General features: G+C 40.9%; 52 protein-coding genes and 1 pseudogene (2 of these 53 cut by a window edge). 25 read left to right on the forward strand and 28 right to left on the reverse strand.

All coding sequences use genetic code 11. From position 1 onward, the window contains the following. The 4 genes in view from CFS04_RS09375 to CFS04_RS09390 are tightly spaced (at most 18 nt apart) and all read left to right on the forward strand, a layout consistent with a single transcriptional unit that may run on beyond the window. On the forward strand, nucleotides 1–95 hold the end of the coding sequence (locus CFS04_RS09375) for a MetQ/NlpA family ABC transporter substrate-binding protein (protein WP_088810439.1). 724 nt of this gene lie to the left of the window's left edge; only the last 95 of its 819 coding nucleotides appear in the window; the start codon falls outside the window, past its left edge; it ends in the stop codon at nucleotides 93–95. 12 nt (nucleotides 96–107) lie between these two features. Further along, on the forward strand, nucleotides 108–1127 hold the full coding sequence (locus CFS04_RS09380) for a methionine ABC transporter ATP-binding protein (protein ID WP_088810440.1): 1020 nt from the start codon (nucleotides 108–110) through the stop codon (nucleotides 1125–1127). Next, complete coding sequence (locus tag CFS04_RS09385) at nucleotides 1120–1782, forward strand: methionine ABC transporter permease (RefSeq protein WP_088810441.1); 663 nt, start codon at nucleotides 1120–1122, stop codon at nucleotides 1780–1782. The genes CFS04_RS09380 and CFS04_RS09385 overlap by 8 nt, the downstream gene beginning before the upstream one ends. Before the next feature lie 18 nt (nucleotides 1783–1800). Next, nucleotides 1801–2583 carry a carbon-nitrogen family hydrolase gene (locus CFS04_RS09390; protein WP_088810442.1) on the forward strand — a complete coding sequence of 261 codons (783 nt, stop codon included), beginning with the start codon at nucleotides 1801–1803 and terminating at the stop codon, nucleotides 2581–2583. A gap of 264 nt (nucleotides 2584–2847) precedes the next feature. Here the strand turns inward: CFS04_RS09390 and CFS04_RS09395 are convergent, their stop codons facing one another. Further along, nucleotides 2848–3768, reverse strand: coding sequence for a YafY family protein (locus CFS04_RS09395; RefSeq protein ID WP_088810443.1), 921 nt, complete (start codon nucleotides 3766–3768; stop codon nucleotides 2848–2850). 100 nt (nucleotides 3769–3868) lie between these two features. Between CFS04_RS09395 and CFS04_RS09400 the strand changes: the two genes are divergently transcribed. Next, the gene (locus CFS04_RS09400; protein WP_088810444.1) at nucleotides 3869–4288 is read left to right on the forward strand and encodes an effector binding domain-containing protein; all 420 of its coding nucleotides are present in this window, start codon (nucleotides 3869–3871) and stop codon (nucleotides 4286–4288) included. A gap of 44 nt (nucleotides 4289–4332) precedes the next feature. Here the strand turns inward: CFS04_RS09400 and CFS04_RS09405 are convergent, their stop codons facing one another. After that, nucleotides 4333–6432, reverse strand: coding sequence for a glycosyl hydrolase family 28-related protein (locus CFS04_RS09405; RefSeq protein ID WP_088810445.1), 2100 nt, complete (start codon nucleotides 6430–6432; stop codon nucleotides 4333–4335). Between the two features lie 590 nt (nucleotides 6433–7022). Between CFS04_RS09405 and CFS04_RS09410 the strand changes: the two genes are divergently transcribed. The 9 genes from CFS04_RS09410 to CFS04_RS09450 all read left to right on the forward strand — a co-directional run bounded on the left by CFS04_RS09410 (nucleotide 7023) and on the right by CFS04_RS09450 (nucleotide 17992). Beyond that, a complete protein-coding gene (locus CFS04_RS09410; protein ID WP_088810446.1) occupies nucleotides 7023–9356 on the forward strand; it encodes a helix-turn-helix domain-containing protein in 2334 nt (777 codons plus the stop codon). 191 nt (nucleotides 9357–9547) lie between these two features. Further along, a complete protein-coding gene (locus tag CFS04_RS09415) occupies nucleotides 9548–10750 on the forward strand; it encodes a M20 family metallopeptidase (protein ID WP_088810447.1) in 1203 nt (400 codons plus the stop codon). Further along, nucleotides 10750–12150 carry an MFS transporter gene (locus CFS04_RS09420; RefSeq protein WP_088810448.1) on the forward strand — a complete coding sequence of 467 codons (1401 nt, stop codon included), beginning with the start codon at nucleotides 10750–10752 and terminating at the stop codon, nucleotides 12148–12150. The genes CFS04_RS09415 and CFS04_RS09420 overlap by 1 nt, the downstream gene beginning before the upstream one ends. A 12-nt stretch (nucleotides 12151–12162) precedes the next feature. Next, nucleotides 12163–13350 carry a M20 family metallopeptidase gene (locus tag CFS04_RS09425; RefSeq protein WP_088810449.1) on the forward strand — a complete coding sequence of 396 codons (1188 nt, stop codon included), beginning with the start codon at nucleotides 12163–12165 and terminating at the stop codon, nucleotides 13348–13350. 117 nt (nucleotides 13351–13467) lie between these two features. Then, nucleotides 13468–14166: a hypothetical protein gene (locus CFS04_RS09430; RefSeq protein ID WP_088810450.1), complete on the forward strand. Its 699-nt coding sequence runs from the start codon at nucleotides 13468–13470 to the stop codon at nucleotides 14164–14166. Between the two features lie 70 nt (nucleotides 14167–14236). After that, nucleotides 14237–15259, forward strand: a complete 1023-nt coding sequence (locus tag CFS04_RS09435; protein ID WP_088810451.1) for a DUF389 domain-containing protein — start codon at nucleotides 14237–14239, stop codon at nucleotides 15257–15259. A 178-nt stretch (nucleotides 15260–15437) separates the two neighbouring features. After that, the gene (locus tag CFS04_RS09440; RefSeq protein ID WP_088810452.1) at nucleotides 15438–16697 is read left to right on the forward strand and encodes a M20/M25/M40 family metallo-hydrolase; all 1260 of its coding nucleotides are present in this window, start codon (nucleotides 15438–15440) and stop codon (nucleotides 16695–16697) included. Between the two features lie 10 nt (nucleotides 16698–16707). After that, nucleotides 16708–17508 carry a DUF3100 domain-containing protein gene (locus CFS04_RS09445; RefSeq protein WP_088810453.1) on the forward strand — a complete coding sequence of 267 codons (801 nt, stop codon included), beginning with the start codon at nucleotides 16708–16710 and terminating at the stop codon, nucleotides 17506–17508. Then, nucleotides 17498–17992, forward strand: coding sequence for a hypothetical protein (locus CFS04_RS09450; protein ID WP_088810454.1), 495 nt, complete (start codon nucleotides 17498–17500; stop codon nucleotides 17990–17992). The genes CFS04_RS09445 and CFS04_RS09450 overlap by 11 nt, the downstream gene beginning before the upstream one ends. Nucleotides 17993–18049: 57 nt before the next feature. Here the strand turns inward: CFS04_RS09450 and CFS04_RS09455 are convergent, their stop codons facing one another. Then, a complete protein-coding gene (locus tag CFS04_RS09455; RefSeq protein ID WP_088810455.1) occupies nucleotides 18050–19357 on the reverse strand; it encodes a glycosyltransferase in 1308 nt (435 codons plus the stop codon). Further along, complete coding sequence (locus tag CFS04_RS13115; RefSeq protein ID WP_088810456.1) at nucleotides 19354–19863, reverse strand: hypothetical protein; 510 nt, start codon at nucleotides 19861–19863, stop codon at nucleotides 19354–19356. The genes CFS04_RS09455 and CFS04_RS13115 overlap by 4 nt, the downstream gene beginning before the upstream one ends. Before the next feature lie 179 nt (nucleotides 19864–20042). Here CFS04_RS13115 and CFS04_RS09465 point away from each other — a divergent pair, with 179 nt between their 5' ends. Continuing rightward, a complete protein-coding gene (locus CFS04_RS09465; RefSeq protein ID WP_088810457.1) occupies nucleotides 20043–20672 on the forward strand; it encodes a Crp/Fnr family transcriptional regulator in 630 nt (209 codons plus the stop codon). Nucleotides 20673–20773: 101 nt separating this feature from the next. Further along, nucleotides 20774–21403: a Crp/Fnr family transcriptional regulator gene (locus tag CFS04_RS09470; RefSeq protein WP_255377786.1), complete on the forward strand. Its 630-nt coding sequence runs from the start codon at nucleotides 20774–20776 to the stop codon at nucleotides 21401–21403. A 34-nt stretch (nucleotides 21404–21437) separates the two neighbouring features. On the opposite strand, the gene nrdG is transcribed toward CFS04_RS09470, so the two are convergent. Together nrdG and nrdD are read right to left on the reverse strand one after the other, a co-directional pair. After that, on the reverse strand, nucleotides 21438–21986 hold the full coding sequence (gene nrdG / locus CFS04_RS09475; protein ID WP_088810458.1) for an anaerobic ribonucleoside-triphosphate reductase activating protein: 549 nt from the start codon (nucleotides 21984–21986) through the stop codon (nucleotides 21438–21440). Beyond that, nucleotides 21979–24129, reverse strand: a complete 2151-nt coding sequence (gene nrdD, locus CFS04_RS09480) for an anaerobic ribonucleoside-triphosphate reductase (protein ID WP_088810459.1) — start codon at nucleotides 24127–24129, stop codon at nucleotides 21979–21981. Before nrdD ends, nrdG begins: the two co-directional genes overlap by 8 nt. Nucleotides 24130–24486: 357 nt before the next feature. On the opposite strand from nrdD, the gene CFS04_RS09485 reads away from it, so the two are divergent. Continuing rightward, entirely contained in the window at nucleotides 24487–25587 is a 1101-nt protein-coding gene (locus CFS04_RS09485) for an ABC transporter ATP-binding protein (protein WP_088810460.1), read from the forward strand. Nucleotides 25588–25646: 59 nt separating this feature from the next. Here CFS04_RS09485 and CFS04_RS09490 read toward each other — a convergent pair whose 3' ends face one another. After that, nucleotides 25647–26615: a Gfo/Idh/MocA family protein gene (locus CFS04_RS09490; protein ID WP_088810461.1), complete on the reverse strand. Its 969-nt coding sequence runs from the start codon at nucleotides 26613–26615 to the stop codon at nucleotides 25647–25649. A 108-nt stretch (nucleotides 26616–26723) separates the two neighbouring features. Here CFS04_RS09490 and CFS04_RS09495 point away from each other — a divergent pair, with 108 nt between their 5' ends. Beyond that, nucleotides 26724–27299, forward strand: a complete 576-nt coding sequence (locus CFS04_RS09495) for a PadR family transcriptional regulator (protein ID WP_159457895.1) — start codon at nucleotides 26724–26726, stop codon at nucleotides 27297–27299. 42 nt (nucleotides 27300–27341) lie between these two features. On the opposite strand, the gene CFS04_RS09500 is transcribed toward CFS04_RS09495, so the two are convergent. Further along, entirely contained in the window at nucleotides 27342–28103 is a 762-nt protein-coding gene (locus tag CFS04_RS09500) for a nucleotidyltransferase domain-containing protein (RefSeq protein ID WP_205408904.1), read from the reverse strand. A 13-nt stretch (nucleotides 28104–28116) separates the two neighbouring features. After that, on the reverse strand, nucleotides 28117–28617 hold the full coding sequence (locus tag CFS04_RS09505; protein ID WP_088810464.1) for an N-acetyltransferase: 501 nt from the start codon (nucleotides 28615–28617) through the stop codon (nucleotides 28117–28119). 114 nt (nucleotides 28618–28731) lie between these two features. On the opposite strand from CFS04_RS09505, the gene yidA reads away from it, so the two are divergent. Then, nucleotides 28732–29544, forward strand: coding sequence for a sugar-phosphatase (yidA, locus tag CFS04_RS09510; protein ID WP_088810465.1), 813 nt, complete (start codon nucleotides 28732–28734; stop codon nucleotides 29542–29544). A 53-nt stretch (nucleotides 29545–29597) separates the two neighbouring features. On the opposite strand, the gene CFS04_RS09515 is transcribed toward yidA, so the two are convergent. From CFS04_RS09515 to CFS04_RS09530, 5 genes and pseudogenes are all read right to left on the reverse strand, one after another. Beyond that, on the reverse strand, nucleotides 29598–30032 hold the full coding sequence (locus CFS04_RS09515; protein ID WP_088810466.1) for a DUF805 domain-containing protein: 435 nt from the start codon (nucleotides 30030–30032) through the stop codon (nucleotides 29598–29600). A gap of 117 nt (nucleotides 30033–30149) precedes the next feature. Continuing rightward, nucleotides 30150–30569 (reverse strand): hypothetical protein, encoded by a 420-nt coding sequence (locus tag CFS04_RS13120; RefSeq protein ID WP_244169964.1) that lies wholly within the window; start codon nucleotides 30567–30569, stop codon nucleotides 30150–30152. 24 nt (nucleotides 30570–30593) lie between these two features. Then, nucleotides 30594–31148: pseudogene (locus CFS04_RS13125) on the reverse strand (M15 family metallopeptidase); the annotation flags it as partial. Beyond that, nucleotides 31145–31429 carry a holin gene (locus CFS04_RS09525; protein WP_088810468.1) on the reverse strand — a complete coding sequence of 95 codons (285 nt, stop codon included), beginning with the start codon at nucleotides 31427–31429 and terminating at the stop codon, nucleotides 31145–31147. The pseudogene CFS04_RS13125 and the gene CFS04_RS09525, both read right to left, overlap by 4 nt. A gap of 14 nt (nucleotides 31430–31443) precedes the next feature. After that, nucleotides 31444–31764: a hypothetical protein gene (locus CFS04_RS09530; protein WP_088810469.1), complete on the reverse strand. Its 321-nt coding sequence runs from the start codon at nucleotides 31762–31764 to the stop codon at nucleotides 31444–31446. Between the two features lie 178 nt (nucleotides 31765–31942). Here CFS04_RS09530 and CFS04_RS09535 point away from each other — a divergent pair, with 178 nt between their 5' ends. The 3 genes from CFS04_RS09535 to CFS04_RS09545 all read left to right on the forward strand — a co-directional run bounded on the left by CFS04_RS09535 (nucleotide 31943) and on the right by CFS04_RS09545 (nucleotide 34709). Beyond that, nucleotides 31943–32353, forward strand: a complete 411-nt coding sequence (locus tag CFS04_RS09535; protein ID WP_088810470.1) for a helix-turn-helix domain-containing protein — start codon at nucleotides 31943–31945, stop codon at nucleotides 32351–32353. Between the two features lie 90 nt (nucleotides 32354–32443). Then, entirely contained in the window at nucleotides 32444–33124 is a 681-nt protein-coding gene (locus CFS04_RS09540; protein WP_088810471.1) for a hypothetical protein, read from the forward strand. A gap of 148 nt (nucleotides 33125–33272) precedes the next feature. Then, on the forward strand, nucleotides 33273–34709 hold the full coding sequence (locus CFS04_RS09545) for a glycoside hydrolase family 1 protein (protein ID WP_088810472.1): 1437 nt from the start codon (nucleotides 33273–33275) through the stop codon (nucleotides 34707–34709). A gap of 77 nt (nucleotides 34710–34786) precedes the next feature. On the opposite strand, the gene CFS04_RS09550 is transcribed toward CFS04_RS09545, so the two are convergent. The 6 genes from CFS04_RS09550 to yicI all read right to left on the reverse strand — a co-directional run bounded on the left by CFS04_RS09550 (nucleotide 34787) and on the right by yicI (nucleotide 43846). Beyond that, the gene (locus CFS04_RS09550) at nucleotides 34787–36307 is read right to left on the reverse strand and encodes a flavocytochrome c (protein WP_088810497.1); all 1521 of its coding nucleotides are present in this window, start codon (nucleotides 36305–36307) and stop codon (nucleotides 34787–34789) included. A 305-nt stretch (nucleotides 36308–36612) separates the two neighbouring features. Further along, the gene (locus tag CFS04_RS09555) at nucleotides 36613–37254 is read right to left on the reverse strand and encodes a histidine phosphatase family protein (protein ID WP_088810473.1); all 642 of its coding nucleotides are present in this window, start codon (nucleotides 37252–37254) and stop codon (nucleotides 36613–36615) included. A 93-nt stretch (nucleotides 37255–37347) separates the two neighbouring features. Continuing rightward, complete coding sequence (xylB, locus tag CFS04_RS09560) at nucleotides 37348–38838, reverse strand: xylulokinase (RefSeq protein WP_088810474.1); 1491 nt, start codon at nucleotides 38836–38838, stop codon at nucleotides 37348–37350. Between the two features lie 11 nt (nucleotides 38839–38849). After that, on the reverse strand, nucleotides 38850–40157 hold the full coding sequence (gene xylA, locus CFS04_RS09565; RefSeq protein WP_088810475.1) for a xylose isomerase: 1308 nt from the start codon (nucleotides 40155–40157) through the stop codon (nucleotides 38850–38852). 11 nt (nucleotides 40158–40168) lie between these two features. Next, nucleotides 40169–41557, reverse strand: a complete 1389-nt coding sequence (locus tag CFS04_RS09570; protein ID WP_088810476.1) for a glycoside-pentoside-hexuronide (GPH):cation symporter — start codon at nucleotides 41555–41557, stop codon at nucleotides 40169–40171. A gap of 27 nt (nucleotides 41558–41584) precedes the next feature. After that, nucleotides 41585–43846: an alpha-xylosidase gene (yicI, locus tag CFS04_RS09575; protein WP_088810477.1), complete on the reverse strand. Its 2262-nt coding sequence runs from the start codon at nucleotides 43844–43846 to the stop codon at nucleotides 41585–41587. 140 nt (nucleotides 43847–43986) lie between these two features. Here yicI and CFS04_RS09580 point away from each other — a divergent pair, with 140 nt between their 5' ends. After that, on the forward strand, nucleotides 43987–45123 hold the full coding sequence (locus tag CFS04_RS09580) for an ROK family transcriptional regulator (protein WP_088810478.1): 1137 nt from the start codon (nucleotides 43987–43989) through the stop codon (nucleotides 45121–45123). A gap of 38 nt (nucleotides 45124–45161) precedes the next feature. Here the strand turns inward: CFS04_RS09580 and CFS04_RS09585 are convergent, their stop codons facing one another. Together CFS04_RS09585 and CFS04_RS09590 are read right to left on the reverse strand one after the other, a co-directional pair. Continuing rightward, on the reverse strand, nucleotides 45162–46151 hold the full coding sequence (locus CFS04_RS09585) for a Gfo/Idh/MocA family protein (protein ID WP_088810479.1): 990 nt from the start codon (nucleotides 46149–46151) through the stop codon (nucleotides 45162–45164). Nucleotide 46152: 1 nt separating this feature from the next. Continuing rightward, on the reverse strand, nucleotides 46153–47169 hold the full coding sequence (locus tag CFS04_RS09590) for an oxidoreductase (protein WP_088810480.1): 1017 nt from the start codon (nucleotides 47167–47169) through the stop codon (nucleotides 46153–46155). 160 nt (nucleotides 47170–47329) lie between these two features. Between CFS04_RS09590 and CFS04_RS09595 the strand changes: the two genes are divergently transcribed. Continuing rightward, on the forward strand, nucleotides 47330–48184 hold the full coding sequence (locus CFS04_RS09595) for a MurR/RpiR family transcriptional regulator (RefSeq protein WP_088810481.1): 855 nt from the start codon (nucleotides 47330–47332) through the stop codon (nucleotides 48182–48184). Nucleotides 48185–48217: 33 nt separating this feature from the next. On the opposite strand, the gene CFS04_RS09600 is transcribed toward CFS04_RS09595, so the two are convergent. Genes CFS04_RS09600 through CFS04_RS09610 form a run of 3 tightly spaced genes read right to left on the reverse strand, consistent with a single transcriptional unit; the run spans nucleotide 48218 to nucleotide 50187 of the window. Continuing rightward, nucleotides 48218–49177, reverse strand: coding sequence for a ring-cleaving dioxygenase (locus tag CFS04_RS09600; protein WP_088810482.1), 960 nt, complete (start codon nucleotides 49175–49177; stop codon nucleotides 48218–48220). Nucleotides 49178–49189: 12 nt separating this feature from the next. Beyond that, nucleotides 49190–49603 carry a MarR family winged helix-turn-helix transcriptional regulator gene (locus CFS04_RS09605; RefSeq protein ID WP_088810483.1) on the reverse strand — a complete coding sequence of 138 codons (414 nt, stop codon included), beginning with the start codon at nucleotides 49601–49603 and terminating at the stop codon, nucleotides 49190–49192. A gap of 56 nt (nucleotides 49604–49659) precedes the next feature. After that, nucleotides 49660–50187, reverse strand: a complete 528-nt coding sequence (locus CFS04_RS09610; RefSeq protein WP_088810484.1) for a TetR/AcrR family transcriptional regulator — start codon at nucleotides 50185–50187, stop codon at nucleotides 49660–49662. A gap of 183 nt (nucleotides 50188–50370) precedes the next feature. On the opposite strand from CFS04_RS09610, the gene CFS04_RS09615 reads away from it, so the two are divergent. Then, complete coding sequence (locus tag CFS04_RS09615; RefSeq protein ID WP_088810485.1) at nucleotides 50371–51831, forward strand: glycoside hydrolase family 1 protein; 1461 nt, start codon at nucleotides 50371–50373, stop codon at nucleotides 51829–51831. 39 nt (nucleotides 51832–51870) lie between these two features. Here CFS04_RS09615 and CFS04_RS09620 read toward each other — a convergent pair whose 3' ends face one another. The 3 genes from CFS04_RS09620 to rpoB all read right to left on the reverse strand — a co-directional run. Continuing rightward, nucleotides 51871–53448 carry a LapB repeat-containing protein gene (locus CFS04_RS09620; RefSeq protein ID WP_088810486.1) on the reverse strand — a complete coding sequence of 526 codons (1578 nt, stop codon included), beginning with the start codon at nucleotides 53446–53448 and terminating at the stop codon, nucleotides 51871–51873. 282 nt (nucleotides 53449–53730) lie between these two features. Next, the gene (gene rpoC, locus CFS04_RS09625) at nucleotides 53731–57336 is read right to left on the reverse strand and encodes a DNA-directed RNA polymerase subunit beta' (protein ID WP_088810487.1); all 3606 of its coding nucleotides are present in this window, start codon (nucleotides 57334–57336) and stop codon (nucleotides 53731–53733) included. 180 nt (nucleotides 57337–57516) lie between these two features. Next, nucleotides 57517–57671, reverse strand: partial view of a DNA-directed RNA polymerase subunit beta gene (rpoB, locus tag CFS04_RS09630; RefSeq protein WP_088810488.1) — the 3' end only. The gene runs 3397 nt beyond the window's last position; the window shows 155 of its 3552 coding nt (coding positions 3398–3552); its start codon lies beyond the right edge, outside the window; its stop codon occupies nucleotides 57517–57519.

A 57671-nucleotide genomic window follows, 5' to 3' on the forward strand; every position in this document is an offset into this window, starting at 1 on the left:
AAGTTGTCGATACACTTAAAAAATATTACCATTCTGATGAAATTAAAAGCTTCATTGAAAAAGAATTTAATGGGTCTGTTGTACCTGCATTTTAGGGAGATGTAACCATGATTAAACTAGAACATGTCAGCAAGACTTTTAATGTTAACGGGCGAAGCGTTCAGGCGGTGAAGGACGTTTCGCTTTCCGTCCAAAAAGGTGAGATTTACGGTGTTGTGGGTTATAGCGGCGCTGGAAAAAGTACGCTTGTTCGTTGTATTAATTTTTTAGAACAGCCAACTGAAGGTACTGTGCATATTGCAAACGACAATCTCGCACAACTTTCGGCGAAAAACTTGCGTTTCGCGAGACGTAAAATCGGAATGATTTTTCAAGGCTACAATCTACTTAAAACGGCCACTGTATATGAAAATATCGCGCTACCGCTTAAACTTGAAGGTTTAAAAAGCGATGAAATTACAGCACGTGTTGAAAAATACTTAGAAATTGTCGGGCTTACGGATAAAAAAGAAAATTTCCCAGCCCAACTTTCTGGCGGTCAAAAGCAGCGTGTTGCCATTGCGAGAGCGCTTGCTCATGAACCTGAAATTTTACTTAGTGATGAGGCGACGAGTGCGCTTGATCCTGAAACGACCGAAGCCATTTTAAATTTGCTACTTAAAATCAACCGCGAACTCGGCATTACGATTTTCCTTATTACTCATGAACTCGATGTCATTCAGCGCATTTGTGACCGCGTTGCTGTGATGGAAAACGGGCAAATTGTTGAAGAAGGCACTGTTTTAGATGTATTCACGAAGCCAAAACACCCGACTACCAAACGTTTTGTTGGCTCAGAGGCTAGTTTTGAAATTCCAGCCGATGTGTTAGAAAAATATAAGCAAACAGGTAAATTGGTTTCACTCCATTTCATTGGCGAAGGTTCTGATGAGCCTGCCCTTGCGCTTGTATCCCGGAAATTTGATTGCCTACCGAGCATTTTGGCGGGGGGAATTGATCACCTGAAAAATGATACCCTTGGCAAACTTTTAGTCCATTTAAAAGGTGATGAGGCCGAATATAACAAAGCAATTGAGTACTTGCGCGAACAAGGCGTAGTCGTTTCGGAGGTGCAACAAAATGGTTGATTTTTTTAACGAATGGGGCGACACCCTTTGGACTGGATTCCTAGAAACCCTTACAATGACAAGCATCACGCTCGTCATCTCCATTTTGGTCGGTCTGCCACTTGGTATTTTACTTGTTTTAACACGAAAAGATGGGCAAGCTGAGAATAAAACGGCTTACACGATTTTAAACTGGATTATTAATATTTTACGTTCGCTGCCATTTATTATTTTACTTTTTTTAATTTTGCCATTTACAAAAATTATCGTGGGCACTACAATTGGCGTAAAGGGCGTTATTTTGCCGCTTGTCGTTTTCACAGCGCCATATATCGCTCGGCTGATGGAATCTGCTTTACTTGAAGTCGACCGCGGTGTCATTGAAGCGTATCAGGCGATGGGAATTTCTACGTCAAAAATCATTTTAAATGTTGTGCTTCGCGAGGCGCGTTCAGGCATCGTGCTTGGCCTGACAATCGCTACAATTGGTCTAATTGGAGCCACCGCGATGGCAGGACTAGTTGGCGCCGGCGGACTTGGAACCATTGCCTATCAATACGGATTCCAGCGCTTTGAACCAACCATTATGTACGCGACCATTATTATTTTAATTATCATCGTACAAACCTTGCAATCACTTGGAAATTTCCTAGCAAGACGATTAAAGAAAGACTGAAAACTGGGGGAATAAAATATGTGGAAGCTTGCGCTTTGCCAAATTGACGTTACGTTTAAGGATCCAGATGCGAATTTCAAACGGGTCCGGCAAGCAGTAACCGAGGCGGCAAGAAGCGGTGCTGAGATTGCCGTTTTACCCGAAATGTGGAATACGGGCTATTGTTTGAGCGAGCTTGAGATATACGCAGACCGTCACGGCGAGCGGACGAAAAAGTTTTTATCTGAGCTTGCGAGAGAGCAAAATATTACGATTATTGGCGGTTCCGTTGCCATCAAAACGGACGGGAAATTCACAAATATTATGTACGCTTTTGATAATCAAGGTGATTTTCTTTCTTCTTATAAAAAGGTCCACCCTTTCAAGCTAATGGACGAACATCTCTATTTGGAGCCTGGGAATGATGCCAACCTCTTCATGCTAAACGGCACAAAAACAGCCGGCTTCATCTGTTATGATATTCGCTTCCCCGAATGGATGCGGCACCATACCGCAAGAGGCGCAGAAGTTATTTTTGTTGTTGCCCAGTGGCCAGATGTTCGCATTTCCCAGTGGGAAAAATTGCTCGTCGCACGGGCAATCGAAAATCAAGCGTTCGTCGTGGCCGTAAACCGTGTCGGCAAAGATCCAAACAACCAATTTAACGGCCATTCTATGGTCATCAATCCGCACGGCGAAATCCTCCTTTTAGCGGGAGAAACCGAAGAAAATTTCTACAGCACAATTGATTTGGCTGAAATCAGTGCGGCGCGTCAATCGATGTCCATTTTCGAAGACCGCCGCCCAGAATTATATTTCTAAGCTCACACAAAAAGAGAAAATAGGCAAGTAAAGATCCAGTAACTATACCATTTTTCAAAATGGATTTACTGGATTTTCACTTGTTTTTTTTATTTATGTCCCAGCCTCTTTTTTATATAATTTCTTCATTTATTTTCATTATTTTTTCATTTTAAGACGATACAATAAATGCATCATCTAAATCATAGGTTTTACACCTATTTTATATATTCTTCCTTAAAACCGCCAAAGCCCCTATCAAATCCATGATAGGGGCTTTGGTTTTTATTGGTATTTTAGTTGAATGGCTTCCAAATAGGCTATAAAGTTATCGTAAAATTCATTTTGACTTTTTATCGTTGCATGTGTTCCTAGGTTTAAAAGAAAGCGGTAGCCGACTTCATGATCAGGTAGAATAACCTTGGCTTGAAAACACGTTTCATCGAGTGCTTTTATTTCCAGAACATTTGCGCGCTCTACAATTTGTTCCCGTCCAGTACGGTCAAGGAGCAAGTCTACTTCTTCCATTTCAAAAGGTGAAAATTGCGGTTTTGGGTTAAATGGTCTGACCACAAATTCGCGCGGCGTAAAAGTATCCGCAAGGGTTTCTAAGTGAATCATTCGCGATAATTTAAACGTCCGAAAGTCTTCCCGCTCTGTGCTATAGCCTTGTAAATACCAATAACGATTTCGGAAAAGCAAATGGTATGGTTCTATTTTTCGCTTCGTTTCATTCCCATCTCGGTCGCTATATGTCACGGCAACATATTGATGTTTTTTTATCGCCAAATGTAGCTCCTCAACGTGTTCATTTATTTCTTTTTTCGTTGTTACATTTGAAAAATCCAGCGAAATAAGATGATCACTAATTTCATCATCAGACCGCAACATATTTTTCATTTTCAAAAGCGTTCGCTTAATATCTGTTGAAGAAAATAATTGTTCAAATCCATTCAAACTTGTGACAATTGTCGTTAAATCTTCCGTAGTAAGTAAACGTTTGTCTACTTTATAAGTTGGCATAATTCCAATTCCACCGTTCACGCCTGGCATCGTATAAATCGGAATTTTCGCCATCGAAAGTGTTTCCATGTCGCGGTAAATCGTACGTTTTGATACTTCGAACATTTTTGCCATTTCATTTGCGCTAACAATTTCACGTTGTAAAAGCAACATAATAATGCCAATTAGCCGCTCAATTTTCATTTTTTTACTCCTTTTTCAAATGATGACATACAGTTGTCAACATTAGCGTGTTATAGTTACATCATAACAAAATTAAATTTATTTTTGGAGGGAAAAAGTTATGTCATTTGAAATTGTACACTTAGAAAAAGAAGTATTTTCCGGAGAAAAAGTTGAAATTCCTAATTTTAATCCACAAGAAGGTTTTGGAAAAATGAGCGAAATTAAGACTGCTGCCTACGAAAAGTACGCGGACGATGCAAAAAATTATGTTGGTATTAATGCGTCCATCGATGGCAAACAAAATTACATCGTTGCAAAATCTGGTGAAGGTAATGGTGTGATTTCCTTTGAAATTCCTGAAGGCGACTATGCAAAATTCGTATCCGAAGAAACTGAACGCACTGCCATTGACAATTTTATCGGTCAAACTTACGGCGAAGTGATGCAAGGCGGTAAATACGACCTTGCCGGAAACTTTAACTTGGAAGATTTACGCGAAGACAAATTTACAATCTATATTCCAGTGAACGCAAAATAAACATTGAAAAAGAAGCAGAATTAATTTTCTGCTTCTTTTTATGCTTACAATAAATTTTCGCCTGTCATAACATTGACGCTTACGACGACTCTATTTTCTGAATCTAAACCGTTTAGGATGTATTTCATTGTTTCAAGATTTTCTCTCACTTTATCACGCGCATAATACGTAAATGTGCCATCTGCTTTTAAATCCCCGCCAGCATAGATTTGCTCTTCTCCCGTCGTTATATTACGAGCAACAAAACGAAGTGACGCAATATTCCAATATGTTCCTGTAATAAATGAGGCTGCATCTCGATTATATAGCGGCGACACAATTAGTTGCGTTGCTAATTGCGGCGGTAAATGAAGCATAAATTCGGCTACGCTAAACCCTCTTTCATCAAAACCTTCAATTTTCAAGTGCGTACAATTAGCTGTGATTTCGGTGTATTGCAATGAAAATCGCCCGCCTGACTCAATTGTACCGCCTGTTTCTTGTGGGCGTTCCGCTCCATCAGATAATATTTCTGTTATTCTAAGTTGCGTAATGCCCCCTATGAATTTCCCCTTAACTTCTGTTCCCGATACAGTCGCTTCCGTTATTTGACTCACATCAATCACATTATCCTTCATATCCACCCACACTAATTGTCCATTTTGAATGGTTCTAAGGACAATTAACTTCGTTTCCGGTTTACCATCTTCTTTTAAAAGTGCAATATCCCCTTCTACTACAACTTCATTATAACGATACAAATCTTGTTTTTTAACAACTGGAATTGTGAGTCGTTCTGCCAGCAATCGTGTTTTAAAGGAATAGGCATCTGAATAGCTCGTTTTTTGCTCGCTCAAAACATTCTCTTTTCCCATGATTACTGTTCTGTAGCCATTATCTGTTATTCTTGGTTTTGATTGAAAGCTAGTTCCAGCTACTTCAATTGCATTTACTTCGCCAGCTTCAATAATTGTATTGAACGCTAGTTGTCCCACCTTAACATTAGCACGATCACGAATCGTTACAAGATTACAATTATCGATTTCATATGCATATTCGGGACTTACTTTTCCTAAAAAGCGATTGTCTGAAATAAATGTTTTTCCAACCCCTTTTACGGCTAAAGGTTCAGCGCCGCCATCAATTTGAATGTGCGCTTTCTTGTTTTCTTCAAAAGTATTATGTTGAATAAATGTGTAGGCATTTTCAATTTGCGCGCCGTTTGTGCCTCTTTGGAGTTTAATCGCTGCATTATCGAAAAAGCCCAATGAACTTTCTTTGATTGTAACACCATGGCACCCTTCCAAAAGGATTCCGATTCGATTAGCAAACGCCTGGATCGTTTTATTGTCTGCTGTTTTAATGGCAAGACCTGTATTTGCGTCTGCCTGCACTCCACAAGCCAAAATCTTTACGTTTGTTAAGCTACTTTCGTTAATATTTTCTAAATGAATGAAGGTCCCCGTCGCATCCTCCACTCTCCCTTTGTCCCTTTTGAGTTTCAAATAATCTTGTGTTGAGCCACTATTATCAATATGAATGTCTTCAAGAATCAATCCCTGCCCAACAACTCGTTTGCCATTAAATAGCTTTGCTGATGTATCACTAATTGCCTGAATGGCAGTCCCGCGAATATTAAAGAAAAACAGGTTTTTAAATTTGCATAAATCATACGGGCGAATAATTCGGATTGTTGTGACGTTATTTACGTATCTCAAGTCAAAAGTTAAATGAGACATGCCAATATTTCGAATAAAAGAACGTTCCCCAGTTCGCTTCTCGCCATTAAAATAAGCAAAATCAAAAATCGGTTGGTCCTCTTTTTCTTTGTCAAAAATCAGTTCATTATTCACCATCTCACCAGAAGGGATGATTTGACTTGATAGCGAAGAATCCCCTTGTAAGTTAACTCCCGCTTTATCTACAAAAATAGTCTTTGAGATTTTATAACTACCAGCCGGAAAATAAACTATCCCGCCTTCTTTTGTCATTTCCTCTGTTTCAGCTCTGGATAAAACTGTTTTATCGGCTTTCTTTACAGGATATTCATACAGCGCATCAATCGCGTCTTGGATTGCTTTTGTATCATCTGCTAGGCCATTTCCAACTGCGCCAAAATCTTTAACGTTGTGTACTTTTATTTCGGGTATAATGGTTGTTTCCACTTATGATCTCTCCTTTATGTTTACAAGTAAAGCTTTATTTCTTTACTATTTCTTTATCATAGTACAAATTGGTTTTCTGTAAAATTTTGGTATCCCTCGCAATAAAATGTGTAAAATGCCCATTTAAAGTTAAAAAAATCAGTTATTCGCCTCATTTTGTCCACAGACAAATAAAGAAAATTCCACTATACTAATAGTAATCTCTTTAGCTTGTATAGAACCATGTAGAAACAGCCACTTATTTTTTAAGTGGCTGTTTCTATATACTAAAATAACCTTTAGTGAATTCACTAAAGGTTATCTGCGCAAAATTAGTTTCCGCTAATTTCGCGTGCCACTCATGCTATATGGCTAAGTTTGTTATCGCTTCTTCATTTGTGAACGAGAATACTACAGCATGATATTCTAAGTATACTATTATGCCTTGCGTAAATCTGTGGATATTTTGTAGCCATTTCATTTCATAAAAACTAGGAAATCATTGCTATTCCTAACAATGAGCGCTAAATACTTTTTTATTTTTTTGTATAAACTACACATTTTAGTAAATATGATGCTAAGATGAAAGTATCGAAAAGGAGTGAAGAAGGATGGCACGCATAAAAGAGTACGAAATTGCAATCCAACACATTAAGCAACCTACTTCGGAAATTTCACATGGGACCACATTAATTTTCGCAATTTCAGGAAAAGTCACAGTCAAAATTTCAGAGCGGCACTTTCATTTGGAAGAAGGCGATATATTAGTCCTTGATCGCCATACATTTTACACGATTCAAGGAGAAAATCAGCATTTAATTATTTATTTGACGATTTCCGATACTTTTTTCACACAATATTATGCCGATTATTTCCGGCATTCATTTAACTTTTTCACTAAGGAAATCGATCCCGGGAGAGAACAAATTGTCAGTTCCCTCCGAAAGTCTATCAGTGAACTTTTAATCGCCTCAACGAATCAAAGACAAGCCAACAAGCTAGACGCGCAAACTGCATTACTTCAAATTTTGCTCGTTTTAACTCGTTTTTTAAAAAAGGAAAACCCTTCTTTTGCTAAAAAGGAAATGAATGATAAGCGCATCTCGCGAATCATTAGAGAGGTAGAAGAACATTTTGATGAGGCCTTGTCCCTTCATGATTTTGCTCAAAAGGAATATTTAAGTGAGGCTTATTTATCTCGTTATTTCAAGAAAACAACTGGCGTCGGCTTTTTGCAATACTTGACGGAAGTTAGATTGAAGCATGCGCGTGAAAACTTGCTCTATTCGACAGAGAGTATTACCGAAATTGCGCTTAAAAATGGCTTCTCGAGTCAAAAACATTTCTCAGAAGCATTTAAACAGTACTTCCATTCGCCGCCTAGTGAGTACAGAACGCAGCACCACCGCGAATTGAGTCCCCTCGAGCAAAAACAAGAAAGCCAGCAAAATCGTGCGATTGAGCAAATTGTGCCAACATCCGATATTCTCATTAAACTTGCTCGTCTATATCACAACATTGAATCTGGCAATGAATTAAATGAAGCACCGTTTGAAAAGAAGAAAATAGCAATTGCGGACAAGGCAGCACGAGCTTTAACCCAAAATATGCATATCCTAACCATTGGAGAGTTGAAGGAAGTTTTGAAGGAAAATGTGCAAAAACAAATTTTAACGTCACGCGATGAGCTCGGCGTCAATTATATCGGCATTCGCCATTTATTTAAAGGAAGCACTTTTCTGCCTGAGGCTGAAACGGACGAATTAGTTCCTACATCTTCTCCTTATGCAAATGCAGATGTGGCGATTTCATTTTTAAAACAGCATCGTTTGCAACTTTTTATTCGGCTTGAGTATCAAGATATCTCCGAAAATGAACATGATGTTTTTGAACGTCTTGATCACTTTTTGCGACACTCTATCCAAGTTTTCGGCCGAGAATTTGTTTCGCAGTGGCACTTTATGTTTTTCAATCCTAAACTGACCTTTGCGGATAAAAATGAATTGAAGCGTGTATATTTGAAGCTCCAGCAAATCATTAAGTCGCGCCTATCCGCCATTCAAGTGGGCACTTTTGTTCCGTTTTCGCTTTCGCAAAATGCGGTTCCTGTGCGCCATACTTGGTTTTTAGAGGCGGCGGATCAAATTGATTTCATTACCTATAACGCGAATCAAAATGAAGCGGTTGATTTTTCAAAAGAAGATTTTTTGATTACGGAAGATTATTGTTTGACTAAAACGCTAAAACTGAAAGCTTATTTGAAGCATCATCAAATTCATAAGCCGCTTATGCTCGTTAATTGGAACACACTCACGGGAAATACGCGGTACACGAATGGTACTTTTTTCCGTGGTGCGCTCGTCCTAAAAACCATGCTTGATTTAGCCCCAGAAGTGGATGCTCTTGGTTTTTGGATTAATACGGAGCTTCACGAGGAGGATGGCAGTCAGCTAAATATTAGTCTTGACGGGCTCGAAATGTTTCATTTTTTCAACGGGAAGCGACCAGCGTTTTATGCAGTGAAATTTCTGAAGCGGCTTAAAGGTGTTGTTGTTGCGGAGGGAAAAGATTTTATTATGACGCGGCATGTGGACGGCTATCAGCTTATTTTGATGAACTGTGCGACGATGAATCCGCGCTTTTCAGTAGAAGAAAAATTTTTAAAAGAAGAGCGAAAAGAAGTTCATGTTCGCATGTTGGGGCTTGAACCGGGAGAATATCAAGTTTGCAAATGGCAATTTGATCGCGATAATGGCGCTTTATATTCTAAATACTGGCAGTTAAATAGTAAGCACGGTTTAGATGAAGAAATTTTAGATTACATTGTGGATGCCTCGCAGCCTACGTTAACGGTTAGTGATGAGACGATTACAGATGATTGGTCATTTTACGCCTATTTAGATATTAATGCGATTCATTTTTATGAATTTCGGCATACGATTTAAGCTTAACGGAAACGTTAAGCTTTTTTCTTGCGTTCAACGTCGAATTTTTGACATCAATAAAATCACTTTTTAAAAAAGGAAATTTTCAAGCTAAAAATAAGCAAAAAAACACCCTTCTTTTGATTTTTATTTTTTTATAATAAAGATGCATCGACAATTACTGATGTTCTGGCCAGTATCAGTACAATAAATTGGAGGTTTTTACGGTGAAAGAAGAGTTATTCAAAAAATTAAACGAAAAACAATCTCGTATGATTGAAATCCGCCGCTACTTGCATGAAAATCCTGAACTTTCTTTTCAAGAAGAAAACACAGCAAAATACGTTGCGGATTTTTATAAAGATATGGACTGTGACGTGCGGACTCATGTTGGCGGAAACGGTGTTGTTGTAACGATTGACACTGGAAAGCCGGGTAAAACGCTTGCGATTCGTGCAGACTTTGACGCGTTACCTATTCAAGAAGAAACTGGGTTACCGTTTGCATCTAAAAACCCTGGTGTTATGCACGCTTGTGGCCATGATGGTCATACTGCATATATGTTAGTCCTAGCTGAAACATTGATTGAAATGAAGGAACAACTAACAGGCAAAATCGTCATTTTACATCAACACGCAGAAGAAACACCTCCTGGCGGTGCGATTCAAATGATTCAAGATGGTGCTTTAGATGGTGTTGATAATGTTCTTGGTATTCACGTCATGTCAACGATGAAAACTGGCGAAGTCTTCTACCGCGAAGGTGCGATTCAAACTGGACGTTCTTATTTCAAATTGAAAGTGCAAGGTCAAGGCGGACATGGTTCCTCACCTCACCTCGCAAATGATGCGATTGTGGCGGCAAGCGAATTCGTTGTGGCTGTTCAAACGGTCATTAGTCGTCGCTTAAATCCGTTCGATGTTGGTTCCATCACAATTGGTTCATTCGACGGAAAAGGAAGCTTCAACGTGATTAAAGACGCGGTTACTCTTGAAGGTGATGTGCGCTCGATGTCGGAGGACACACGCCAAACGATCGAAAAGGAAATCAAACGCATTGTGCGCGGAATTGAAGCGATGTTCGGCGTGACTTGTGAACTAGATTACAAAAATGATTATCCCGTTTTAAACAACGATGAAGCTTTGACCGAATTTGTTGTCAACTCACTTCAAAGCTCAGACATCCCTGAAATCACAGATGTGGTGCGTTGTGAACCGCAACCACCTTCTGAAGACTTCGCTTATTATGCGAAAGAACGGCCTAGCGTATTTTTCTATGTTGGCGCGATGCCGGCGGATGGACATTTTTATCCGCATCACCACCCTAAATTTGATATTAATGAAGACGCCTTACTTATTGCTTCAAAAGCGATGGGCGCTTGTGTACTGGATTATTTAAAAGGAGAGAATAACTAATGGCAACAAACGCATATAAAGGAACAAATAAACTTATCGTCGGCATCGTATTTGGTGTTATCACATTTTGGCTTTTTGCACAATCGATGGTTAACATCGTACCAGCTGTGCAAGATGACCTCGGTATTTCGTCAGACTTACTTAGCGTCGCAATCAGCTTAACTGCACTATTTTCTGGTATTTTCATCGTAGTCGCTGGTGGCATGGCGGATAAGTTTGGCCGCATGAAATTAACTTATATTGGACTTATTTTAAGCATTATTGGCTCGCTTCTACTTATTGTTACTCAAGGAGCGACATTACTCATTATTGGTCGGATTATCCAAGGACTTTCTGCTGCATGTATTATGCCTGCAACACTTGCCTTGATGAAAACTTATTTTGAAGGAACAGAAAGACAAAGAGCGCTTAGCTACTGGTCAATCGGCTCTTGGGGTGGATCAGGTATTTGTTCATTTGCTGGTGGACTTATCGCCACTTATATGGGCTGGCGCTGGATCTTCGTTTTCTCAATCGCATTCGCACTTTTAGGCATGTTATTAATTAAAGGAACACCTGAAAGCAAAGTTGTGCAAACAACGAAAGCAAAATTTGATACATTTGGACTAATTCTTTTCGTCATCGCAATGGTTTGTTTAAACCTTATTATTACACGCGGCGCAACATTCGGCTGGACAAGCCCAACAACAATCATTATGCTCGTTGTTTTCCTTCTTTCTGCTGGACTATTTTTCCGCACAGAGCTTCGCCAAGCAAATGGCTTTATTGACTTTTCTTTGTTTAAAAATAAGGCTTACACTGGCGCAACTCTTTCTAATTTCTTGTTAAATGCAGCGGCTGGAACGCTCGTTGTCGCAAACACTTATGTGCAAGTCGGACGCGGCTTTACAGCCTTCCAATCTGGTTTGCTTTCCATCGGTTACCTCGTTTGCGTTCTCGGAATGATTCGCATCGGTGAAAAAATCCTTCAACGAATTGGTGCCCGAAAACCAATGATTATGGGTTCAGCTATTACAGCCGTTGGAATCGCGTTAATGGCACTTACATTTATTCCTGGTGCTCTTTATACAATCCTTGTATTCATCGGATTCGCTTTGTTCGGAATAGGACTTGGTATGTATGCAACACCGTCCACTGATACAGCCGTTTCAAATGCACCCGAAGATAAAGTTGGTGTAGCATCTGGAATTTACAAAATGGCAAGCTCCCTCGGTGGTTCATTCGGCGTAGCCATTTCAGCTACTATTTATGGTGTGATTGCAGCATCTGGGAATGTTGATTTAGCAGCAATGGTTGGTTTAATCGCGAATGTCGCATTTTGTTTGATTTCACTCATTTCTGTTGTCGTCACTACACCAAAAGCGGAAAAATCTAAAGTAGTAAGCGCTACAAACGAATAAGGAGGCTTTAAAATGCGTAATCAATTAATGAAAATGCTCGAAGAACGAAAAGACGAAATGATTCAAATTAGACGTCATTTACATGAGCATCCAGAACTATCTTTTCACGAAGTAGAAACCGCAAAATTCATTCAAAATTTTTATAAAGGGAAAGATGTAGAAGTCGCAACTGAGGTCGGCAATGGTCATGCTGTCGTCGTCACAATTAAAGGTGGCAAACCTGGTAAAACCATTGCGCTACGTGCCGATTTTGATGCCCTTCCCGTTGAAGAAGAAACAAACCTGCCATTTAAATCCAAAAACCCGGGTGTCATGCACGCCTGCGGTCATGATGGTCATACCGCCTATTTGCTCATTCTTGCCGACTGCCTGATTGAGCTTAAAGAAAACATTCCCGGAACGATTAAAATTGTCCATCAACATGCGGAAGAAACACCGCCAGGCGGAGCTAAAAGCGTCGTTGAGTCAGGTATCCTAGATGATGTGGACCAAATTTACGGCATTCACGTATTCCCATTCGGCGAATCTGGCGAAGTTTACTATCATAGCGGCTATTCAATGGCTGGTCGCACTTACTTTAAGTTGCGCATCCAAGGTACTGGCGGACACGGCTCCTCGCCGCATATGGCAAATGATGCCATCGTAGCAGGCGCACACTTTGTCACAGCCGTACAAACCGTAATTAGCAGACGTCTTAATCCTTTTGATACAGGCGTCGTTACAATTGGCTCTTTCGACGGGAAAGGAAGCTTTAATGTCATCAAAGACTCCGTCGAATTGGAAGGCGACGTCCGCTACATGAACAACGAAACACGTGAAAAAATCGATACTGAAATCCACCGCATTGTCTCCGGCATCGAAGCGATGTTTGGCGTTACAGTAGAATTAACTTATACCAATGACTACCCACCTCTTTACAATGACCCAAAAGTTACTGATCAAGTTGTTGCAAGTTTACAAAAAGGCATTGGTGAGTATTTAACGGCTGTTTCCGAATATGACATGCTTTCTGGTTCAGAAGATTTTGCTTACTATTTGGAAAAAATTCCCGGCGTATTTTTCTACATTGGTGCTAAACCTAAAAATACAGAGCACGCTTATTTCAATCACCATCCGAAATTTGATATTGATGAAGATGCGCTTCTAGTTGCCGCAAAATCTGTTGCGGAAGTTGTTTTAAGCTACTATTCATTGGATTAATAATCGTCAAAAAGAACATAATCAGTCTCTGATTATGTTCTTTTTACATACTAGGTGATTATACATATACAAATCGGGGAAAGAAAGTATATGATAGAGAAAAAGGGGGAATTTTAGATGATTAAGGAAAGAAAAATTGTGTTAATCACCAGTTTGTTTTTTATTGCGCTCACTTTTTTAGCCTTGCTTTTTCAAAGAGAGATAATTTGGAATATGGTTTCGGGGCATTTTGATTTTTCAGTATCGAATGTTATTAACCTGCTGGCAGGGAGGGATTTGCTTAGCTTTTTCTTACATCAAGTGGTGGCGGCTTTAAAGAGCACCATTATTTTCATCGTTATCGAATTACTTTTGATTATCGCCGTTCCAATTTTAATCATTATTGTGATGTTTAAAGCGAAGAAAAAGGAAGGCTGGACGCGTACGAGCGTTGCCATTACGAGTGGTTACAGCTTATTGTTAGTTTCCCTGTTTTCATTTATGATTTTATTTACCGTGCAATCGCTGCATACGTATCAAGATATACATACAAATGTCGTTAACGCTAAAAAAACGATTTTATCGCACAACTCACAGGAAATTGAGGACGCGCTTACCCGCATCATGGATGACCCGCAAAAGTCCATTCAGAAAATCAAGGAAGTTTCTAAGAAAATTGACAAACATACAAGTGTTTTCACGATGCTTTCGGAATGGCTGACTAAAGTGAAAAGCTACGAGAGCATGCTTATCATTGGGACGGTTATATCTTTTCTTTTGATTATCGTTGCTCATATCGTTGAGCTATACCGCTTATGGCAGAAACCACAGGAATAAAAATTTGCCGCTTTTTTTATTACGGGTTAAAATTAAGTCACCAAACTCATTTTATTCATAAGGAGAAATTATGGCCAGTACAAGTTATAATGCACAAGAATTTAGGGAAAAAATTAATTCTGACTTAACAATTAAAATTAGCGACTCTGTCATCTTAATGTGCGCTATCTTAATTGCTTCCATCGGATTAAATATGAACTCTATTCCCGTTATCATTGGGGCGATGCTAATCTCCCCGCTTATGACGCCTATTTTAGGTGTAGGGTACGGACTTTCCGTCCTTGATTTTTATATCGTCAAAAAAGCAGCACTGTTACTACTCGTTGAGGTATTAGTGAGCCTAGTAGTGGCCACTCTTTACTTCACGATTTCACCGATAACCTATGCCAGTGATGAACTAATCGCAAGAACTGCCCCAACGATTTGGGATGTAATTATCGCTTTTGCAGGTGGCGTTGCTGGAATTATCGGGGCTTCTAAAAAGACGAGTACAAATATCGTTCCCGGGGTAGCCATTGCAACGGCGTTAATGCCGCCAGTTTGTACAATTGGGTACGCCATCGCTACGCTGAATTTTTCGTATTTCTTAGGTGCCTCTTACCTCTTTATTATTAATTGTGCTTTCATTATGATAGCCACATTTATCGGCATTAGATTTATGCGCTTTCCCTTACATACAGCAAAGAATAGCAAACACACACGGCGCATCAATATCTTTTTAATTATTTTATCGCTTTTCATTATTATTCCAAGTATTTTTTCTGCTTCTATACTTGTCCAAGATAGTATGGAAAAATCGTCTATTAACCAATTTGTTACGAATGAATTTTCGGATTATGTTGTTTTGGATCAAAGTTATAACGAGGATAAACATGTTCTTACGGTTACAATATCCGGATCCCCGATGCCTAAAAGCACCGTTCAAAGTATTGAGCAAGACTTACCGGATTATGGTTTAGACGATGTTAAACTTGATGTGGATCAAATTCCTGACCTCACTGAACTGAAAGGTAGTCAGGTAACGAAATTCATCGACCAGTATATTAAGAAAAACTACGATACTAACAAAAGCGTCGAAGAACAAGCAAAATAATCATTTATGAAGCCACCTCCAGTCACGGGGGTGGTTTTTCAGTGTCATTACAGGCTTATATACGTATAAAAAATGAAAATCCAAACAAATCATTCGTATTTTTCTTTAAAATAGGGTTGACTTCACTTTTTATTGTCTTTATCATAAGAAGTAGATTAAAAAGGTTAGGAGGATAAAGATGTTTTTCAAAGAGCAGTTTGACGAAATGCAGAAAATTGCTAATCAGATTTTCAACAACCCCGAATTAGGATACAAAGAGTGGAAAACGAAACAATTGGTTGAGGAATTTCTGAAAAGTAAGAATAATCAAATTGAATTGGATTATTTTAGCACTACGGGTATCAAAACGTACCTTTCAAAAGATAAGCCTATTACAATGGCTTTTATCGCTGAACTAGACGCTGTGTACGCACCTACTCACTTTTGTGCCGACAAAGAGACTGGCGCCGCGCATAATTGTGGGCATTTCACACAGATAACGACAGCTCTTTCGCTGTATGCCTATTTCATTGAAACAGCTGCCTATAAAAACTATGATTTCAACATCGCCTTTGTTTTTATTCCAGCAGAAGAATATTTAGATCTTGACTACCGCGAAACTTTACGACAAGAAGGAACGATTACCTACTACGGCGGCAAGCCGGAAGCGATGAAACTTGGCGTGTTTGACGATATTGATTTTGGTGTTTGCGTGCATTCAATTGGGGAAACATTTGATGAGCCGACCATCGAAATTGGTTGCGATTTAGCCGGCTTTCTTTATAAACGTTATCACTTTGAAGGAAAAGCAACACATGCTGGTTTCGACCCGTTCAGCGGCGTAAATGCCTATAGCATGTCCACAATGTTCAACGTCGCACTCGGGCTACTCAGACAGCAAGTTCGCGATGATCAGCTTGTACGTTTTAATCCAATTTTGATGAATAGCAACATGTCGACAAACGTGATTCCAAACCGCGTTACTGTGGGAACCGATTTACGTACCAAGTCTATTGAATACATGCAGGAAACTGCTAAAAAGCTTGACCTCGCTGCAGAACATAGTGCGGCAGCCTTATCAGGAAATGTCAAAACAGAAACACAAATGGGCTACTTGCCTTTCGTTCAAGACACTTATTTAAATTCATTTGTCAAACACGCTTTTGATAAAAATGAAGAAATCACGGGCCTAATTGATGACCGCGGCGGAATTGCAGCTGCTGGTGACATTGGCGATTTAGCCTTTATGTTCCCGTGCATTCAAATCAGCTATGGCGGCTTCACAGGTGCCATTCACGGCGATGATTTCCGCATGATAGACGACCGCTTTGTGTTGGAACAATTCCCGCGTTTTGTGAGCCAAGTGTTCGAGGAAATGAACGGGCAATTAGACACGACGAAACTTTATAAACGTAGCTACAATGAATATGAAAAACTAATCCAATCAATCACAGACTAGGGAGGAAAACATGAAAAAAGGGTTTATTTATTTAATCGCAACTGTGCTCATCATTATTACAATCGCAGAAATGATTGGAATTAAGACACTCCAATTCGGCACAGTAACTGTCACTGTCTTGCCACTTGTTTTTGCCGTTGCCATCGGAATGATTTTCGGTATTCCATTTTTCCGAAAAGGCATCTTGAAGAAAATTTATAGCAAAGAAAATGTTGGCTTTTCCGGTCAATATTTAATCATTATTATGTTACCACTAATGGCGCGATACGGCGCCGATGTAGCCCCGCACATTAAAGAAATCCTAAGCATCGGCTGGGTATTCCTCTTGCAAGAATTAGGGAACCTAGGTACCGTTCTGCTCGGTCTCCCAGTAGCCATCATGCTCGGGTTGCGCCGCGAAGCAATCGGAGCAACACTAGGACTCGGTCGCGAAGGCGAACTGGCCTACATCTCGGAAAAATACACGCTAAATTCAGCAGAAGGACGCGGCGTATTATCCATCTATTTAATTGGAACCTTATTCGGCGCTATCTTCTTTAGTATTTTTGCACCATTCTTGCTTTCTCTAGGCTTTGACGTTCGAGCACTAGCCATGAGTTCAGGCGTTGGATCCGCTAGCATGATGACAGCCGCGTCCTCCACGCTCGCAGCCCAAGTTCCTGAACAAAGCTCAACCATACTATCTTATGCAGCAGCCAGCCAGCTCTTGACCAGTTTCTTAGGAACATATACCATGGTCTTCCTCGCTGTTCCGCTTCAAAGATTTATGTACCGCACCTTAACTCGAGGAGGCAAACAACATGCAAAATGAAACTCTTGGTAAAAAATATATCAAAATGGGCTTAATCCTTTTACTTAGCGTAGCACTTATTTTATTTACGCAAGGAATTAAATTATGGAAAAACCCTGACGGTACGCCAATCGTAACAAACACCCTAATTGGGCTAGCCGTTTTATGGTTATTTGCTTTCCTAGGTATTATCATATCTGATGTAATGAAAAGAGTGCCAGTTGGCTTCTTGCGTAACTTCCCCGTCCTCGGTTGGGTATCGCTAGTATCACTCATTTTCTGCCTAATCTCAGACTTCTTTGTAACTGCTATTTCAGCCGTTGATTTCCTATCCATTACAACGCCAATTTTAGCATTTGCAGGCATTTCCGTTGCCGACCATCTCGTTGACCTCTCCAAAACTTCTTGGAAAATTGGCATCGTTGCGGTTTTTGTTTTCATCGGAACCTACTTAGGCAGCGCCATTCTATCACAATTCGGCCTTTGGATTACAGGCTCACTATAAAGAACATAATAAAAAAAGTAGGCAAGACCATGGTCGTGGTCTTGCCTACTTTTTTTATTATTTTTGACGTCTTTCCGGGCTAGTCCAGACGCCTGTGCCAAATCCTAAAATAGTCTTCACTGCTGGAACGAATGTCATTAAAATGGTCACAGCGTTCATAATCCAGTAGAACAGTAAATAAAGCGGTGCAAACATAAAGTATTTCATTTTCTTCCCGCGGTCATCAATTAGTAGGGCGGCGAACAATTGGAGAGCGCCGGCTATCATTTCGAAGCAAACAAAGACGAAAGCGACAGCGAGCATGAGCCAGATTTGCGGGATGTCCCAGATGTACAGTAAATAGATGAAGCGAGCGACAAAAATGATACTCGAAATCCAAAAGAAGAAGGTCCACAAGATGCTTAGCGTTTGGTCAATGAATAGGGATGTTCGGCCGAGATTTTGAAACGGGTGGGACACTACCTTTTTGAAGTTTGTCAGCCACACTTCTGTCCCACCTTTTGCCCAGCGTTTGCGTTGTTTGTAAAGCATGTTTAAGGTTTCGGGCACTTCCATGAAAAAGATAATATCGGCGGCGAAAATCGATAGCCAGCCATTCATTTGGTGATCCCAAGCGATGCTAATGTCTTCTGTAGCGCGGTCTTGGCGAAACATGCCAACGTCCATTAGAGCGGCTTTTCGGTACATTGTGTTTGCCCCGCTATAGGCATAGATAACACCAAAAACGCTGCTTTGGGTCCGTTTAATAATGCCGACGATGCTTGAAAATTCGACGGTTTGAGACTTCCCAACGAGTGTTGAACGATTTTGTACGTCCATATTGGAGGTCACGGCGGCGATGTTTCTTCCGTCTTCACGGATAAAATAATTGACGTATTTCCATAAAGCATCCGGTTCAGGAACTGTGTCAGCGTCATTGCTTAAAATGAGTTCGCCTTTCGCAAAGCTTGTGCCAATGTTAAATGCGTGTGCCTTCCCTTTGTTTTTTTCGATTCTGACGACGCGTAAGTTGGGGTACTTAGCCATTAGCCGTGCTAAAATTTCTGGCGTTGTGTCTGTGGAACCGTCGTCTGTTACAAGCACTTCATAATTTTCGTAGTTTATTTTGTTCATTAAATATTCGATTGTATCCTCGATAACGATTTCTTCATTATGTGCTGGAACCATAATGGTTATAAATGGTTCTACTTCTGGCGGAATATTTGTCCAAGTTTCTTGCCTATATTTGAACAAATAAGAATAACAAAACGCTCCGAAAAACCAAGCAAGTCCTCCTAAAATAGGATAAGTAAGCAAAATAACAAAAAAGATGGTCATTGTCATATCTAAAACGGTATTTCCTGTATGAAAAAGACTTAAATTCATTTGAGTTCTACCCCTTTTTCTTTGTATAAATCACGGATTGTAGTTTCATCGATATTTTTTTCTTCAGGTATGGACACAAATTTTGCGGCCTCCCGTTCTGCTTTATCCCCAAATCGCTCTGTAAAAAATGCTTCTAATGTAGCTTCTCGTGTATTTGATTCAAATTCATCGTATGTAATTTCTTTTTGCAAGCGTTCTTCGAAATTTTTATTCGTTTTGTGTGTGAGAAATAAGAAATAAATGACAATAAAAATAATGGCTACTAATAAAAAGATGTCAAGTATTCGAAAAATCCGAATGGCTGTTTCAAAAGCGGCAAAAATAATGACGCGTTCCTTTAAAAATAAAATGGGAAACAACACTAAGCCGAATGGCAGAAAAAAGACTAGCCATGCTAAAATCGTGATGAGTATTTGGCGAACTTTTAAGCCCGTGTGCCCCGATTCAAAAAATTGATCTTCGATAAACTGCTCGTTCATTTCTTCTCTTGTCGCGTTCTCTTTCATATGTGTCAACTCCTCTAAAAAGTTATTCTTCTCTCCATTCCCTTAATCATTATTTTGTAAGCATGATTTCATAAAACATTTGACTAAATTTAAACAAAAAACAGCAAAAAAATGTGTAAATTCCACATATTCATTCGTTTCATTCTTGTTATGATAATAAAAAAAAGGAGCTGATTGAATTGTTTACCGACAGAACTAAAGAGATTTTAGAAGACTTAAACTCTAATAAACTTGATAACTCATGGATAAATTTTGAAAAATTAGTTAAAAACTCAATCATTGATGGGAAACGCTTTTTAAATGAATTCATTGTGGTTCATGAAGGGACTGTGCATATGGAAAATAAAAATGCACAGATTCTTCATTTTTTCTCAAAAGGTGACGTCATTAACCAACAAGTGGCAGGTTTAAATTTAGAAAAAAATCTATTTTTAGTCTGCGATACAGATGTTGAGATTACTTTTGTTAACCGGGAATATTTTCTAAACTTCGCAACGAATAAACCTTCTTATATGGAATGGCTACTTGAGATGACTTTACTTAACAATATGAACTTGTACAATGAGCTTATTAAATATGACTTTTCTACAGAAGGTAGGGTTGTTTATACATTACAATATTTATGTGAAAAGTTAAACACGACTCGAAAAAATGACTATTTCGCTGTACCTTCTTTTATAAATAAGGTTAAACTCGCGAAATATGGGAATATTTCACGTAAACAACTTGATAAAATTTTAGAGTCGTTAATGCAAAAAGAGCTTGTACGAATCGAAAATAAAAGGTTTTTTGTAAAAGTCCCTTCATAAAGATTTCATTTAAAATTTTATTAATTATAATGCAATAAACAGTCATTCTTCACTTTTTTCTGTTATTATGATAGTATAAATTGTTGGGAGATGACGATATTATGAATCATAGCGAGCTGCTCAGTATGGTTGAGGATTTGAATCAAAGCAAGGTGTATCCTTCACACGTAGCATTCGAGACAATACAGAGAAATCAGACGCTTGAGATTCAAAAAATGGATACACATATAGTCATTATTTTGGAGGGTTGTTTCCATTTGGAAAATAAGACCTTTCAAATTTTACAATTCTTTGTTCCAGGTAATGTTATCCACCAATCTCCCTATAAAATGGGCGTGCATGATCAATTACGTCTTATTAGTGATAGTGAAACACAAGTTGCTTTTGTAAACCGAGAATTCTTTCTAAACTTTGCTTCAAATAAAATCGAATATATGGAATGGCTGCTAAATGCAGTTACGGAAAATTCTTCGGCATTTTGTTTTGAACTCATGAAATTTGATCTTCCCACTGATAAGCGCATCATTTATACGTTACAAACTTTCTGTCAAAAAGTGGAAGCTCCCGAAATAAACGGTTATTTTGAAATCCCTAGTTTTATTACAAAAACAATGTTGTCCAAATATGGTGGCGTTTCGCGCAAAACTTTGGACAAAATTCTTATAAACTTAGTCAATCAGAATTTATTAAAAAGAGAAGATGGCAATACTTTTGTAAAAAGTCATCTTTAACCATGAAAAAAGCTTGGTCATAGCGACCAAGCTTTTACTTATATAAAACAACTTTACCACTTGCCATTGATTTTTTTACATTGATAATTCGTTGATTGCTCGAACCGCGGAAAGCTAAATTGGGGTCAAAAAGCTTTTGCTCGAAACGGCCATCAACGAGCACATCGACATAAGAAAGTAGCTCGAGTTTATCTTCTGATTCCTGCATCATTTCTTCCCACGTGTAGCCGGTCCATGACCAAATATCTTTTGAGTCGCCGAACTCCTCGCGAATTTTTTTACAAACCGTTAAACAAGTTTCCGTGTTTAGAAATGGTTCTCCGCCGAGAAGTGTTAAGCCTTGCACGGACTCATGCCGAACGTCGCGGACAATTTTTTCTAAAAGTTCCTCTGTAAACGGCACGCCGTATTGAAACGACTGCGCGGCTTTATTATAGCAACCTTCACAATGAAAAGGGCAACCAGATACATAAAGACTGCATCTGACGCCCTCCCCGTCCACAAAATTAAACGCTTTATAGTCCGCGATAAAACCGCGACTTAGTTTTTCAGATTGCCATTCTTTTGGCGCTGGATTATTCATCACGTAGCTCCATATGTTTCACACGCTTCGAAATTTCCACGTGACGCCCGTGAACCATCGGACGCTTCATCGGATTGCCCAAATAGCCACAAGTTCGCTTCACAACGTCCGCCTTTTCAGGATCTGTGTTTCCGCACTCTGGGCACTTAAATCCTTCTTCTGTTGGGGAAAACTCACCTTCAAATTCGCATTCATAACATTTATCAATTGGCGTATTTGTTCCGAGATAAGCGACTCGGTCGTAGGCATAGTCCCAAACAGCCTCTAACGCTTTGGTGTTGTGTACAATTTTTGGATACTCACAGTAATGAATGAAGCCACCTGAACAAAACTCTGGATATTCTTTTTCGAAATCAATTTTTTCAAACGGTGTAATTTTTTTGCGCACATCGAAATGGAATGAATTTTGATAGTATTCCTTATCGGTTATGTCTTTAATAACGCCATATTTTTCGCGGTCTAGGCGATTGAAACGGTCGGTCAAGCTTTCACTTGGTGTAGAGTAGACGCTAAACCAGTAACCGTATTCTGCTTTCCACTCGTCCGCGTATTCTTTCAAACTTTTCACGATGTCGAGCGTAAAGTTTTTCGCTTCGGAATTCGTTTCCCACTCGCCACCATAAAAAACGGTCGCCGCCTCATAAAGACCAATGTAGCCGATTGAAATGGTGGAACGCTCTTTGTTAAAGAGTTCGTCAACTGCATCGCCGTCTTGTAGTCGCTTCCCGAAAGCCCCGTATTTATATAAAATCGGCGCGTTTTCTGGGCGTGCCTCTCTGACACGATTTAAACGGAATAAAAGGGCATCTTTTACAGTTTGCATGCGCGCATGGAAAATATCCCAAAACTTCGTCTGGTCGCCGCCGCTTTGAATCGCGATTCGCGGAACATTAAGCGTGACAACGCCAAGATTATTTCGGCCGGCATTCACAAACTCGCCGTTTTCGTTCTTCCACGCTGGCAAAAACGAGCGACAGCCCATCGGAACTTTGAAGTCCCCCGTCAATTTCGTTAGCGTGTCGAAACTTAAAACGTCGGGATACATACGCTTGGCAGAACATTGTAACGCCAGTTGTTTAATATCATAATTAGGGTCGTTTTCCTCCAAATTCGTTCCTCTTTTTAACGAAAAGACAAGTTTTGGAAAAATCGCCGTGTGCTTATCTTTGCCGACTCCGCCAAGGCGAACAGTGAGAATCGCTTTTTGGATTTCGCGTGCGAACCAATCTTCCCCAAGACCAAAACCGAGCGTGACAAATGGCGTTTGACCATTGCTTGTATACAACGTGTTGATTTCATATTCCAAACTTTGCATGGCATCATAAATGTCCTTGCGCGTTTTTTCTTCAACATATTCCTTTTGCTTGGAAGCAACAACCCACTCGCCCGCTTCCTTTTCATGTTTCGCATAGTTGCGCTTAGCATAACCCGCTAAAATTTCATCGATGCGGTCGACGGAGCAACCGCCGTATTGTGAGCTCGCCACATTCGCGATAATTTGCGCGATCTGCGCGGTCGCAGTTTGAATCGACTTCGGACTTTCCACATTCGCATTCCCAATTGTAAACCCTTTTTCAAGCATTCCTTTAATGTCAATTAAACAGCAGTTCGTCATCGCGTGGTACGGGCTGTAATCCAAATCGTGAAAATGAATATCTCCTTTTAAATGCGCGTTTGATACGTGTTTAGGCAGCATATATTTCAGCGCATAGCTTTTAGCAACCGCTCCAGCCGTTAAATCGCGTTGCGTATTAAATACAGTCGCGTCTTTATTCGCATTTTCGTTGACAACCGTCTTGTCTTTTTCAAGTAATTTTTGAACACTTTTCGTCATGTCGGTCACATTTTCACGTACAGCATCGCGGTCATGGCGGTATTCTATGTAGCTTCGTGCAACATCTGGATAAGCGGATTTCATCAGCGCATTTTCAACCGTATGCTGAATTTCATCAATCGTTAATTCCCCTTCACTTGGTAAAGAATTCACAATTTCAACCACAATATCATCTAAAAAAGCTTCATCCTCCACATGAATACTTTTCATTGATGCCAGCACTGCACTCCTAATTTTTATCAAATCGAAACTCGATTTTCGTCCATCTCGTTTGATAACAACTTGTTCTACAGCTTGCTCCATGTACATAACTCATTCCCCCGATTATCTTCAGTCTGTTTTTAAACAGTATTTCCCCACCGTTATAAAAACTATATCTTGTATCAGCAAAATAATCATAACACAATATAAAGTATCATTTAAAGTGATTTCCTAGATATTCGAAAAAAATAGGCCTTTAGTTCTTAATTTCACAAATATAAGTGCATGGCACCATGCTTTTCTAAAACAAGACATTCGTCCCTTTTCAAAAACACCCTTTTCTGCTCAGCTAACTTTTGTCAACATGCCCAAAAAATTCATTCGGCTTTTGTGCATGTTGCCATAGTTTTTGTAAAGCGTTTTCATTTACAATACAAGTAAGTTAAAAAGAAAGAGGCGAATAGAATGGCTCAATTATCTTTACAACATGTGTATAAAATTTATGATAATAAAGTAACAGCTGTATCAGACTTCAATTTGGAAATTGCGGACAAAGAATTTATCGTTTTCGTTGGTCCGTCTGGTTGCGGTAAATCCACAACACTTCGAATGATTGCTGGTCTTGAAGAAATTTCAAAAGGTGACTTTTATATTGATGGAAAAATGATGAATAACGTGGCACCAAAAGACCGCGACATCGCAATGGTTTTCCAAAACTACGCTTTATATCCACATATGACCGTTTACGATAACATGGCGTTTGGTCTTAAGCTTCGTAAAATGCCAAAAGCCGAAATTCAAACTCGTGTTGAAGATGCGGCCAAAATTTTAGGCCTAACCGAGTATTTAAAACGTAAGCCAAGCGCGCTTTCTGGTGGACAAAGACAACGTGTTGCCTTAGGTCGTGCGATTGTACGTGATGCAAAAGTCTTCCTAATGGATGAACCGCTATCAAACTTAGATGCTAAACTTCGTGTGCAAATGCGTGCGGAAATTACAAAACTACATCAAAAACTTGATACAACGATGATTTACGTTACTCATGACCAAACCGAAGCGATGACTATGGCGACTCGTATCGTTATTATGAAAGATGGTGTTATCCAACAAGTTGGTTCGCCAAAAGAAGTGTATGATCACCCTGTTAACATGTTCGTAGCTGGCTTTATTGGTAGCCCTGCGATGAACTTCTTTAGCGGTCGGATAGAAAATGGCCATTTCATTGGTGATGACTTCACCATCTCGATTCCAGAAGGCCAATTGAAAGTCTTAAAAGAAAAAGGCTATGACAATAAAGAAATCGTTTTCGGCATTCGTCCTGAAGATATTCACGATGAACCTCTAATGATTGAAGCTAATCCTGATTATGCCTTTGAAGCGAAAACAATTGTGGCTGAACTTACTGGTGCTGAATTCATGCTCCACAATCAAGTTGGCTCACACGAATTCGTAGCACGTGTTGATTCCCGTACAGATCACGTAAACGGCGAAACACTAACACTTGCTTTCGAAATGTCCAAAGCACACTTCTTCGACAAAGAATCTGAAATTGCATTAATTGACTAAGCTAATCCTCCCACTTCAATAAAAATAAGCGGTCGTCTAATTATAGACGACCGCTTATTCTATTTCTCAAAAGGAAATTTAATTCCCCATTGTTCCCTCACATTCGTCATAATTTGAATCACATCTTCAGTGAGTGCCATCGTTTGGCTTGCCCCGTTCGCAATGCTTTCTTCCATATCGAGGATTTCATAGGAGAGCGCTCTGTTTGAATCGCCGGCAGTCACAATTTCCTGATTGCCATTTGAATAGGTGATGCTTGCTTGGCTCGATCGCGGATACTCATCAATTGTGATAAAGCCTTTTTCGTAGGCGACGATGCCTCGTTTTGGCATTTTGGAACGGAATGTTAAACTTACAACCGCCATTTCCATTTTTTCATTACGCAAAATAATGCCTGATTGCTCGTCTACGCCCGTCTCATATTTTTTCACTGTCGTCAAAATTTCGGTTGGCGTTTCGTTCATAAAAAAGCGCGCAAACGACAAAGCATAAGTACCAATGTCAAGCAGCGCCCCGCCGCCAAGGTCTAAATTAAAAAAGCGATTAGTAGGATCATTCGGCTTCGCACTACCAAACGATGCCTGAATCATTTTAAGCTCCCCAAGTTTCCCCGAGTTCGCAATTTCTCTTAGTTTTTTATAAAGCGGCATGTGAAAAATCGTCATCGCCTCGGCAACAATCAAATTTTTCTCCGCCGCAACCGTTTGAACGGCAACGAGTTCCGCCGTATTTATCGTTATCGCCTTTTCGACTAATATATGTTTTCCGGCTTGCACAGCTTGCATCATAAATTCAAAATGATGCGAATTTGGCGTCGCAATGTACACAACATCAATATTTTCATCGGCAAAAAGCACATCAAAGTCGTCATAAACCGTTTGAATCCCGTATTCTGCAGCAAACGCTTCGCCTTTTTCCTTTTTGCGCGCTCCAACTGCATAAATAGTACGCCCCATCTTTTGCATCGCGTCAGCAAATTGATGCGCGATTTCGCCTGGGCCAATGATTGCCCAGTTTAGCTCTGTCATTTCCATCATCCTTTCCCTATTCATATTCTAATTTATTATAGGCATGCTCGCTTTTCTTTGTCAAAAGTCTATACTTTGGTATAATATTTTAAAATGGGGGGAATGAAAATGTCTTTAAAATTAGTCATTCTAGGCGTTCTTGACTATCAAAATGTGCATCCTTATGACGTAAAGCGCTTTTTAAAGCACTACGATTGGAATTACTTATTCCAAATTAATGATGCTAAAATTTATTATGCTTTTGACTCACTTTTTAAAAATGACTACATTTCAGTCGCTAAAGTGGTTGAAAATGAAAAGACTCCGACAAAAACGGTGTATGCGATTACAGAAAAAGGGCGCGCCCAAATTGAAAAAGAGCTTTATAAACTATTTAAAAAAGATATTTTGTCGTATAAAACGCTTTACCCGGCGTTACTTTTCTCCGACTATGCCGATAAATACAAGCTTTTGTTCTATTTAAATGAACGAAAAAACGCGGTGTCCCGCGAGCTTGAATTGAGCCGCGAGCGGGCAGCGGACAAAACGGCCAATCCAGAAAACGCTGCCACTGCGCTAATTATTAAAAACGCGATTCAACATTTAAAAGCGGATGTGGATTTGCTTGATAATTGGATAGCGCGCATAGAAACCGGGACTTTTAATGGGAATATTCGCGAGGAAATGGCTGAATTTTTTGGGTAAAGAACCCCTTTGTTGCTCTTGCAACAAAGGGGTTTTAGTCATTTATTCCCGCACAAACTTCCTAAAAACGGCATTCAATTTGGCATAGGCGATTGGTTCGGGCGAATCAATGGATTGCACAAATTGTTTGAAATGGCCGATTTGTTCGTTAATATAGGCGTTTAGTTCATCAAGGCGCGGTTCTAAATCGAGTTCATCGCCTGCTTTTTTGCGTACTAAAAGTTCAGACGTTATTTCGCGAATTGGTTCGGGAATTTCAATTTTAGCCATGATTTCATCAAAGAGGACAGGCGGTTCCGCTTCATATTTTTCAATGTAGCTACATGCAAAAAGCGGACGGAGCACATAAAAATATTTTTTAATTTTCACCTGCTCACCTTGCAAATATTCGCGAAAATTTCCTTCCGCCATATGTAAATAATGATAAATCAGCGGTTTTAGTGCCATATTTTCACGACAAAGTTTGCGAAGTTCAGCTGCAAGATTCCCTTTATCACGATATACAATTGGCGAATTCAGCCATTCAAGTAAAGATGGATTGCACTTCCGAAGCAGTTGCAAGCCCTTCTTCAAATCCCAACCGCTCACGTCAAGCGAGTCATCAATCGGGTACTCAATCACGTCGCGCCGCTCCTCCACTGAAACATACCAATCCTCAGAATGTGTATATAAAAACCGTACATCAAAATCGCTATCTTTGGAAGGAAAGCCCCAGGCCCGACTGCCAGACTCCACTGCATACCAAATGGTTACGTTTTGTTCGTGCTCAATTCGTTTTATTTCCTTTTCAACCCATTCCCACACGCTTCTCACCTTCTTAAATTTGGAGTGTGTAGACGCTAACTACGTGCGTTTTTTCTCCAAACTGTGTTGTTTTTTCTTCCTGTTTTTGGTAGCCGAGATGTTCCCAGAAACCTTTTGCCGCCTCATTCTCATTCAAAACGCCGATGCGGAGCGACTTCGCGCCGCCGTCTGTCGCCCAGTCGCGAATGACTTGATGTAAAACGCGTCCAAGTCCTGCTTCTCTCGCGTCTGGCACAAGCAGTAACAGCCCGATAATCCATTCGCCCTTCTTTGGAAAATCTGCCACAACATCAATCAGGCCGATAGGTTCTTCCTGATCATCTAAAATCGCCATGACAAACTTGTCGAATTTCGTTTTCCCATCAGGCAAGTCCGTTAAAATGGCGTGTGCATCACTTGAATTCGCTTTCCGCCCTTGCTCAATTTGAAAGTAATCCTCGCACTTGGCGCATACATGTTCAGCCAAAGCGATATCCTTTTCATTTAAAAATTTCACATGATAATTACGTTTCATACTGTCACACTCTTTTCCACATTTCTTCTTCCATCTTGCCATATTTCCTAGTAAACTTCAATCGCTAGCAGGAATATGCTATACTTAATTGGTATGATTGGAGGAACTGAACTTATGATTAAATTAGTAGCAATTGATATTGATGGCACACTTTTAAACGACCACCACGAAGTAACGACCGAAGTGAAAGAAGCGATTCGAAAAGCAAAAGCAGCTGGCACAAAAATTGTTTTATGTACAGGCCGTCCACTTGTCGGCGTGCAACAATATTTAAGCGAACTTGAACTGCGCGAGGAAGGCGATTATGTCATTAGCTTTAACGGCGCCATGGTTCAAGATACCTTTACGAAAGAAGTCGTATCACACTTAACGTTAACGAAAGACGACCTCGTTTCATTTTCAAAAATAAGTGATGATGCTGGACTACATATGCACTTCTTCGATGATAAAACGCTCTACACAGCGAATCGGAACATTGGAAAATACACTATTGTAGAAGCTTATTTAACCGGGAGTCAGCTCGTTTTCACTGAAATCGAGAAAATTCCGGCTGATTTCCAAATGTCAAAAGCAATGATGATTGACGAACCAGAAATTCTCGAAGCGGGAATAAAGAAGCTACCAAGCGACCTTGAAGAGCATTACCACCTTGTTCGCAGTGCCCCGTTTTATTTAGAAGTTTTAAACCCGAATGCAAGTAAAGGAAATGCGGTGAAGCAGCTTTCTGAACTTCTTGGCATCAAACAAGATGAAGTGATGTGCATTGGCGACCATGAAAATGATACAACGATGCTTGAATTTGCAGGCACTGCCGTTGCGATGGGCAATGCTATCCCGCGCCTAAAAGATATGGCTGATTTCATTACAGAAACCAACAATAACAGCGGTGTTGCGCGGGCCATTGAAAAATTCATTTTGAATGCTTAAATTAAAAAGCGTTGTAGTTTTCAATAACTACAGCGCTTTTTTTAAACTATTTTTTAAAACCCGTACTCATCATTTTTCGTGTTGCTAGCACCTTCAACGCTAGGTAAACACATGAAAACAAGAATAATAATGCTTCCAACAAACGGAATAAGACCAAGTAGCACGAACCAGCCACTTTTTCCGATGTCATGAAATCTGCGAATCATAAGGCTAATTCCCGGAATAATATTCGCGATTCCAAAGAGCCATACAAGTACGACTACAAAAAGCATTGGTCCTGCATACATTGCTCCAAAAACTTCCCCCGGATAAGCTGTACCCGCTGCTGCTGTTGCAGAAGAAAGACCAACGATTAGCATTAAAATCCAAAAGATTGCCATGATAATCGCATTCCATAGGATAGTATACCAATACTCCGAACGTGTTGAACGCCCACTAAAGTTCACATAATTCTTCCAATAGGCTTTATAAGCTTCTAAAAATCCCATTTTTTCAACTCCCCTTTTTTAAACTATCCAAATTATTATACTATACTTTCAAAGTGAATGATATGTCTAAATTTCGAATTTATTAACCATTTATTCTTTTTTAGCCACACTTTTACACTATTTCAAAAAGTAATTCGGTGTAAAAAAAACCTTTTTTTGTTTCGCGAAGTAGGCACTCTTAAGCCCATTCTCCACTGGATAATGACTAAGCTTCGTGCCAGGCTTGTAGGTTAAAATTGCGCCGCCGTGTAGGTTCATGTCGTCCCACCAAATCGCGAATGCTTTTATTTTCCCTTCAAATTTATCAGTCCCTTTAACAGGCTTCAAATTGGTGACCATCGAGTGGTAAATGTAGCCAGTAACCCATTTCCCGTTTTTATCTTGAACGGAAGTCTTGTGCCAATAGCGCGAATGCTTCCCAATTTGGACTTTTGTACCCGTTTTCCAAAGCCGAAGTGGCGTTTGTGATTTGAATTGCGGTTTTGGAAGTAGTGGGGTAACATCTTGGACGGTAGCAGAAATGGAATGTTTCTTCACATCATTTTTCGTATTGTGAGCTACTTTTATTTTAGACAATAAAGTGATATTTTGCGAAGCCGTTCCTCTGTAGCCCGTAATGCCGTACTTCGCGGCTAGCTCCATACGATGACCATAGCTTGAGTCAAGCCCAATCAGATTCATATACGCGACGAGCCCTAGATCGTCTGTTTTCGGCGCGCTCGCTTCAAACGAATCCGAACCATAACCTTTGTAATTGAACTGCATATGCGGCTTATCAACAAGCCCCCGCCAGTCTCCACCCCATTCAAAACCGAGCGTCTTCGCCTTTGCGATAAACTTCTTCATATCTGCACGGTTGTACCCGTCCCACTGAATCGTTTGCCCTTTCGCTGGGACAAAATCGAATGCCTGCCCAACAATATGGTAAGACTTCATCGTCTGTGATGCGCCACTCGCCACGTGACTCTTTTGCTGCGCAGTAGTTCGGATCGTTTCGTAAATTAAAACTTCGATTTGTTCCCCTTCTGCCCATTTTAAAAGCGAAGTCGCCGCTTTTTTCGTCTGGTTGGCTAATTTTGCGATATTCGCCCAATTTCTCTCGCTGTAATACGTCACTTGCTGTCATCCCCCTTCAAATTCCCATCACGTTTCGTAAACTGTTCAAACAAACCCGTACCGCCTAGTCCTGCTAAGCCGCCAGACCATAACATAACGGAAATTGAGCCGGCACCAGGAATAAGCGTTGCCAGGCCTCCAACCGTAATACCTATCATTAAACTTACTAGCGGCAAATAATGCCGCGGAATTTTATTTGTGCTTTTGACAACTTGAACAATTGCAGTTGTTGAAATTGTTAAAAATGTCATATAAGCGAGTAATTCTTCTCCAAAATTCATTTTTTCCATCTCCTTTATGAAAAGCTTTCGACAATGCTTGCAATTAAAAGTGCAGCAACAAGACCAATTGCCCAGTAAAACGAGCGCAAAGCTTTTTCTTCACGTATGTTGGCTGAAACTTCTCTATCAAGTGCGTGTTTTTCGCGGCTAGCAGATTGTGTAAGTGCATTTTTCAGCTCGTTTTCAAGTGCTTTTAGCGAGTTTCTGATTTCATTTAGTGCATGTTGTTCATTTAGTTCTCTCGCATGGCTTTGCTCCTCGATATGTTTGACACGCTTTTTCAAGTATGCCAATTCATTTTCTAATTGCACGACCTTTTCTTTCATCACTTCCACTTTCAACACCTCCGTTTTGATAGCAGCCTTTTAAAAAGTCGCATTTTTGCAACTTCCTTCATTATACGCGATTGTTGATTTTCTCACAAAAAAAGTATCGCAAAAATGCGACTATCCATTGTAAAACTTGGTGAGATAAGATATACTTTCTATAAATCTCTGGAAAGAGGGGCTTTCAATGCATGTTGGTGAGCGAATAAAAACAAGACGCAAACAATTAAAGATTAGCGCAGATGAAATTGCTAAAAAGTTAGCGGTTTCCAGGTCGACTATTTTTAGATATGAAAACGGTGAGATTGAAAAACTGCCTGTTGGCATGCTCAAGGCGATTGCTGATATGTTAGAAACGACTCCGAGTAAATTGATGGGGTGGGAAACTGAAACAAGCGAAGATTTCATCGCAATTTTTGAAGAGCTAGAGCCGGATAGACAAAGGCTGGTTTACAATTTTGCGGCGGAACAACTGGCAGCACAAAGACAAATGAAAGTTCTAGATTCCTCGACCATCGCGGCTCATTTGGAGGACGATGTCACAGAGCTTGAAATGCAAGAAATTCTGGGCTTTATTGAGAATATCAAAAAGAACTAGGACAGCTAACTTTTGTAAAAAAATAAAAAGAAAAATGGGTATAAACGTAGCATGCGATTATATAAATACAACAGTAGAAGGGGTCGTTAGATGAAACATCGTAGAAAAATTTTATTTACAGCTTTGCTAGCAACAAGTCTTTTGGGAGGATGTGGGGAGCTTCCTCTCGAAATTAATCAAACACCCGAAAATGGCTATGATTTAACCTATTATGGAACAACTGATGTAGGCGCTGAGATAACGTTTACAGATGCGGCTCGTAATGAAGAAAAGGCAATTGCAGAAGACGGCAGGTTTGCTATCCATGTTCCACGGACAACCTCTAAAGCGTCGTATGAAATCATTGCAAAAAAAGAGGGCGAAGAAGCAACAAATTCATTTACAATTCCGAAACAAAAAACATTGGTTGATTATGAGGTGCTGAAAGACCAGTTTACACTTCCGCTACCTGGTGCCCCGCAAGCGGATACAAAAGTGACGACTGGATTTAATATTGCCTGTGACGGGAACAACGTAATGGCTATTTCTCTCGTTTATGCGCCCAGTACCGAGCTTGACATGGGTATTTACGATTATGACAATTTCCAAAACGCCATTGAAGCGGTCATGCGTGCGGTTGGCTCAGAAGATAAGCTAGATAAAGTTTTAGATACTTTCGACGCTAGTCATAAGAAACACAGTACTACGAAAGTGACAGTAGATCATGCAACTTATAAATTCTCTACTGATAAGAGCCTAGATGTAACAACATTAGAGATATATCCAAATTAAATTTGCCTTACTGATCACCCCTTAGCCTGAAGGTTATAGGGGTGTTTGCTATTTTCCTAGCATACTCTTTCACTTCCAATTGAAAAGATTATACTTTAAAATAAAGAAGTAATGTGTTTTATGATTAATGATTTGAGGAGGATTTTAAATGGAACACAAAAAACGGACAAGTTTTCCGAAAGATTTTTTATGGGGGTCAGCTTCTGCTGCTTATCAAATTGAAGGTGCATGGGATACAGATGGTAAAGGACCTTCTGTTTGGGACAACTACGTACGAATTCCCGGCACGACTTATGAAGGAACAAATGGTGATGTAGCGGTTGACCATTACCATCGCTATAAAGAGGACGTGAAACTCATGGCGGACGCTGGACTAAGAGCATACCGCTTTTCGATTGCTTGGTCGCGTATTTTCCCACAAGGTAAAGGGGAATTAAACGAAGCTGGCTTGAAATTTTACGATGACTTAATTGATGAGTTATTAAAATACGATATTGAACCGCTTGTTACGATTTATCATTGGGATATTCCGCAAGCGCTATTTGATGAATACGGCGGTTGGGAATCACGCGAAGTCATTCGTGATTTTACTAATTATGCGATTACGCTATTTAAGCGCTACGGCGACCGTGTTAAATATTGGGTTTCTTTAAACGAGCAAAATATTTTTGTTGGAATGGGCTACGGACAGGCGCTTCACCCGCCAAAAGTTTCAGATTCAAAACGGATGTATGCTGTTAACCATATTGCAAACTTGGCGAATGCTAGTGTGATTCAAGCTTTCCATGAAATTATTCCTGATGGTAAAATCGGACCAAGTTTTGCCTACACGCCTCACTATCCGATTGATACGGATCCAAAAAACGTTCAAGCAGCCGATGATGCGGAAGAATTGAATAGTTATTTTTGGATGGACGTTTACGCATATGGTCGCTATCCAAGTGCAGTATGGAAATATTTAGTGGAACAAGACATTGCGCCTACAATTGAAGATGGCGATATGGAATTGCTTCGCGCTGGCAAACCTGATTTTATGGGCGTCAATTATTATCAGTCTGCAACAGTTGCTTACAACCCGCTTGACGGTGTTGGCATGAGCAATGAAATGAATACGACGGGTAAAAAAGGGACTTCGAAGGAAACAGGGGTACCAGGCGTTTATAAAAAACTGGTTAATCCATTTGTGAAAACGACAAATTGGGACTGGACTATTGACCCGAAAGGTTTACAAATTGCCTTGCGCCGCATTAACAGCCGCTATCAACTTCCTATTTTAATCACAGAAAATGGTTTAGGTGAATTTGATAAGCTGGAAGACGGGCAAATTCACGATGAATATCGCATCGAGTATTTGGCGAGTCATGTGACGGCGATTCGTGATGCGATTAGCGACGGCGTGGATATGCTTGGCTACTGCACGTGGAGCTTTACGGACTTGCTTAGCTGGTTGAACGGCTATCAAAAGCGCTATGGTTTCGTTTATGTGGACCGCGATGTGTCTGACGATGCACCGATGACGCGTATCCCGAAAGATAGCTTCTACTGGTATAAAAAAGTGATTGAAACAAATGGTGAAGAATTATAATAAAAGTTGATGACGACAATCAAAAAAAGTAGGATGGCACTTCGGCCATCCTACTTTTTTGATAAGGGCATTTCAATTTATTGTGCGTTCACAAATTCTGCTGATTTAATTCCGGCTTGGCGACCGAAAATAATAATTTCCGCCACCGAGTTTCCGCCGATTCGATTTTCTCCGTGTAAGCCGCCAGCTACTTCTCCAGCCGCGAATAACCCGGTAATTGGTTGCCCCTCTTTATTTAGCACTTCCGTATTCGTATTAATTTTCACACCGCCCATTGTGTAGTGGACGCCTGGACCGATTTTAATCGCATAATATGGCGCTTTGGATAAATCATTATCCATACCTGTCGTACGACCAAATTCAGCATCTTTTTTACTAGCTACACTTTGGTTCCATGTATTTAATGTTGCTTCCAAGTCAGTAGCTGGAACATCAATTTCTTTAGCTAAAGCCTCAATCGTATCCGCCTTTTTCACAAAGCCCATTTCTTCATATTGCTTAATTGCCTTCACACGTTCTGTTACGCCTGCATCAAAAACTAAATAAGCCGTTCTTTCTGGCAATTTATTAATAGCAGCAGTCACTTTATCTCGTGTGTCTAGTTCATTTGTGAAACGCTTGCCGTCGCTATTAACTAAGATGGCACCTTCACCACGAACTGCTTCCCCAATTAAATACGATTTTTCTTGTTGAACCGTTGGGTGAACTTGAATTTGATCCATATCAACCGTTGTACCGCCAAGTTTCTCAATCATCTTGATACCATCGCCAGTACTACCTTCTTGGTTCGTTGTAACATAACCTTTTAAATCTGGACGAACTTTTTCAATCAATTCAGCATTAGCACCGTATCCACCGGTAGTAACAACAACTGCGTCTGCTGTGATATTTTTCTTCGTCTTATCATTGAACACGACTTTCACGCCGTTTACTTTGCCATCTTTTTCAGTAATTTCCGTTACATTTGCATTGACAAACGTTGGAATTTCTTCTTTTTTCACATTTTCTAACAGTCCATCTACTAAATATTGTCCTACTGCGGAACCGTCTTCTGGACGATGCGTCCGTTTTTCATTCATTCCGCCTGTAATGGTAATATTATTTAGCGTAATTCCTTTTGAATCGAGCCAATCAATTGCGTCGGCGGAGTTATCTACAAAGAAGCGTAGCATTTCTTTATCATTCGTTCCGTGTCCGCCTGCTAAAGTTTCCTCATAAAAGAGGTCGTTACTGTCTTCAATCCCTTGTTCTTTTTGAAATTTAGTTTCTGAAGCGTTCATACCAGACGATGCTTTGGACGTATTTCCTCCGGCAACTGGCATTTTTTCGAAAATAACTGGGTTTAAGCCTTTTTCTTTTGCTTCAAGTGCTGCGGACATTCCTGCACCACCTGCACCGATGATAATGATGTCGTAATGGTCTTCCAGTTTATCTAGTGATGTATAGCTCGCTTGAGATGCTCCTGAATTTGCTTCCGTAGCTTCCTCTTTTTCACTAGCCTTACTTTTCTCGTTTGACTTATCACTGGACCCGCACCCTGCTAGTACGAGTGTGATAGAAAGGATAAAAATAAGTGTAGCTAATAATTTCTTTTTCATTGTTAAACCTCCGTTTTTTCCCTTTTTCACGTTTATACCCTTACCTTGTGAACACATGAACAAGCATAACATAAAATAAACTCCTTGTGTGCGAATTCACAAAAAAAGTGCTCAAAAAAACAAAAATAAAAGCCGCTATCCTTGTTTTAGGATAGCGGCTTTTATTTCGTAAATACATTTGGCTCGAAATTAAGCTTCTTATACAAAACAATTTTAGAATTCGCTTTAATTTCATCTGCTCTTTGCACAGTTTACGATATTTCTCCCCATCTGGGATTTCATGAAAATTAACTTTTCTTATTAAATTATACGCGCGCCTTGTCTAAATGCGCGGTGTCATTAAGTTGTACGATATTAAATTGGCCATTCTCATATTCGACTTTACTAATACTTGTATTTAAAATTCGTTCGCCTTCTGCGCGGTGGTCTGACATTTTTCCGCCTCCTAAAAGATACATCAGGAGCGTTAACGTCATGCCGTGAGAAACGACGAGAATATGACCGCTTTTTTGTTCAGAAATAAGCTTTTGCATGCCTTTTTGAACGCGTTCTTCTAGCTCATAATAAGTTTCGCCGCCATTTTCGCTTGCGTCAAATGTCGCTGGGCTATGTAGCATCGCTTCACGCGCTTCTTTAAACTGAACATCTAGTTCGCTGACACGCACGCCTTCCCATGAGCCAAAGCTCATCTCACGAAACTCTTCGGTAAGGTGAATCGGGACTTTTTTTCCACTTAAAATGTATTTGGCTGTATCTTTTGTACGTTTACTTGGACTCACATAAGCTGCTTTAAAAGGAATATCTTGAAGTGCCTCGCCGACTAAAATCGCACCATTTTTCCCTTCAGATACAAGCGGGGAGTCTCCCCAGCCTTGCATTTGTCCAGTTAAATTCCATTCTGTTTTGCCGTGTCTTACAAAATAAATTGTCAATTTGCCTTGTTCCAATTCATTTCCTCCTATAATTCAAACACTAATAGATATTATTGTACCACTCCATCTATTTTTTTAAAAGAGGACGAATTTCGCTCATTTTCGGCTTTAAAGCTTGGCTAGACTTGTTGAAAGCGATTTAGTCGCCTTGTAAATTTCGCGATAAATCAGATAGATTTTTTCATATTTTGCTACATTTTGCGCATTTGGCGTATATAATTGACCTTGATACGTGACAAAAGTTTCCGCGCATGCATTTAAATCCGGATAAATCCCGAGCCCTGTAGCGGCAATCATAGCGGCCCCAAGGCCCGGACCTTGCTCACTCGTTAGCGTTCGCACATTTCGGTTGTAAATGTCCGCTTGCATTTGAAGCCATAGCGGGTTTTTGGCACCTCCGCCAACTGCAACGATTTCCGCCGCATCACGTCCTGCCAGTTTTAACAGCTCAAAAGCATCACGCAGTGAAAAAGTAATGCCCTCAATAACCGCGCGCATGAAGTGACTGCGCGTATGCTGGCCGTCAATGCCAATAAAAGCACCGCGAATCTCGCTATCCGTGTACGGGGTGCGCTCACCGCTTATATACGGCGTAAACAGCAAGCCTTCCGCACCAACTGGGATTTTCTTAGCCCCTTCAAAAAGTGCGTCAAAATCTTCGTCTGGCGCGAATTCCCGCTTAAACCAGTTCAAACTATTGCCCGCAGAAAGCGTCACGCCCATTGAATAAAAAGACCCTTCTTCTACATGGTTAAAAAAATGTAACGGTGACGCGTCGGCCTCCAAAATGTCCGATTCGAAACTTAGGAATACGCCACTCGTTCCAATGCTCGACAGTGCGAGACCTGGTTTTGTGATGCCGGCACCAATTGCAGCTACTGCGTTGTCCGCTCCGCCCATGAACACTTTCGCGCTCGTTTGAATCCCGAGTTGCCGCGCGAGTTCCGGTGTGACCGTTCCGATGCAAGTCGTTGATGAAACGAGTTTTGGTAGCGTTTGCCTTGGGATTTGAAACGCGGTTAAGATTTCCTCTGAATAGGTTTTCTTTTGGACGTCAAGGAGCAGTGTGCCGGCTGCGTCGGAGTAATCGGTGCACAGTTCGCCCGTTAAAATGTAGGCCAAATAGTCTTTTGGCAAACAAAAATGCGCCGCCTGATTCCATGTTTTCGGTTCATTTTGAGCAAGCCAGACCAATTTAGGGAGCGTGAAGCCTTCCAGCACATCATTTCGCGTAATCGATTTAATATCAGACATCTTCTCCCGAATATACTTACACGCCTCCGTTGTACGGACGTCATTCCACAAAATGGCCGGGCGCACCACTTCCATCTCGCTGTCCATCACAACAAGACTGTGCATTTGCCCCGAAAAACTAATGCCTAGAAGCTCCGCCTTTAAATCAGGCACCGCCTCGTGAAGCGCTTGAAATACCACCTTTAAGGCACGCACCCATTCAGCCGGATTTTGCTCGCTGTAGCCCCTTCGCTCACTAATTAGCGGGTAATCGCTTGCGGCGTCTGCAATGAGCTCGCCCGCTTCACTCATCAAAACCGCTTTTAACGCGCTCGTTCCTAAATCTAAACCTAACACATAACCCATTTTTTTCTCCTTTAAATTAAATAATCGTTCAAGCGTGACTTCACATATTCAATGTGGCTTGACGCGTTTTTGACTTCCTCATTTGCTAGCGCATATTCAGTTAGCGTTTCTAGGTCTTCCTCGCCTTTCAAAATGCGTGCGCCAATTCCTTCGCGGAAGCTTGCGTATCGTTCTTCCTTAATTTTTTCAAAAAAGCGCTCTTCTGTAAGTTTTGCTGCTGCTTTTAATCCCCGTGCGTACGTGTCCATGCCAGCGATGTGTGCGAGCAGAAGGTCTTCCATCGCAAATGAACTGCGGCGAACTTTGGCATCAAAATTAATGCCGCCTGGCGCGATTCCGCCGTTTTGCAAGATTTCATACATCGTGAGCGTTGTGTCATACACATTTGTCGGGAACTCGTCGGTATCCCAGCCGAGCAGCAGATCGCCTTGGTTCGCATCAATCGATCCGAGCGCGTTGTAGGTGCGCGCCACATTTAATTCGTGTTCAAACGTGTGGCCAGCAAGCGTTGCATGGTTCGCCTCTAAATTCAATTTAAAATCATTTTCGAGACCGTACTTTTGTAAGAAAGCCATTGTTGTGGCCGCATCGAAATCGTATTGGTGTTTCGTTGGTTCTTTTGGTTTTGGCTCGATTAAAAATTGTACGTCGTGACCGATTTCTTTCGCATAACGAATCGCCATTTTATACATCCGCGCCATGTTCGCCTGTTCAAATCCCATATCCGTATTTAAAAGCGATTCATAGCCTTCACGGCCGCCCCAAAAGACGTAATTTTTGCCGCCTAGTTTTTTACTAATATCGAGGCCTTTTTTAATTTGGGCGGCTGAGACGGCGTATACGTCCGCATTATTCGTCGAAGCAGCTCCGTTTAAAAAGCGCGGGTGCGTAAATAAATTTGCCGTATTCCATAGCAATTTGATGCCCGTCTGCGCCATTTTCTGCTGAATTAAATCCGTGATTTCATCTAAATTGCGCATGAATTCTTGAAGGGAGTTGCCTTCTGGCGCAATGTCCACATCATGGAAACAAAAATACTCCACGCCTAGCTTCTCCAAAATCTCAAAAAACATGTCTACCCGATTTCTCGCGAGCTCCATTTCCGTTGCCCCGTGTACATCGCGAACATTCGTTGCCGCACCAAACGGGTCAGATCCGTCTTGCGTCATGGTGTGCCAGTAAGCGACTGCAAAGCGCAAATGCTCCTTCATCGTTTTTCCTAAAACAACCTCTTCTGGATTGTAATGTCTAAATGCAAATGGATTTTCGGAAGTTACACCTTCATAATTAATTTTTTCGATTTGTTTAAAATAAGTCATCATTTTCTCCTTTATTTTTCGTTTTCTCTAAACGCGCGATTTCGTTCTTCTAACTCTACTAAATATTGTTTTTCCTGTTTGTCAGCTCGGTAGAAAAATAGTGCGATAGCTGCAATGGCAAAGCCAACAATTGGAATCCAAACGAAATTAAATTCGATGGCACGAAGGGATGCGTCGGTTTGAACTTGGTTCGCCTGATAACCGCCCATCGCCAAAATTCCAGCCGTCAAGGCACCGCCGATACCCATACCAAATTTTGCCCCAAAGCTAGAAGCCGATGTCAATAGCCCTTGGGCGCGTACACCGTTCTTCCATTCGCCGTAATCAACTGTGTCGGCAAGCATAACGGATAACAATCCGGAAATAAAACCAGTTCCAAAAGCATTAATGATAACCCCAACAATAATAATCGCGATACTCAAATTGTGTGCCCCGACACCCATGATGACTTGGCCAACAATTGCAAGCGCTAGCCCCATCACCATCGTGTTTCGCTTACCAATTCGTCCAGCGACAGCAGGTGTAAATAATAATGTCAGAAGCGATCCAAATGCGAGCGCCATAATGATGGGCACTAAATCTTCACGACCGAGATTGTATTTAAAGAAATACACCGTCGTTTGATTTTTCATCGTCATCGCCATCCAGTAAATGAAGTTCATTAGAATCATAATCATCCACGGCCAGTTACGCTTCATTGCTTTGACGCTATCCTTGACGCGCACCACTTTTTGAACGTTAGTGACGCGCTCTTTTGTGTTGACGAAAGTATTTAAAAGTAAAACAACAGCGACGATTGAAAAGAGCAAAATCGTTAGGAAAAAGCCTTTTTGCTGGTCGCCAGAACCGAGTAGCGCCACAATTGGCAAGGTGAAAACGGTTACGATAATTTGCCCGAGCGTGCCACCAAATTGGCGAATAGTTCCGAGCACTGTCCGCTCTTTCGGGTTGTTCGTCAAACTTGGCAAAATCGATGTAATTGGCAAATTCACACATGAATAAAAAATGCCGACTAAAATGTACGTCACATATGCCCAAACAATTTTTCCGCCGTCCGATAAGTCTGGCGTTGTAAATGTGAGCACACACATCAAGCCAAACGGAATGGAGAACCATAAAAAAAACGGCCTGCTTTTCCCCCATTTTGTATGTGTTCGGTCAATAAAAATCCCAATGATTGGTCCGTCAAACGCGTCAATGACACGTGCGACTAAAAACAGCGTTCCCACTGCCGCCGCACTAATGCCATAAACATCCGTATAGAAAAACATTAAATACGTTCCGATAACTTGAAATGCTAAATTACATGCTGTGTCGCTTAAGCCATAACTAATTCTTTCTTTCCATGGAACCATTGCTTTCAGAGGTGCTGCCTCTTTTATACGTTCAGTTGCTTCCATTTCGTTACCCTCACTTTTTTAATTTTTTTACTTCAGACGAAGATTTTTTGCTCCCTCAAAACGCAGTACATCACCCGAACCGGGCTTATGCCAAACAACAGAATAATGTGCGATGTTTTCTACATCAACAGAAACAACATCTGCTTGTTTATTCACCGTGACACGCGCCACTTCTTCACCCGCTTTAGAAAAAATCGGCTCTGTGACAGAAACGTCCGCCCCGTCAAAACCGTATACGTGGATTTCTGGGTTCGCCGCGTAATCGTACTCGGCGCGCTCACCTTCTCTGCCCATCACAATCACACTGTTTTCTCTCGTAAGCAGTGGAAACGACATATAATCGTGCGTTTCGCTGTACCACTTTTCGCCTTCATATGTTTTTTCGGTTAAAATGTTCGTCCATTTCCCTTGTGGCAAGTAAAATTCACCTCTACCCGCAGAATTGAAAATCGGGGCCACTAAGAGCGCGTCACCGAGCATATATTGCCGATCCAACGTTTGCGCCGTCAAATCCTTCGGAAAACTCATCACCATCGGGCGCATCATTGGAATGCCCGTTTGATGTGCCAACACCGCATGACGGAACAAGTACGGCATTAAACGCAGTTTTAGCTTCGTAAATTTGCGCGTTACTTCCGTCGCCCCATCATCAAACACCCACGGAACGCGGTATTCGACATTGCCGTGATAGCGACTATGAGAAGATAAAAGTCCAAATTGCGTCCAGCGTTTGTAAATATCTGGCGTCGCGCCTTCTTCAAAGCCGCCGATATCATGACTCCAGAAGCTAAAACCAGATAGCATGAAGGACAAGCCGCCTCGAAGCGATTCCGCCATGGATTCATACGTCGATAAGCAGTCACCGCCCCAATGAACGGGAAATTTCTGACTACCCGCTGTAGCTGACCTTGCAAACACAACAGCCTCGCCTGGTTTCTTGCGTTCTAAGAGCTCATACACCGCCTCGTTATATTGATACGCATAATAATTGTGCATTTTTTCAGGATCAGATCCATCAAAGTATGTAACGTCAGTTGGAATTCGCTCACCAAAATCCGTTTTAAACGCGTCCACACCCATATCCATGAGCGCTTCTAGTTTCGACAAGTACCACGCTTTCGCTTCCGGGTTCGTAAAATCGACCACCGCCTGGCCGCCCTGCCATAAATCCCACTGCCAAACAGAACCATCTTTACGTTTAATGAAATAGTCGTTCGCTTTCCCTTCCGCAAATAAAGCCGATTTTTGCGCAATATAAGGATTTATCCAGACGCAAATTTTCAACCCTTTTTCCTTCAAACGTTTTAACATCGCTTCTGGATTCGGAAACACTCGCTTATCCCATTCGAAATTGCACCATTCAAAGTCTTTCATCCAGAAGCAATCAAAGTGAAACACTTCAAGTGGAATATCGCGTTCTTTCATGCCATCTATGAAGCGATTGACCGTTTCCTCGTCGTAATCCGTGCAAAACGATGTGCTGAGCCACAAACCGAACGACCATGCTGGCGGCAGTGCTGGTTTGCCCATCAAATCTGTATATTTCTGGACTATATCGGCCATTGTCGGCCCGTAAATCACATAATACTCAAGCGTCTCACCTGCCACACTAAACTGATTTTTCGACACGTGCTCTGTCCCAATTTCAAACGATACGTGTTCCGGGTGATTGACGAAAACGCCATACCCTTTATTACTTATGAAAAAAGGGACGTTTTTATAGGACTGGTCGCTACTTGTTCCGCCGTCTTTATTCCAAATATCAACCGTCTGCCCGTTTTTGACAAAGTTCGTAAACCGCTCGCCTAAACCGTAGATGTTTTCGCCGACTGCTAGGTTCAACCTTTCGCGCATAAAATTGCCGTCTGCCGATTCAACATAGCCTTGTCCGTTTACATCAGACGTTGTAAGGGGCGTATCATTTCCGAAAAACGCAATTTTATAGCTCGTTTTATCGAGCTCGGCTTTTAAGGCGCCAGATTGAACGACAATTTTTTCTTGCGTATCCGTTGTTTCTAGCTCTCGTTTGCTTTTCTTGACTGGAAATTCCGGACCTTTTTTTAGTCCCCCATCATGATGTTTTAAAGTGATTTTGAGAATATCTTCTTTTGGTGTTTCTAAACCGACCGTCATCATTCCTAAATTCAATGTGTCGCCACGAGTTTCAATTTTCTTAAACGGCGCATAAACCTCAACTGAATCCGCTTTCATTTTGTAATCAAAAATTTCTTTTGGCGTGTGAATTGTGTAACCTTCTTTGACGAGCCAAATCCCATCTGTAAATTTCATGACTTTTCCTCCCATTCATCAAACGTTTGCAAAAGTTTAAGTTTGTTAGCATGATAAACTAACTAACAATAATATAAAGGAATACGGTTTCTTTTGTCAAGCCTTTTTGCTAAAATAAAAAGAGAAAGCGGGGGAAACGAATGTTTACTAGTCGTGCAGGAATTAGAGAATCAAACGAACGAATCGTCTTAAATAAAATTGCGCAAAAAGGGCCGCTTTCGCGTGCCGAACTTGCGGAGACTATCGGTTTAAATAAAGCAACCATTTCTGATATCGTAAAAAAATTGATGACACAAAAACTTATTAATGAAGTTGGCATTGGCGAAAGTACAAATCAAGGCGGCCGAAAGCCCATCATGCTTGAGCTTAATGCCAAAGCGGGTTTTTCCGTCAGCGTTGACATCGGCTACAACTACATTGACGTGATGGTGCAGCGTTTAGACGGCACTGCCTATAAGCGGGAGTTGTTTCCTTTTAAGACCATCAAGCGGGACACGATTATTCAGGAACTTTCTGAAAAACTTGATGTATTTCTTTCCAGCTTGCCAAAAGCGCCATTTGGGGTTGTAGGAATTTTAATCGCGATTCACGGAATTGTACTAGACAACCAAATTCAATTTACACCAGCATATGATTTGGCTTTTCTGGATTTCAAAAATACACTCGGCGAACAATTTGCCTGCCCGGTGTATGTGGAAAATGAAGCGAATCTATTAGCAGTTTCTGACCATACAAAAGAAAAAAATTACACGAACCTTGTGAGCATCAGCATTCATTCTGGCGTGGGAAGCGGCGTTATTTTGGACAATCAACTTTATACCGGCATAAACGGCTACGCTGGCGAAATCGGCCATATGACTATTGTGACTGAAAACGGCCGCCCATGCCCGTGCGGCGCAAATGGCTGCTTGGAATGCTACGCTTCCGAAAAAAACACTTTGGACACATATAAAGAACTATCTGGACATGAAAACGCACTCGTCGTAGATTTATGCCGCGCTTTTTTGGAAAAAGATGCAACGGCCGTGCGCGTCGTACAAAATATGATTCACTACTTAGCAATTGGCATCCAAAACGTGACGGCGCTCTACAACCCAGAAGTTGTTTTTATAAACAGTGAAATTTCGCGACTTATACCCGATTTCACCAACCAAATCGAAGCCAAACTCACTTCATTCACATCAAAAAACATCAAAATAAAAGCCTCCCACCTAGGCGAGGAAGCCATCTTATACGGTGCTGGCTATTTAGTTATAAAGCGCTTCTTAGATTCATAAAAAAAGCAGTTTCCTGAATAATAGGAAACTGCTTTTTATTACACCTCATCTGCTGTAAATACCAGACCCGCTGAAGCTTTCGCCTTCGTCACAACGTCCATCACAATTTGGCTGTGCACAAGCTTGCGGAGCATTTCGTCCGCATCTTTTTCATCAATGATACGCTGGAACGCTGCGAATTCGTCGTACATGCGATGTTCGCTATCCTTCACATCAATATGCTCATCTTCGCCGCTGTTTGGCAAAAATTCAAAAGAATCGCAAACACTTACCGAGCCGTTCACATGAATCGTTCCCGCGTCGCCTTGAACATTCGCTGAAATTGGTGCCTTACTATCTTTTGAGCCAATGCAAACCGCCTTAAAATTACCGTAATCCATCACTAGAACGCCAGACGTATCAATCCCTTTCGCCATGTTTGCGTAATAATGGACATCTTTTGGTGCACCGAACAAGCCAACAACAAAATGGACATTGTAAATGTTCAAGTCCATCAAGGCTCCGCCAGACATTTCTCGATTAAACGCTGGTAAAATGTTTCCTTCTTTGAAAGCATCATAACGCGAGGAGTACTGTGAATAGTTCGCTTCCACAATTTTCATTTCGCCAAGGCTACTCACCCGTTTTTTTATTTCCAAAAAATTCTTCATGTATTGATTGGTAATCGCTTCGATTAAGAAGAGACCTTTTTCTTTGGCTAAATCAACAAGAATTTGTAGCTCTTTGGCGTTCGATGTGAAGGGCTTTTCACAAATGACGTGTTTGCCATGGGTGAGCGCCATTTTCGCATACGAAAAATGCAAATGATTGGGCAGCGCCACATAAACCGTATCGATTGAATCATCCGTTAGAAATGCTTCAAAATCCGTATGCACCTTGTCAATGCCATACTCTTTTTGCAAACCTTCAAGCTTCGCACGACTTTTCTCCCGCCCGAAAATCGCCGCAAGCGTAATCTTAGGAAGTTCTGCAAAAACAGGTAGCAAGTCATGAACAATCATTCCTGATCCAACAATGCCTAATTTCATGTTATTTACACTCCTCTATTCCTTTTTCTAAAATTTGCATTTGTAGTAACGTTTCCTCGTCCTTCACTTGTTTCGGCTTCCCGTTCACAATGGCTTCATAAAGCCCATCATACACGCGACCATAATCGCCCACTTCCGAAATTACTTTTTCCTCGTGGTAATCGCCGCTTTCGTCTATATAAGTCAGCGTTCCGTAATGTTCGGGTAAATCAATGCCAAAATCTGGATTTTCAGGCATGTAGAACAGTTTTAAATGCTCTTCTTGACGGTCTTTCGTTTCCTTCACAAAAGAACCTTTTTTACCGTAAACAACAAAGCTAGGGCGCCCTTTCAAACGGAAATAGCTCGATTTGACGGAGACTTTTAAGATGTTGTAGTAAAAATCTAGATCAAAATAGTCATTCATCCGGTTTTCGCCGAGCAATTGCCGGACGTCATAATGGATTTTGTCCGGTTTTCCAAAATAAGATAGCACTTGGTCGATGGTGTGGCAACCGTGGCCGTATAGGTAGCTGTTATAAAACTCAAACTTGTGCGTCGACTCGGGCACTTCTGGTCTAAAATAGTCATAATGCATTTCCACTTCCAACAAGTCGCCCAGTTTCCCACTTTCAATGACGCGCTGCACCGTTAAAAAGTCGGAATCAAAACGGCGATTTTGGTAACACTGCGCAATTAGACCTTTCGCCTTCGCTAGTTGAAAAATTTCTTCGGCCTCTTCGGACGTCATCATAAACGGCTTTTCGACTAAAACATGTTTCTGAGCTTCCAAAACTTGCTTCGCAAATTCAAAGTGGGACTCCTGAGTTGTGGCTACCACAATCATTTGAATTTCCGAATCAGACAGTAATTCTTCCAAATTCGTTGTATAATGAATATGATCAAATTTTTTCCAAGCATCATGACTTGGATTTCTCCGGTAAATGGTTTTAACGCGAATGTTATTTCGTTCTAATACGAATGGTAGATGGTATCGGTTGGTGCTTTTTCCGTTCCCGATATATCCAATTGTAAGCATACTAAATCCTCCTCGTTTCACTTTGATACTTTTATCTTATAAGTATTTGGCGAAAAAGGCTACCAATTATGTTTGCGCCAGTTCATTTAGGAAAAATGGTTCTAAATGTATTGCGGAAAACTTATTTTTTGCACAAAAAGTTCATGAAAGGAGCTTTTTTATGATTTTAACGAATATGAAAAACATGGCGAATTTTACGGCGACTGAAAAAACAATTGCAACATTTATTCTTAAAAACACCGATAAAATGGAACTTCTGACGATTCAAGAGCTGGCGAAAAGGACGTTTTCATCGCATGCCACCATCATCCGTTTTACTCGAAAATTAGGTCTTTCGGGGTTTAAAGAATTTAAAATTGCGCTTGTGAAGGAAATTCAAGGTCGCGAGTTTTCGCCTGCTGATGTTGACCCGAACACGCCGTTTAAGGAGGGGGACTCGCTTTCCACGATTAGTCGCGAGATTATGGAGCTCACGCAGCAGACTGTTTCGGAAAGTTTTCACTTGCTTGATGAGGCGAAACTTGCCAAGGCAGCGCGGCGGCTACACGGGGCAGAGCGAATTTTTTTATTTGCGGTGGGCGATTCGCAAATTCGGGCGGAGAGTTTTCAAAATAAGCTGTGGAAAATTAACCGCTATACGTTTTTGGCTACGAAGCGCGCGGAATGGGCGGTTCATACGGCAAATATGACGGAACGCGATTGCGCGGTTTTTGTAAGTTATGACGCGAAATCAAAACTTGATCTTGCGGCGGCGAAATTTTTAAAAGAACGCGCTGTGCCCATCATTTTGCTTACCTCACATACTACGAGCGAACTTAGTAGACTCGCGGATATTTGCATTTCGATTCCGAAATCGGAGGATAAAATGGCGCTCAAAATTTCTACTTTCGCTTCACAAATCGCCTTTGACTACGTCTTAAATGTATTCTTCGCAGCGCTTTATCAAATGGATTACGACGAAAACAAAACATATCTTGCAAAAAACCAAGCGTTCTTTCAGGAGAATGATGTTTAACTAAAAAAAGAAGCTGAATGAATCCAGCTTCTTTTATTTATCAGTATCAAGTGGTGTTAAGTGTGCTTCAATTTCTTCGCGGCGGCTTTCGAATTTTGGTGGGAGTTCCACATAAGTTCCGTGTTCCACTTCGAAATTCGTGTTGAAGCCTGGGCCGTCTGTTGCCAGTTCAAAAAGGATGCCGTTTGATTCGCGGAAGTAAAGCGAGTGGAAATAAAAGCGGTCAATAAAGCCGGAGTTTGGATAACCGGAATCAGCAATTCGTTCCACCCAGGCGAGCATTTCGGCATCGTCTTTCACGCGAAAAGCTAGATGATGTACTCCGCCGGCACCTAAATTGTGTTGTTCTAAATCGGTTCTAGCCTCAAGATGAACCTCAGCTCCAGTGCCGCCAGCTCCCGTTTGATAGACAGTAAGCAATTTTTCATTTTCTTCATAAGCTCCTGCATGTTTAAAGCCAAGGAGTTTAGTTAGCACCGCGTCGGTTTTTTCTTTCTTTAAAACCGAAATGCGCACGGGACCAAGACCAGAAATGGCGTATTCGATTGGAACCGGCCCATCTTTCCACGGATGACCTGCTGGTGTGCCTGAATTCCCCTCATCAGAAACTAAATGGATTGTCAGGCCGTCTACGTCCTTCAGCCGAATAATCCGCCGCCCAAATTGCGTCTCGCCGGTGCTATGAAAAATTTGAAACTCGTCAAGTCGTTTATGCCAGTATTCAAGTGCGGCATCATTTGGGACGCGCAAACTCATCGCGGAAATTTGATTGCGGCCTAGTCGATTTTTAGCCATGTTAGGGACTTCAAAAAAAGTGACTGTTGTGCCGGGGTTGCCAATCTCGTCCGCATAGTATAAATGATACGTATAAGGATCGTCTTGGTTGACGGTTTTCTTTACAAGGCGCATTCCTAATACTTTTGTATAAAAATCAAAATTTCGTCTTGCGTTTTCAGTGAAAATGGAAATATGATGTAAGCCTAATAATTCCATGTTTTTTGCCCCCTAATTTAATTTTTTCAGTAAATCAAGTAGCTGTTTTTGTTCTTTGCGCGTTAATTTGCTGAACTGATTTTGTTGAAAAGCTTCTTGCTTTGGCACCAGTTCATTGTAACAGGCGACACCTTTTTTCGTTAGCATGATGAATTTTTCACGCCCGACTTTTTCGCGTTGCACATAATTTTGTGTTTCGAGTTTTACGAGTAACTGTGTAATATTTCCTTTCGTCACAACGAGTTTTTTGCCAAGCTCTTGTTGTGTTATCTTGCCTTCTGGACCGATTTGAGCAATGCAGTCGAACATGGCCGTTGAAAGGCCTGCTTCTTTAAAATTTTGATTGGTAAGCTTCATATTGCGATTATAAAAACGACTTAAGCGAAACCAAAGGACAACGCCTAGTCGGTCGTCAGTTTTTACCATCTCAAATCGCCTCCTTTTATTTTCAGTTTAGTACTAAACTTAATAAAAAGCAAGTTTTACGACTTGCTTACGAATTTAAGGAGCGTTTTTGCGACTTTTTGCGTGTCGGCTTGTTTAATGCCTAAAATATGCGTGTGCCACATACCATCAATGGTGTAGCGAACAAAATTGGCGTTTTCTGGGCCGATTTCAGGAATGAGGCGTTCGTGATCGGCATCATAAACGGCGTTCCAGTCTTCATTATCGACGTCTAGAGTGATGACAGACGCTAGGAGTGCTGCGTGTAGACCGATTAAATCATCGTCTTCTAATTGACGCAGATTTCCTGCAATATAAGCTTCTGTAAAAGGATATTTAGACGCGTTTTTGCGCTTTTCGTATTCCTCTGTGAGTATTTTGTTGTAGGCATCAATTGTATGTGCGATGAGTGATTTTGTAAGTTCCTCTTTATTTTTGAAGTAATAAAAGATGGCGGCCTTTGTTATACCAGCGTTTTTAGCGACTTTGGCTAAACTGTAATTTTGAATACCTGCTTCTGAAATTACTTCGATGGCAGACTTAATAATTAAATCTCTGCTACTCAATTTTGCTCCTCCGTTCACTTCTTTCCTAAATTTTAACGAAGAATTGCTTTTTTAGCAATTGTAATCCCGTTTTAGGCTTGAAATTGCTAAACATGACGAATCAAATTTCATGCTTGACATGTAATGCATTACAGAAAGTATGATAAAAATGTAAACAAATTAATGATTGAAGGAGCGACAAATATGACGGAAATAAAAAATGGTTTTCCGAAAAACTTTTTGTGGGGCGGCGCAACGGCTGCAAACCAAGTTGAAGGGGCATACAATTTAGATGGCAAAGGCTTGTCTACTGCGGATATGGTCAAATTTGTACCGAAATCAGAACGTGGCAATGATTTTTCATTAGATGTGACAAAAAAGGAAATTGATGCCATTTTAGCAGGCGAAACGCATGCCCGCTTCCCAAAACGCGACGGAGTCGATTTTTACCATCATTATAAAGAAGATATTGCGTTATTTGCGGAAATGGGCTTTAAGACTTTCCGTTTATCGCTGAACTGGGCGCGAATTTTCCCAAATGGTGACGATGCGGTGCCAAATGAAAAAGGGCTTGCTTTTTATGATGCGGTATTTGATGAGCTGAAAAAGTATGATATTGAGCCCCTCGTGACTCTTTCGCATTATGAAACGCCGCTTAATTTGACGCTGAAATATAACGGCTGGGCTGACCGCCGTGTGATTGGTTTCTTTACGAACTATGCCGAAACCGTTTTCAAACGTTATAAAGATAAAGTTAAATATTGGCTTACTTTTAACGAAATCAACGTTATTTCACTTAGCCCCTACACTGGCGGTGGCGTTTTAGTGGAAGATGCCGAAAACCCACTCGAACTTTCTTATCAGGCGGCGCATCATCAGTTTGTCGCAAGCGCACTTGCTACGAAACTTTGCCACGAAATCATTCCTGGTTCACAAGTGGGCTGCATGCTTGCACGCATGGCGACGTATCCGGCAACTAATAATCCAGATGACGTTCTAAAAGCGCAGTACGAAAATCAAATGAACCTTTTCTTTACAGACGTGCACGCTCGCGGAACTTATCCGACTTTCATGAATCGTTTCTTTAAAGAGAACAATATTTTGATTAAAAAAGAAGTAGGAGACGACGAGATTTTGAAAGAACATACAGTTGACTTTATCTCGTTTAGTTACTACATGTCCCTTTCTGCGACCGTAAAACCCGAAGGAGACCGGACTGCTGGCAACTTTATGGGCGGTGTAAAGAACGAATATTTGGAGACTTCCGACTGGGGCTGGCAAATTGATCCTAAAGGTTTGCGCTGGACGCTTAACGACCTTTACTCGCGTTACAATTTACCGCTTTTCATCGTTGAAAATGGCCTTGGCGCCTATGATACTGTTGAAGCTGACGGCAGTATTCATGACGATTACCGCATTGATTATTTGCGCAAACATATCGTTCAAATGAAAGAAGCCATTAAAGACGGCGTTGATTTAATCGGTTACACAAGTTGGGGCCCAATTGATTTAATTAGCGCTTCGACAAGCGAAATGTCAAAACGTTATGGATTCATTTATGTTGATCAAGATGATGAAGGTAACGGCACATTAAAACGCTCGAAAAAAGACTCCTTCAATTGGTATAAAAAAGTCATCGCAACAAACGGCGAGGATTTAGATTAAAACGCAAAATGAGGTTGGAATTAATCCAACCTCATTTTTTTATTTCGATATTCTCTTGCGGTGAAACAAAGCGAACCCACCTAGTACTAGAAGGCCACCTAACGCCACATAAAGCAGTCCATTTGTATCCCCCGTTTTAGGCAGAAGATGTGTGCTTTTTGTTGGTTTTTCGGTGTTCGTTTTTGGTGTGATGATGGTATTTTGTTGCTCATTTGTCTCTTTTGGTACAACCATTTCGCCAGCTTTTGGTGTTTCTGGTTTCTCTGGCTCTGTTGGTGTAATGGGCGTTTCTGGTGTCACAGGCTGTTCTGGATTTGTTGGGTCAACTGGTGCGGGTGCAACTTCTCGTACGGTAACTTGAATTTTAACAGGCGTTGCTTTTAGACCTGCTTCATTTTCAGCATTCAATGTCACTTCGTAAACTCCCGGTGTTGTTAAATCAACAACTTGTGCAAAATTACTCGTCACTGGTGAACCATCATCGGTTGTCGCATGAACATCTTGCAAAAATTGCGCTTCTGTCACTTGTTGATTTTGGTCATATTCATAAGCTTCATCTGCTGTCAAAGTAATAAAATGTTCAATGTCAAAATATTGGTCATACGTGCCAGACGAAGCATTATAGCCTTGTAAAAATGTTGGTGTTGCATAACTTCCGGCCGCATTATCATAAAATGCATTATATTCGATTTCTGAAAGGTTATCGAAGTCTTCTTTTGTCATCGCGTTAACCGTAATGCCTTCATCATTTATAGAAAGGCGGCTATTATCCACTCTTGTATCATTAAATGCTAAAAATGTTTGATTTGATGCAGTCGATTTTGTAAACGGTGGTTGATAGCCATTAAAATGCGTAAAGCGATTTACCATCATCGAAAATGGAATAAACACTGTTTGATTGGCTTCATCATAGCTGAGTACTGAGCTTTTAATTTTATTATGAGCATCAAGACGCCCTGTATTTTGCCCCGTTGCCGCGAGCGATTCTAATGCTGGAAACTCAGAAATACATTGTAAATCTTGAATGCCATCGAATTGCACAAATAATACTTTCAATTTCGGCATACTTTTGAGAGCCGAAATATCTGTGATGTTATAGTTATTCTGCACATATAAATTCGCGACGTTTGGCATTTTATTTATTTTCGAAAAAACTGCGTTTGTATTTGACGTATTACTCAAACTAACAGATTCGAGGTTCGTCACATTATTTAAGTCCGGTAATTTATCGTCCGTAAGAAAAGCACCCGAAATCGTCAAATTTGTCAAGCTAGGAATCGCCGTCACTGTTGAAAGATCCGCAATGTTGGACGTATTCGACAAAGACAACGCCGTCAAATTGTTCGCATGTTCAAGCCCTGATAAATTTGTGTAGGTATCCCCTGAAAGTGAAACACTACGGAGTGTATTCAATTGCGCTTGTGTAATATCCGCATCTTGCGCCTGCCTTAATTGAGTATTTAAATATTTTTTTAACTGTAAATCTGGAATTTGGACTATCTCTGTCCCTTGTTCTGTAACAATTGGTTCTTCTGCTAAAACTGTAACTGGTACAAAAGGTATTGCCATTATTGTTGTCACTAACATAAAAGTTAATGCTTTTTGCTTCACTGCCATTCATTAAACCTCCTGATGGTTAGTACCATAAGAATACCTTTCTTCTTAGTCGTATTCAATGAAAATTTTGTGAAATTCAGGATTTATTTGATTATTTTTTAACAAAATATTCTTGACATGGTCTAAATCGCCTATTTAAGCCATTTTTAAATGTATACTTATCTTTTCTCAGACACATTTTAGACACAAAATATCATATACGTGTCAAAAAAAGACAATTATAGCTTCTTTCATACAAATAAAAACGGAAATCATTTCATAAAATGATTTCCGTTTTATTTTTTAGAAAGTAGTTGGTTCCTCTGTTATTTCTTTTTCAGCACCAACAACTTCTGGTTTTAATTTGCGATAGTGGTGAATACCTGTTCCTGCTGGTACAAGTTTACCAAGAATAACATTCTCTTTAAGACCAAGAAGTTCATCACGTTTTCCTTTAATCGCAGCATCAGTAAGAACACGTGTTGTTTCTTGGAATGATGCAGCAGATAAGAAGGAATCCGTTTCAAGAGAAGCTTTCGTAATTCCGAGTAATACTGGACGGCCAGTAGCCGGTTGTTTACCACTCAAAATAGCTTCACGGTTTGCTTCTGTAAACGTATGAATATCCATTAATGTACCTGGTAAGATATCCGTATCCCCAGTGTCCATTACGCGGATTTTACGCAACATTTGACGAACCATTACTTCAACGTGTTTATCGCCAATTTCTACCCCTTGCATCCGGTAAACTTTTTGTACTTCAGCAAGCAAGTATTCTTGAACGGATAAAACGTCACGTACACGGATTAGCGCTTTCGGATCAATAGAACCTTCCGTAAGTGCTTCCCCGCGGTCTACCATTGAACCTTCTTGAACACGAAGACGTGCTGTATAAGGAACTGTGTAGCTACGACGGTCGTCCGCACCTTGAATTGTAATTTCTTGTCCACGGTCACGGCCCTCTTCGATAGAAACAACTTCCCCAGCCACTTCTGTGATGGTTGCTTGTCCTTTCGGATTACGTGCTTCAAAAATTTCTTGAATACGTGGAAGACCTTGCGTGATATCGTCGCCGGCTACCCCACCAGTATGGAACGTACGCATTGTAAGCTGTGTACCAGGTTCCCCGATAGATTGTGCCGCGATAATACCGACTGCTTCACCAACTTCAACTTCTGTACCAGTAGCCAAGTTTTTACCATAACATTTTTTACATACACCATGTTTTGTATTACATGTAAACGCCGAGCGAATCGATACTTCTTCAATACCCGCTTCAACAATTGCTACTGCAATCGGTTCAGTAATCAAATCATTTTCTTTAACTAAAACTTCGCCAGTTTCAGGGTGACGCACGGTTTTACGAGCATAGCGCCCTTCTAGACGTTCTTCTAGCGGTTCAATAATCTCCGTACCTTCGCGAATCGCTTTAATTGTTAAGCCGCGGTCCGTGCCACAGTCGTCTTCACGAATGATAACATCTTGCGCCACATCAACAAGGCGTCGAGTAAGATAACCAGAATCGGCCGTTTTCAGGGCTGTATCGGTAAGACCTTTACGCGCTCCGTGGGTCGAGATAAAGTATTCAAGGACTGTTAACCCTTCACGGAAGTTTGAAGTGATTGGAAGTTCTACGATACGTCCAGATGGATCAGCCATCAGACCACGCATACCAGCAAGTTGCGTGAAGTTCGAGATGTTACCACGAGCTCCGGAATCTTGCATCATAAAGATTGGATTTAAACGTTCCAAGCTTAAAATTAGTTTTCCTTGAATTTCGTCTTTGGCAGCATTCCAAACGCCGATAACGCGCTCATAACGCTCGTCATCTGTAATTAAACCGCGACGGAATTGTTTCGTAATTTTTTCAACCATATCATGTGCTGTTTCTAGAATTTCATGTTTTTCCGTAAGCGTTAAGATATCTGCAATACCAACTGTGATACCCGCTTTTGTGGAAATTTTGAAACCTAAGTCTTTCATGCGGTCAAGCATTTTAGATGTTTCTGTAATATGGAATCGTTTGAACACTTCTGCAATGATATTTCCAAGAATTTTCTTCTTGAATGGGTCAACAATTGGTTGCTTAGCGATATGCGCTTTAACGTCCGTTGTTGGCTCAACAAAATATTTTGTAGGCGTTTCAATTTCTAAATTATATTTCGTTGGTTCGTTAATATAAGGGAACGATGTTGGTAAGATTGTGTTGAAAATCAATTTACCGACTGTCGTAATTAATAGTTGCTTACGTTGCTCTTCTGTAAAGCGTTCATTTGGAATGGATCCTGCGTAAACGGCAATACGAGAATGCAAGTGAACATAGCCATTTTGATAAGCAAGTTGCGCTTCGTTAATATCCTTAAAGATTGTTCCTTCACCAACCGCATTTTCACGTTCAAGTGTCAGATAGTAGTTACCTAGCACCATATCTTGGGAAGGTGTAACAACTGGTTTACCATCTTTTGGATTCAAAATGTTTTGTGCGGCAAGCATTAAAATGCGTGCTTCCGCTTGTGCTTCTGCCGAAAGTGGAACGTGGACGGCCATTTGGTCACCATCGAAGTCGGCATTATACGCCGTACAAACAAGTGGATGCAAACGAATCGCGCGACCTTCAACTAAAGTCGGTTCAAACGCTTGGATACCAAGTCTGTGGAGCGTAGGGGCACGGTTTAGTAGAACTGGATGTTCGCGAATAACTTCTTCAAGGACATCCCAGATTTCTGGCGCCATGCGTTCAATTTTACGTTTAGCGCTCTTAATGTTGTGCGCAAGGCCTCGTCCAACGAGTTCTTTCATCACAAAAGGTTTGAATAATTCAAGTGCCATTTCTTTTGGAAGACCACATTGGTACATTTTAAGGTTAGGTCCTACGACGATAACGGAACGACCGGAATAATCGACACGTTTACCGAGTAAGTTTTGACGGAAACGACCTTGTTTCCCTTTAAGCATGTGCGATAAAGATTTTAATGGACGGTTACCTGGTCCAGTCACTGGACGGCCACGACGACCATTATCAATTAACGCATCAACTGCTTCTTGAAGCATCCGTTTTTCATTTTGGACGATGATGTTTGGTGCGCCTAAGTCAAGCAAGCGTTTCAAACGGTTGTTCCGGTTAATAACACGACGGTACAAATCATTTAAATCACTTGTTGCAAAACGGCCACCTTCAAGTTGTACCATTGGGCGAAGTTCTGGTGGAATAACTGGTAGTACATCAAGAACCATCCAACTTGGATTATTGCCAGAGTTACGGAAGGCTTCCATTACTTCTAGGCGACGAATTGCACGCGTACGGCGTTGACCTTGTGCGGTTTTCAATTCTTCTTTCAGCTCATCTGTTTCTTTTTCAAGATTGATGTCTGAGAGAATTTTCTTAATTGCTTCGGCACCCATTCCAGCTTGGAAGGTTTGACCATATTTTTCACGATAAACGCGATATTCTTTTTCAGAAAGAAGTTGTTTCTTCTCAAGCGGTGTGTCGCCTGGCTCTGTTACTACATAAGACGCAAAGTAGATAACTTCTTCAAGCGCACGCGGGCTCATATCCATCACAAGACCCATACGGCTTGGAATACCTTTAAAATACCAAATGTGTGAAACTGGCGCTGCAAGTTCAATGTGTCCCATGCGTTCGCGACGAACTTTGGATTTCGTTACTTCAACCCCGCAACGGTCACAAACGACGCCTTTATAGCGGACACGTTTGTACTTTCCGCACGAACATTCCCAGTCTTTCATTGGTCCGAAAATACGCTCACAAAACAGTCCGTCACGTTCTGGTTTTAGCGTACGGTAGTTGATTGTTTCAGGTTTTTTTACTTCACCGTGCGACCAAGAACGGATTTTATCTGGAGATGCTAGACCGATTTTCATATACTCAAAATTATTAACATCTATCAAGTGCCCAACCTCCTAATTTTGGTCATGACTTTTCACTTATTAGGTTTAAATTATATCGTTTCATATAACTTGGCCCGCAAGAAAGCACGACTACGTTCAGTGCTTCTTGCGGCTAACAAGTCCATCATGTTTAAGTTTATCGAAAAATTATTTTTATTTTGGAGTTTTGTTTCGGGCGGGTTAGTCAACCTGCTCGGTAGCCTCTTCAGGCTTCACAATATTAAATGCATCGTTTTGACCGGAGAAGTCGTCGTCATCGGTATCACGCATTTCGATTTCTTCCTCGTCTGCAGATAGGATTTTGACGTCCATACCTAAACTTTGCAACTCTTTGA

It is taken from the genome of Listeria sp. ILCC796 (assembly GCF_900186175.1).
GTDB classification, from domain to species: Bacteria; Bacillota; Bacilli; order Lactobacillales; family Listeriaceae; genus Listeria; species Listeria goaensis.

Bases quoted from the DNA above. Each gene is read 5' to 3' on its own strand.
- CFS04_RS09380 (WP_088810440.1), top strand. From the start codon at position 108: ATGATTAAACTAGAACATGTCAGCAAGACTTTTAATGTTAACGGGCGA.
- CFS04_RS09385 (WP_088810441.1), top strand. From the start codon at position 1,120: ATGGTTGATTTTTTTAACGAATGGGGCGACACCCTTTGGACTGGATTC.
- CFS04_RS09390 (WP_088810442.1), top strand. From the start codon at position 1,801: ATGTGGAAGCTTGCGCTTTGCCAAATTGACGTTACGTTTAAGGATCCA.
- CFS04_RS09395 (WP_088810443.1), bottom strand. From the start codon at position 3,768: ATGAAAATTGAGCGGCTAATTGGCATTATTATGTTGCTTTTACAACGT.
- CFS04_RS09400 (WP_088810444.1), top strand. From the start codon at position 3,869: ATGTCATTTGAAATTGTACACTTAGAAAAAGAAGTATTTTCCGGAGAA.
- CFS04_RS09410 (WP_088810446.1), top strand. From the start codon at position 7,023: ATGGCACGCATAAAAGAGTACGAAATTGCAATCCAACACATTAAGCAA.
- CFS04_RS09420 (WP_088810448.1), top strand. From the start codon at position 10,750: ATGGCAACAAACGCATATAAAGGAACAAATAAACTTATCGTCGGCATC.
- CFS04_RS09425 (WP_088810449.1), top strand. From the start codon at position 12,163: ATGCGTAATCAATTAATGAAAATGCTCGAAGAACGAAAAGACGAAATG.
- CFS04_RS09430 (WP_088810450.1), top strand. From the start codon at position 13,468: ATGATTAAGGAAAGAAAAATTGTGTTAATCACCAGTTTGTTTTTTATT.
- CFS04_RS09435 (WP_088810451.1), top strand. From the start codon at position 14,237: ATGGCCAGTACAAGTTATAATGCACAAGAATTTAGGGAAAAAATTAAT.
- CFS04_RS09440 (WP_088810452.1), top strand. From the start codon at position 15,438: ATGTTTTTCAAAGAGCAGTTTGACGAAATGCAGAAAATTGCTAATCAG.
- CFS04_RS09445 (WP_088810453.1), top strand. From the start codon at position 16,708: ATGAAAAAAGGGTTTATTTATTTAATCGCAACTGTGCTCATCATTATT.
- CFS04_RS09450 (WP_088810454.1), top strand. From the start codon at position 17,498: ATGCAAAATGAAACTCTTGGTAAAAAATATATCAAAATGGGCTTAATC.
- CFS04_RS09455 (WP_088810455.1), bottom strand. From the start codon at position 19,357: ATGAATTTAAGTCTTTTTCATACAGGAAATACCGTTTTAGATATGACA.
- CFS04_RS13115 (WP_088810456.1), bottom strand. From the start codon at position 19,863: ATGAAAGAGAACGCGACAAGAGAAGAAATGAACGAGCAGTTTATCGAA.
- CFS04_RS09470 (WP_255377786.1), top strand. From the start codon at position 20,774: ATGAATCATAGCGAGCTGCTCAGTATGGTTGAGGATTTGAATCAAAGC.
- nrdG (WP_088810458.1), bottom strand. From the start codon at position 21,986: ATGAATAATCCAGCGCCAAAAGAATGGCAATCTGAAAAACTAAGTCGC.
- nrdD (WP_088810459.1), bottom strand. From the start codon at position 24,129: ATGTACATGGAGCAAGCTGTAGAACAAGTTGTTATCAAACGAGATGGA.
- CFS04_RS09485 (WP_088810460.1), top strand. From the start codon at position 24,487: ATGGCTCAATTATCTTTACAACATGTGTATAAAATTTATGATAATAAA.
- CFS04_RS09490 (WP_088810461.1), bottom strand. From the start codon at position 26,615: ATGACAGAGCTAAACTGGGCAATCATTGGCCCAGGCGAAATCGCGCAT.
- CFS04_RS09495 (WP_159457895.1), top strand. From the start codon at position 26,724: ATGTCTTTAAAATTAGTCATTCTAGGCGTTCTTGACTATCAAAATGTG.
- CFS04_RS09505 (WP_088810464.1), bottom strand. From the start codon at position 28,617: ATGAAACGTAATTATCATGTGAAATTTTTAAATGAAAAGGATATCGCT.
- yidA (WP_088810465.1), top strand. From the start codon at position 28,732: ATGATTAAATTAGTAGCAATTGATATTGATGGCACACTTTTAAACGAC.
- CFS04_RS09515 (WP_088810466.1), bottom strand. From the start codon at position 30,032: ATGGGATTTTTAGAAGCTTATAAAGCCTATTGGAAGAATTATGTGAAC.
- CFS04_RS09525 (WP_088810468.1), bottom strand. From the start codon at position 31,429: ATGAATTTTGGAGAAGAATTACTCGCTTATATGACATTTTTAACAATT.
- CFS04_RS09535 (WP_088810470.1), top strand. From the start codon at position 31,943: ATGCATGTTGGTGAGCGAATAAAAACAAGACGCAAACAATTAAAGATT.
- CFS04_RS09540 (WP_088810471.1), top strand. From the start codon at position 32,444: ATGAAACATCGTAGAAAAATTTTATTTACAGCTTTGCTAGCAACAAGT.
- CFS04_RS09545 (WP_088810472.1), top strand. From the start codon at position 33,273: ATGGAACACAAAAAACGGACAAGTTTTCCGAAAGATTTTTTATGGGGG.
- CFS04_RS09550 (WP_088810497.1), bottom strand. From the start codon at position 36,307: ATGAAAAAGAAATTATTAGCTACACTTATTTTTATCCTTTCTATCACA.
- xylB (WP_088810474.1), bottom strand. From the start codon at position 38,838: ATGGGTTATGTGTTAGGTTTAGATTTAGGAACGAGCGCGTTAAAAGCG.
- xylA (WP_088810475.1), bottom strand. From the start codon at position 40,157: ATGACTTATTTTAAACAAATCGAAAAAATTAATTATGAAGGTGTAACT.
- CFS04_RS09570 (WP_088810476.1), bottom strand. From the start codon at position 41,557: ATGGAAGCAACTGAACGTATAAAAGAGGCAGCACCTCTGAAAGCAATG.
- yicI (WP_088810477.1), bottom strand. From the start codon at position 43,846: ATGAAATTTACAGATGGGATTTGGCTCGTCAAAGAAGGTTACACAATT.
- CFS04_RS09580 (WP_088810478.1), top strand. From the start codon at position 43,987: ATGTTTACTAGTCGTGCAGGAATTAGAGAATCAAACGAACGAATCGTC.
- CFS04_RS09585 (WP_088810479.1), bottom strand. From the start codon at position 46,151: ATGAAATTAGGCATTGTTGGATCAGGAATGATTGTTCATGACTTGCTA.
- CFS04_RS09590 (WP_088810480.1), bottom strand. From the start codon at position 47,169: ATGCTTACAATTGGATATATCGGGAACGGAAAAAGCACCAACCGATAC.
- CFS04_RS09595 (WP_088810481.1), top strand. From the start codon at position 47,330: ATGATTTTAACGAATATGAAAAACATGGCGAATTTTACGGCGACTGAA.
- CFS04_RS09600 (WP_088810482.1), bottom strand. From the start codon at position 49,177: ATGGAATTATTAGGCTTACATCATATTTCCATTTTCACTGAAAACGCA.
- CFS04_RS09605 (WP_088810483.1), bottom strand. From the start codon at position 49,603: ATGGTAAAAACTGACGACCGACTAGGCGTTGTCCTTTGGTTTCGCTTA.
- CFS04_RS09615 (WP_088810485.1), top strand. From the start codon at position 50,371: ATGACGGAAATAAAAAATGGTTTTCCGAAAAACTTTTTGTGGGGCGGC.
- CFS04_RS09620 (WP_088810486.1), bottom strand. From the start codon at position 53,448: ATGGCAGTGAAGCAAAAAGCATTAACTTTTATGTTAGTGACAACAATA.